At 65.8% G+C, this 57113-nt stretch carries 53 protein-coding genes (1 of these 53 running past the window's edge); 30 read left to right on the top strand and 23 right to left on the bottom strand.

The window, feature by feature from the left end:
• Both M9921_10985 and M9921_10980 read right to left on the bottom strand, forming a co-directional pair.
• A protein-coding gene (locus M9921_10985; protein MCO5297372.1) for a hypothetical protein crosses the window boundary here: on the bottom strand, nt 1-2118 show its 5' portion. 48 nt of this gene lie to the left of the window's left edge; only the first 2118 of its 2166 coding nucleotides appear in the window; its start codon is at nt 2116-2118; its stop codon lies off the left edge, out of view.
• A 41-nt stretch (nt 2119-2159) separates the two neighbouring features.
• The gene (locus tag M9921_10980) at nt 2160-3494 is read right to left on the bottom strand and encodes an alpha-L-fucosidase (protein ID MCO5297371.1); all 1335 of its coding nucleotides are present in this window, start codon (nt 3492-3494) and stop codon (nt 2160-2162) included.
• Between the two features lie 57 nt (nt 3495-3551).
• Here M9921_10980 and M9921_10975 point away from each other — a divergent pair, with 57 nt between their 5' ends.
• Together M9921_10975 and M9921_10970 are read left to right on the top strand one after the other, a co-directional pair.
• Nucleotides 3552-4139 carry a sigma-70 family RNA polymerase sigma factor gene (locus tag M9921_10975; protein ID MCO5297370.1) on the top strand — a complete coding sequence of 196 codons (588 nt, stop codon included), beginning with the start codon at nt 3552-3554 and terminating at the stop codon, nt 4137-4139.
• Nucleotides 4136-4387, top strand: a complete 252-nt coding sequence (locus M9921_10970) for a zf-HC2 domain-containing protein (GenBank protein ID MCO5297369.1) — start codon at nt 4136-4138, stop codon at nt 4385-4387. The genes M9921_10975 and M9921_10970 overlap by 4 nt, the downstream gene beginning before the upstream one ends.
• A gap of 19 nt (nt 4388-4406) precedes the next feature.
• Here M9921_10970 and M9921_10965 read toward each other — a convergent pair whose 3' ends face one another.
• The 4 genes from M9921_10965 to M9921_10950 all read right to left on the bottom strand — a co-directional run bounded on the left by M9921_10965 (nt 4407) and on the right by M9921_10950 (nt 8238).
• Nucleotides 4407-5651 carry an aminoacetone oxidase family FAD-binding enzyme gene (locus M9921_10965; protein MCO5297368.1) on the bottom strand — a complete coding sequence of 415 codons (1245 nt, stop codon included), beginning with the start codon at nt 5649-5651 and terminating at the stop codon, nt 4407-4409.
• Between the two features lie 106 nt (nt 5652-5757).
• A complete protein-coding gene (locus tag M9921_10960; GenBank protein ID MCO5297367.1) occupies nt 5758-6504 on the bottom strand; it encodes a PEP-CTERM sorting domain-containing protein in 747 nt (248 codons plus the stop codon).
• A 105-nt stretch (nt 6505-6609) separates the two neighbouring features.
• Nucleotides 6610-7557 (bottom strand): GNAT family N-acetyltransferase, encoded by a 948-nt coding sequence (locus M9921_10955; protein ID MCO5297366.1) that lies wholly within the window; start codon nt 7555-7557, stop codon nt 6610-6612.
• Nucleotides 7558-7629: 72 nt separating this feature from the next.
• Complete coding sequence (locus tag M9921_10950; GenBank protein MCO5297365.1) at nt 7630-8238, bottom strand: HD domain-containing protein; 609 nt, start codon at nt 8236-8238, stop codon at nt 7630-7632.
• 37 nt (nt 8239-8275) lie between these two features.
• Here M9921_10950 and M9921_10945 point away from each other — a divergent pair, with 37 nt between their 5' ends.
• The 5 genes from M9921_10945 to M9921_10925 all read left to right on the top strand — a co-directional run bounded on the left by M9921_10945 (nt 8276) and on the right by M9921_10925 (nt 16419).
• The gene (locus M9921_10945; protein MCO5297364.1) at nt 8276-9184 is read left to right on the top strand and encodes a hypothetical protein; all 909 of its coding nucleotides are present in this window, start codon (nt 8276-8278) and stop codon (nt 9182-9184) included.
• Nucleotides 9181-11238, top strand: coding sequence for a polyphosphate kinase 1 (ppk1, locus tag M9921_10940; GenBank protein ID MCO5297363.1), 2058 nt, complete (start codon nt 9181-9183; stop codon nt 11236-11238). Before M9921_10945 ends, ppk1 begins: the two co-directional genes overlap by 4 nt.
• 81 nt (nt 11239-11319) lie before the next feature.
• Entirely contained in the window at nt 11320-12657 is a 1338-nt protein-coding gene (locus M9921_10935) for a sulfatase (protein MCO5297362.1), read from the top strand.
• 24 nt (nt 12658-12681) lie between these two features.
• A complete protein-coding gene (locus M9921_10930) occupies nt 12682-15417 on the top strand; it encodes a phosphoenolpyruvate carboxylase (GenBank protein ID MCO5297361.1) in 2736 nt (911 codons plus the stop codon).
• A 114-nt stretch (nt 15418-15531) separates the two neighbouring features.
• Nucleotides 15532-16419, top strand: coding sequence for a mechanosensitive ion channel family protein (locus tag M9921_10925; protein MCO5297360.1), 888 nt, complete (start codon nt 15532-15534; stop codon nt 16417-16419).
• Here the strand turns inward: M9921_10925 and M9921_10920 are convergent.
• Genes M9921_10920 through M9921_10910 form a run of 3 tightly spaced genes read right to left on the bottom strand, consistent with a single transcriptional unit; the run spans nt 16416 to nt 19907 of the window.
• Nucleotides 16416-17669 carry an ABC transporter permease gene (locus M9921_10920; GenBank protein ID MCO5297359.1) on the bottom strand — a complete coding sequence of 418 codons (1254 nt, stop codon included), beginning with the start codon at nt 17667-17669 and terminating at the stop codon, nt 16416-16418. The two genes, M9921_10925 and M9921_10920, sit on opposite strands and share 4 nt — an antisense overlap.
• On the bottom strand, nt 17669-18556 hold the full coding sequence (locus M9921_10915; GenBank protein ID MCO5297358.1) for an ABC transporter ATP-binding protein: 888 nt from the start codon (nt 18554-18556) through the stop codon (nt 17669-17671). Before M9921_10915 ends, M9921_10920 begins: the two co-directional genes overlap by 1 nt.
• A 40-nt stretch (nt 18557-18596) precedes the next feature.
• The gene (locus M9921_10910) at nt 18597-19907 is read right to left on the bottom strand and encodes a Gfo/Idh/MocA family oxidoreductase (GenBank protein ID MCO5297357.1); all 1311 of its coding nucleotides are present in this window, start codon (nt 19905-19907) and stop codon (nt 18597-18599) included.
• A 52-nt stretch (nt 19908-19959) separates the two neighbouring features.
• Here M9921_10910 and M9921_10905 point away from each other — a divergent pair, with 52 nt between their 5' ends.
• Nucleotides 19960-20649 (top strand): platelet-activating factor acetylhydrolase IB subunit, encoded by a 690-nt coding sequence (locus tag M9921_10905; protein ID MCO5297356.1) that lies wholly within the window; start codon nt 19960-19962, stop codon nt 20647-20649.
• Between the two features lie 53 nt (nt 20650-20702).
• Here the strand turns inward: M9921_10905 and M9921_10900 are convergent, their stop codons facing one another.
• On the bottom strand, nt 20703-21629 hold the full coding sequence (locus M9921_10900; GenBank protein ID MCO5297355.1) for a metallophosphoesterase: 927 nt from the start codon (nt 21627-21629) through the stop codon (nt 20703-20705).
• A 106-nt stretch (nt 21630-21735) separates the two neighbouring features.
• Here M9921_10900 and M9921_10895 point away from each other — a divergent pair, with 106 nt between their 5' ends.
• From M9921_10895 to M9921_10845, 11 genes are all read left to right on the top strand, one after another.
• On the top strand, nt 21736-23364 hold the full coding sequence (locus M9921_10895) for a DUF2961 domain-containing protein (protein MCO5297354.1): 1629 nt from the start codon (nt 21736-21738) through the stop codon (nt 23362-23364).
• A 55-nt stretch (nt 23365-23419) separates the two neighbouring features.
• The gene (locus tag M9921_10890; GenBank protein MCO5297353.1) at nt 23420-24952 is read left to right on the top strand and encodes a CHAD domain-containing protein; all 1533 of its coding nucleotides are present in this window, start codon (nt 23420-23422) and stop codon (nt 24950-24952) included.
• Between the two features lie 115 nt (nt 24953-25067).
• Nucleotides 25068-25697, top strand: a complete 630-nt coding sequence (locus M9921_10885) for a DUF47 family protein (GenBank protein ID MCO5297352.1) — start codon at nt 25068-25070, stop codon at nt 25695-25697.
• Nucleotides 25690-26688: an inorganic phosphate transporter gene (locus M9921_10880; GenBank protein ID MCO5297351.1), complete on the top strand. Its 999-nt coding sequence runs from the start codon at nt 25690-25692 to the stop codon at nt 26686-26688. The genes M9921_10885 and M9921_10880 overlap by 8 nt, the downstream gene beginning before the upstream one ends.
• Before the next feature lie 16 nt (nt 26689-26704).
• Complete coding sequence (locus tag M9921_10875; protein MCO5297350.1) at nt 26705-27460, top strand: DUF1080 domain-containing protein; 756 nt, start codon at nt 26705-26707, stop codon at nt 27458-27460.
• A 38-nt stretch (nt 27461-27498) separates the two neighbouring features.
• Entirely contained in the window at nt 27499-28734 is a 1236-nt protein-coding gene (locus M9921_10870; GenBank protein MCO5297349.1) for an FAD-dependent oxidoreductase, read from the top strand.
• On the top strand, nt 28731-29486 hold the full coding sequence (locus tag M9921_10865; GenBank protein MCO5297348.1) for a DUF1365 domain-containing protein: 756 nt from the start codon (nt 28731-28733) through the stop codon (nt 29484-29486). The genes M9921_10870 and M9921_10865 overlap by 4 nt, the downstream gene beginning before the upstream one ends.
• Nucleotides 29483-30733 carry a cyclopropane-fatty-acyl-phospholipid synthase family protein gene (locus tag M9921_10860; protein MCO5297347.1) on the top strand — a complete coding sequence of 417 codons (1251 nt, stop codon included), beginning with the start codon at nt 29483-29485 and terminating at the stop codon, nt 30731-30733. The genes M9921_10865 and M9921_10860 overlap by 4 nt, the downstream gene beginning before the upstream one ends.
• A 104-nt stretch (nt 30734-30837) precedes the next feature.
• Nucleotides 30838-31233, top strand: coding sequence for an AhpC/TSA family protein (locus M9921_10855; GenBank protein MCO5297346.1), 396 nt, complete (start codon nt 30838-30840; stop codon nt 31231-31233).
• Complete coding sequence (locus M9921_10850) at nt 31230-32021, top strand: DUF1295 domain-containing protein (protein MCO5297345.1); 792 nt, start codon at nt 31230-31232, stop codon at nt 32019-32021. Before M9921_10855 ends, M9921_10850 begins: the two co-directional genes overlap by 4 nt.
• Entirely contained in the window at nt 32014-33063 is a 1050-nt protein-coding gene (locus M9921_10845; GenBank protein MCO5297344.1) for a cyclopropane-fatty-acyl-phospholipid synthase family protein, read from the top strand. The genes M9921_10850 and M9921_10845 overlap by 8 nt, the downstream gene beginning before the upstream one ends.
• A 62-nt stretch (nt 33064-33125) precedes the next feature.
• Here M9921_10845 and M9921_10840 read toward each other — a convergent pair whose 3' ends face one another.
• Nucleotides 33126-35384, bottom strand: a complete 2259-nt coding sequence (locus M9921_10840) for a S9 family peptidase (GenBank protein MCO5297343.1) — start codon at nt 35382-35384, stop codon at nt 33126-33128.
• Between the two features lie 171 nt (nt 35385-35555).
• Here M9921_10840 and prpB point away from each other — a divergent pair, with 171 nt between their 5' ends.
• The 4 genes from prpB (at nt 35556) to M9921_10820 (ending at nt 39027) form a co-directional block, all read left to right on the top strand.
• Complete coding sequence (prpB, locus tag M9921_10835; protein ID MCO5297342.1) at nt 35556-36467, top strand: methylisocitrate lyase; 912 nt, start codon at nt 35556-35558, stop codon at nt 36465-36467.
• A gap of 14 nt (nt 36468-36481) precedes the next feature.
• Nucleotides 36482-37621 carry a citrate synthase gene (locus M9921_10830; GenBank protein MCO5297341.1) on the top strand — a complete coding sequence of 380 codons (1140 nt, stop codon included), beginning with the start codon at nt 36482-36484 and terminating at the stop codon, nt 37619-37621.
• A gap of 300 nt (nt 37622-37921) precedes the next feature.
• Nucleotides 37922-38836 carry a hypothetical protein gene (locus M9921_10825; GenBank protein ID MCO5297340.1) on the top strand — a complete coding sequence of 305 codons (915 nt, stop codon included), beginning with the start codon at nt 37922-37924 and terminating at the stop codon, nt 38834-38836.
• The gene (locus tag M9921_10820) at nt 38836-39027 is read left to right on the top strand and encodes a hypothetical protein (GenBank protein ID MCO5297339.1); all 192 of its coding nucleotides are present in this window, start codon (nt 38836-38838) and stop codon (nt 39025-39027) included. The genes M9921_10825 and M9921_10820 overlap by 1 nt, the downstream gene beginning before the upstream one ends.
• A 42-nt stretch (nt 39028-39069) precedes the next feature.
• On the opposite strand, the gene M9921_10815 is transcribed toward M9921_10820, so the two are convergent.
• Nucleotides 39070-39765 carry a CAP domain-containing protein gene (locus tag M9921_10815; GenBank protein MCO5297338.1) on the bottom strand — a complete coding sequence of 232 codons (696 nt, stop codon included), beginning with the start codon at nt 39763-39765 and terminating at the stop codon, nt 39070-39072.
• A 102-nt stretch (nt 39766-39867) separates the two neighbouring features.
• Between M9921_10815 and M9921_10810 the strand changes: the two genes are divergently transcribed.
• The 3 genes from M9921_10810 to M9921_10800 all read left to right on the top strand — a co-directional run bounded on the left by M9921_10810 (nt 39868) and on the right by M9921_10800 (nt 41900).
• A complete protein-coding gene (locus tag M9921_10810; protein ID MCO5297337.1) occupies nt 39868-40635 on the top strand; it encodes an FkbM family methyltransferase in 768 nt (255 codons plus the stop codon).
• Nucleotides 40636-40702: 67 nt separating this feature from the next.
• A complete protein-coding gene (locus tag M9921_10805) occupies nt 40703-41422 on the top strand; it encodes a hypothetical protein (GenBank protein ID MCO5297336.1) in 720 nt (239 codons plus the stop codon).
• Nucleotides 41423-41549: 127 nt separating this feature from the next.
• Nucleotides 41550-41900 (top strand): prepilin-type N-terminal cleavage/methylation domain-containing protein, encoded by a 351-nt coding sequence (locus tag M9921_10800; GenBank protein ID MCO5297335.1) that lies wholly within the window; start codon nt 41550-41552, stop codon nt 41898-41900.
• Nucleotides 41901-42014: 114 nt separating this feature from the next.
• Here the strand turns inward: M9921_10800 and M9921_10795 are convergent, their stop codons facing one another.
• Both M9921_10795 and M9921_10790 read right to left on the bottom strand, forming a co-directional pair.
• Nucleotides 42015-43979, bottom strand: a complete 1965-nt coding sequence (locus tag M9921_10795; GenBank protein ID MCO5297334.1) for a thiamine pyrophosphate-dependent enzyme — start codon at nt 43977-43979, stop codon at nt 42015-42017.
• Between the two features lie 84 nt (nt 43980-44063).
• Nucleotides 44064-44579, bottom strand: coding sequence for a hypothetical protein (locus M9921_10790; GenBank protein MCO5297333.1), 516 nt, complete (start codon nt 44577-44579; stop codon nt 44064-44066).
• 41 nt (nt 44580-44620) lie between these two features.
• Between M9921_10790 and M9921_10785 the strand changes: the two genes are divergently transcribed.
• Complete coding sequence (locus M9921_10785; protein ID MCO5297332.1) at nt 44621-45658, top strand: D-cysteine desulfhydrase family protein; 1038 nt, start codon at nt 44621-44623, stop codon at nt 45656-45658.
• Here the strand turns inward: M9921_10785 and M9921_10780 are convergent.
• The 8 genes from M9921_10780 to M9921_10745 all read right to left on the bottom strand — a co-directional run bounded on the left by M9921_10780 (nt 45609) and on the right by M9921_10745 (nt 52896).
• Nucleotides 45609-46073, bottom strand: coding sequence for a DUF2752 domain-containing protein (locus M9921_10780; GenBank protein ID MCO5297331.1), 465 nt, complete (start codon nt 46071-46073; stop codon nt 45609-45611). The two genes, M9921_10785 and M9921_10780, sit on opposite strands and share 50 nt — an antisense overlap.
• On the bottom strand, nt 46070-46936 hold the full coding sequence (gene truB, locus M9921_10775) for a tRNA pseudouridine(55) synthase TruB (GenBank protein ID MCO5297330.1): 867 nt from the start codon (nt 46934-46936) through the stop codon (nt 46070-46072). Before truB ends, M9921_10780 begins: the two co-directional genes overlap by 4 nt.
• Entirely contained in the window at nt 46918-47895 is a 978-nt protein-coding gene (locus tag M9921_10770; GenBank protein ID MCO5297329.1) for a bifunctional oligoribonuclease/PAP phosphatase NrnA, read from the bottom strand. The genes truB and M9921_10770 overlap by 19 nt, the downstream gene beginning before the upstream one ends.
• 160 nt (nt 47896-48055) lie before the next feature.
• Nucleotides 48056-49459: an FAD-binding oxidoreductase gene (locus tag M9921_10765; protein ID MCO5297328.1), complete on the bottom strand. Its 1404-nt coding sequence runs from the start codon at nt 49457-49459 to the stop codon at nt 48056-48058.
• Nucleotides 49456-50178 (bottom strand): SDR family NAD(P)-dependent oxidoreductase, encoded by a 723-nt coding sequence (locus M9921_10760; protein MCO5297327.1) that lies wholly within the window; start codon nt 50176-50178, stop codon nt 49456-49458. Before M9921_10760 ends, M9921_10765 begins: the two co-directional genes overlap by 4 nt.
• Nucleotides 50178-51065 carry a decaprenyl-phosphate phosphoribosyltransferase gene (locus M9921_10755; protein MCO5297326.1) on the bottom strand — a complete coding sequence of 296 codons (888 nt, stop codon included), beginning with the start codon at nt 51063-51065 and terminating at the stop codon, nt 50178-50180. The genes M9921_10760 and M9921_10755 overlap by 1 nt, the downstream gene beginning before the upstream one ends.
• Before the next feature lie 3 nt (nt 51066-51068).
• Nucleotides 51069-52202 (bottom strand): glycosyltransferase, encoded by a 1134-nt coding sequence (locus M9921_10750; protein MCO5297325.1) that lies wholly within the window; start codon nt 52200-52202, stop codon nt 51069-51071.
• A gap of 10 nt (nt 52203-52212) precedes the next feature.
• A complete protein-coding gene (locus tag M9921_10745; protein MCO5297324.1) occupies nt 52213-52896 on the bottom strand; it encodes a sugar transferase in 684 nt (227 codons plus the stop codon).
• A gap of 195 nt (nt 52897-53091) precedes the next feature.
• Between M9921_10745 and glmS the strand changes: the two genes are divergently transcribed.
• The 3 genes from glmS (at nt 53092) to M9921_10730 (ending at nt 56578) form a co-directional block, all read left to right on the top strand.
• Nucleotides 53092-54921, top strand: a complete 1830-nt coding sequence (glmS, locus tag M9921_10740) for a glutamine--fructose-6-phosphate transaminase (isomerizing) (protein MCO5297323.1) — start codon at nt 53092-53094, stop codon at nt 54919-54921.
• A gap of 192 nt (nt 54922-55113) precedes the next feature.
• Complete coding sequence (locus tag M9921_10735) at nt 55114-55785, top strand: sugar transferase (protein MCO5297322.1); 672 nt, start codon at nt 55114-55116, stop codon at nt 55783-55785.
• 1 nt (nt 55786) lies between these two features.
• Nucleotides 55787-56578 (top strand): WecB/TagA/CpsF family glycosyltransferase, encoded by a 792-nt coding sequence (locus tag M9921_10730; GenBank protein MCO5297321.1) that lies wholly within the window; start codon nt 55787-55789, stop codon nt 56576-56578.
• A 155-nt stretch (nt 56579-56733) separates the two neighbouring features.
• On the opposite strand, the gene M9921_10725 is transcribed toward M9921_10730, so the two are convergent.
• Nucleotides 56734-57113, bottom strand: a 380-nt coding sequence (locus M9921_10725) for a hypothetical protein (protein ID MCO5297320.1), incomplete at its 5' end; no start/stop codon positions are given.

Genomic DNA, 57113 nt, shown 5'->3' with positions numbered 1-57113 from the left:
GCGCACCATCACGGACCCGTCGGCCGCCACCGTGGCCCGCTCGCGACGACCGCGTTCGCCCAACACGGTCGCGGTTCGGGTCAACCCCGCGTAGTAGAGCGGCAATCGCAGGTCGCGCACAACCTCCTCGTCGAGCGGGTTGTACACCATCGCCAGGGCGCGTTCGCGGGCGCGGGGATTCACCAGCATCATGCAGTCCACGTCGCGCCCATCGGGCCGCCGAACGTGGATCACGTCGCCGCCCAGCACCTCCCGGTGCTCCTTGTAGAACGCGGTCCACTTCGCCACGACCTGGCGCGTCGCCTCGGTGTCGAAGAGGCGCGGTCCCCGGTAGCACGACATCACGCCCGTTCCGAAATTCTGGGCCAGGTGCGCCTCGTATTCCGCGCGGTGCTCGTCCAGGGGCTCGAGCGTCGCGGCCGCACCGCCCCCGTGGTATTCGACCAGCGGAAGCATCATCCACCCCATGCTCGCGAGCTTGCTCCACGTGCCGTCGTACACGTTCTGCCGCCCGATGAGCACCTGCAGTTCGCGCGGAAGCGACCAGTTCTCCTCGCGGTAGCCCATGCCGGTCTTGTTGGAGCCGCTGAAGAAGTACCAGTCCGGGGCGTTGATGAACACCCCCCGCTTGCGGCACTCGTGGAAGAACATCCGTTGACGCTCCCAGTTCACCCGCTCCGAATCCTCGAGGCCGTGGTGATACTTGTGCGTCGTCGACGCGCACGGATAGCCGTGGTAGGGCCCGTCCGTCTCAATGATGTCCATCCCCGTCGCATCGATGAAATCCAGCAGTCGCTTGAAATAGCGGTCGGAGTACTCCGAGCCCAGGCACAACGAGGGAGGATAGACGTCCTGCACGGCGTTCGACTCCTTGGAGTAACTGGCCGTCGAGCAGAAGAGCACGTAACCGCCGATCTTGATCCCCTTGCTATGGGCGTAGTCGAAGTCCGACTTGATGCGCGCGATGTACGCGGGATCCTCGTTGTTCATGTCGAATCCCGACCAGAACGTGAGGATCACCATCTCGAAACCCGTCGCGACGCACTGGTCCACGGCGCGGCGAATCGACTCCGAATCGCTGTTGCGCAGATGCATGAAGATCGGGTTCTCCTGCGTCCACGGAGCGAGGTTCCGGTACATCCGCCGCCGCGCCAAGCTCTGCCGCTCCCGATCTTCCCCATCGTGCAAGAGGGTGAAGGAGCGGAAGGAGCGCCACGTCTCGCCGGGTTCGAGGCGCACCGCGGGGCCCTGGGGATAGCCCACAGTCAGCAGGAGTCGCTGCTCTCCCGTCGCTCCGGTCTCTTGCGCATCGGGATGCCGCCACAGGTCGTCCAGCAACCGGTTGGGCATGCTGCGCAAGTGCTCGCCCGACACGGGATCTTGAAGGCCGATGCCCGGCTGCGTCGTATAGGCGTCGTCGGCCCGCCAACGCACGGCGGCGATGTTGTTGAACTCGTACTCGGCTTCAACGAACATGCGGCCCGGCGCCTCGTACCGGTTGATCGCCAATTCGTCGGTTCGAAGCGAGTCGATCTGGACCCGCTTGCCGCCGCGGTTGTGGAACTCGACCCACTTGGCGATCACCGGCAGCCCGTCGTAAATCTCGTACACCACCTCGGCCTCGAGATGCGAGACCCCGTCTTCGAAACGAAAGCGGAGTTGCTTGCCCGGAGGCGGCCACGGGGTGCTGGGAGCCCCATAGCGGGCGGCCCACGCCGGTCGCTGGTCGGCGCTCACCGCACCGACAGCCGGACCGCGGTTGATCTGCCTCAACGTCATCGCCCCTGGCTCCGGGCGCATGTCGGCGAGCCATTTGGGATCGAGGTAGTTCCGGTCGCGCTGCCCCACAAGGCCGCCGATCGCGACGGCCCTCCCATCCACCACCACCCGCGCTTCGGGCGTGGCCGCGCGCAAGAACTCGAATCCGACATCGGACCGCTGCAACGAGATGCGGGCCACGCTCTCCTGCCGCGCCCACTCGCACGAAACCAGTCCGTTCTCCAGGCGAACGCGATCGTCGTCGATCTGGATCTTTGCTACAAAGGGGCTGGGGTTGACCAGCCAATCGGGGACGTTCGCCAGTCCGACAAGGCCCATCGCGAGTATTCCTCCCAGCATGTCCGGAGCCTACCTGCGGCCGAGTCCGGCCCGCGGCGGGTTTAAGACTCGGTCAACTTCGCGACCCTGACGACCGTGTTGGTTCCGTATGGATACCCGGTCACTCCCAGCACGGTTCTGCCGTCGGGGCCGTGTTCCAGCTTCAGCGATTCGCCGCTGTCCATCCACGTGGCCTTCGTGTACTGGGAGGGTATTCCCGTAAACGGGCGGTCGCCGGGACCGCGAGGTTGGACCCCCGTGGCTCGCGTGTCGCCCGTTGCGGTGATGCCGAACACGAAGAGATACAGCGCACCATCCGCGAAGAGGCCGAAGTCGTCCCCGTCGCCTCGGATCGGGCGGACGCGTCCGTTGTAGATGGGACCCTGGTCTCCCCCATGCATCCGGATCCATTTGCCCATCACGCGGAATAGGGCGGACTCGTACTCCGGCAGCGAGCCGTCGCCCAGGGGTCCGAGATTGAGCAGGAGGTTGGCGCCTGCCCCCCGACTCCGACAAAGCTCCTCGATCGCCGCGCCCGGCGAAAGGAAGTTCACATCGCGCGCACCCGTTCCCCAGTGGAAGTTGCACGTATGGCACATCTCCCCGGCAACGTACTTCGCCATGCCCTTGCGGTGGATCGGCTCCGGACGGCCCCGCTCGAAGGTCACCGCATCGATCTCCCTGTGCACCAGGCGTCCGCCCTCCTCGATGCCGGTGTTGTTGATCAGCATGGCCTCGGGCTGATGCTTGCGGACGATCGCGTAAAGCGCGTCGAGCTCCCAGTCCGCGTCCCGCTTGCTCCAGTTGCCATCGAACCAGATGCCGCCCAACGGGCCGTACTGCGAGCAGATGATCTTCACCGAGTCGCGCAGGTACTGCTGGTAGCCCTTCCAATCGTTCTCGAAGCGGGGGTCCGACCAATCCAACGTCGTGTGGTAGAGCATCGGCACCACCCCCTCGGCTCGGCACCCGTCCACGAAGTCGCGCACGATGTCGCGTCCGGCAGGGGTCTTCGTCACATCCCAGGGACACAGACCGTGTGTATCGTACAGGCTGAATCCGTCGTGGTGGCGGCTGGTCATCGTCGCGTACTTGGCACCGGCTTCGTTGCACAGTCTGCCGACCGCTCGGCCGCTGAACGCGGGCACGTCCCACGTGGCCATGAGCTTCATGTACTCGTCCCGAGGGATGCGCTCTTGATGCATCACCCACTCACCACGACCAAGCTTCGAGTACAGGCCGAAGTGGAGGAACATGCCGAACGCCATGTTCTCGAAGCGCGCGACGCGTTCGGAGGGAAGGGGATCGTTGGTTTGCTGGGCCATGAGGACTTTCCAGGGGCGAGCGACCGCTGCCGACACGCCGGCCTGCAGAACTTGGCGGCGACTCCACTCCATGCCTCAGTATAGAGGCCTCCCGGCTCGGGGGGCGATCCGGGTAGATTCACCGAGCGCATGCCCACTCCCGACGCGATCCGGTTCGAGAGCTTGTTGGCCCCCGTGTTCGACACGGCGTACCGGGTCGCCTTCCGCATGACGCGCAACGCGGACGATGCGGCCGATCTGGTCCAAGAGTCGGTGCTGCGGGCCTACCGCGGGCTCCACACGTTCGAGGAGGGCTCGAACTTCCGAGCGTGGTTTTTGCGCATCCTCACCAACACGTACATCCGGCTCTCGGGCAGAAAGCGGGTGGAGAACGAGGCGGCCAGCTTCGACGAATCGCCCGAGCTGTTGCTGTTCGCCGAGTACCAGAAGGCCGAAGAGGCGGGCCCGGATCCGGCGCAGAGTCTGTTCGACAAGATCGACACGCAGCACGTGTTGGACGCGCTCGACTCCCTGCCGCCGGAGTTCGCCGAGGCCACGACCTTGGCCCTGATCGACGATCTCTCGTACCAGGAGATCGCCGAAGTGCTCGAATGCCCGATCGGCACGGTGCGCTCCCGGATCCACCGCGGCCGCGCCCTCCTCCAGCGTCGCCTCGCGCAAACGCTCGGAGTTCCCTCGTCGCTCCTTCCGCTCCCCTCCGCCGAACCTACGCCATGAGCCAACCCGACGCCTTCGACTGCAAAGAGACCTTCCGCCGCCTCGGCGACTACCTGGATCGAGAGCTGACCGCGGACGAGGTGGCGTGTGTCGAGCACCATTTGGAGATGTGCGAAGAGTGCGCGAAGGAGTTCCAGTTCGAGGCGGCCCTACTGGCCCATTTGAAGGCCAAGGCGCGCGCCTCCGATCTGCCGGACGGCCTGCTGACGCGCGTGCTTCAAGCGCTGGACGATGCGGGGGAAGCTTAGCATGGTTTGTGGTTTGTGGTTAGCGGACGGCGGATTCGCCGGCGACGTAGCCGGTGGACCATGCGGCTTGCAGGTTGTAGCCGCCGACGCGGCCGGCGACGGCCAAAACCTCGCCACATAGGAACAAACCCTCGCACTTGCGCGACCCCATCGTGTGGGGATCGACCTCGTCCAACGCGACGCCGCCTGCGACCACCTCGCCCTTCTCGAGCGGGATCGCCCGAACGGCGCCCAGGTTCCAACCCTTAAGGGTCGCCACCAGTCGATTGCGCGACTTGCGATCGAGTTGGCCCGCCACCGTCTCCGGATCGACCTCGGCCGCGCGAAGGAGCCACGGCGCCGCGCTTTCCGGCACCAGGCCCTCGACCAACGTCTTCACGCGTCGCTTGGGAAACTCTGCCAGCGCGTTCCTCGCCCACTCCATCGTCTCCTCGGGCGTTTGATCTGGCAGGACGTCGACCTCCAGGAACAGCGCGGCGGTCCTGGGTTGTTCGGCAAGCGCCCGGCTGACTTCGAGCGCACAGGGCCCCGAAACGCCGTGGTGCGTGAAGAGGAGATCCCCGCGCCATCGGTCGATTTCGCGTCCGTCGGCCCGCGCCTTGAGCACCACGTCGCGCAGCGCCACGCCGCTCAGGGTTTCGGCGCGCGCCTCCTCCAACTCCAGGTACACGGGCGCCAACGCAGCCCGAACCGGCACGATCGTGTGTCCCGCGGCTCTCGCCCAATGCCACCCGTCGCCCGTCGTGCCCGAGTTCGGATACGAGCTGCCACCGGTGCACACGACGACGCGCTGGCACTCGATTCGTTCAGACCCGACGACGACCGCGGCCACTCGACTCTCGCTGAGCTCCAACGAACCGACCGGCGAGTCCAGTCTGAGCTCCACGCCCGCCTCGTCCAGGTACGAACGAAGCACCGCAACCACGTCCTTCGCCGTCTTTTCGACGGGAAACACCCGCCCGTTTGGCCGGACGTAAACCTCGACTCCGCGCCGGGTCAACAGCGCGACGACCTGGTCGTTGGTCCACCGGTAGAACGATGGTCGGAGGAATCGGGCCTCGTCAGTGCGAAAGCCCCGCAGGACCTCGTCGACGGAGCCGTGGTGGGTGATGTTGCACTTGCCGCCGCCGGAGATCAGGATCTTGGTGCCGACGCGGGGGGTCTTTTCAAGCAGCAAGACCTGGGCGCCGAGCGTGGCCGCGCGCCAGGCCGCCATGATCCCGGCCGCTCCCGCACCCACGACGACGACGTCCGGCTTCGGCACCACGTCCCATTGTGCCCGTTTGGCAACAAGAAGGGCCGGGCCTCATCCTCCGCGACGGCAGAAGACGGTTCGAGGCACCGGCCCAAATTCGCGCGAACGCGAAACGTCAGACCTTGCGGCGCTTGCGGAGCAGGGCGAGGGCGCCCATCCCCAGCACGGCCATCGTGGCCGGCTCGGGAACCGCGTTGCCGCGCATCCAGAACGAGACTTTGCTCTGCTGGTCGAACTGGATCAGCGGATTGGGCTGGTTCGGGGTGTTGAACGTCGTCAACCGGACCCAGTTGGTCGTCGCCGTGTCAATGAACTGGAAGCTGATGGCGTCGGAGGCCTGCCCCGAGTGGGCGACCGAGTTCGTCACGACGGATGCGGAGGGCCCCGTCAAGAAGCCCGAGGTCGAACCCGAGAAGGTGGGCTCTTGGAACACCGCCTCGGTGCCGTCGGCATAACCTTCGAAGGTGCCAAAGACGAAGTCCGTGGGGGCGCCGCCCGGAGGTGTGATCGTGTTGGTGATGTCATCCATCCAGAGTTGGATGGGACCGTCGAATCCGTTGCTCTTGATCCGGACGTGCTCGATCGTCCCGCTGATTCCGTCGAGTACACCGTTGGCGCTCGTGCCGGCAAAAGGAGTCAGGGGATCATTGGCCAAATCGAAGGTGAACTGCTGCCAGGTCCCGTCGAGGGTCAGCGTCAAGCCGTCTTTGTTCACCCATTCGATGCCGCCCGTGGTTCCGCCATTGGACCCAATGGCACCGCTGACACCCGTTTCGCGTATCCCGAGCGAGATACTCAACGTCTGCGCAAAAGCCGACCCGGCGAACGCCGCGGTCGCCGCTACTAACAAGAATCTCTTCATCAAACCCTCCTCTTTGCCCGAACCGGGCAAACGAACCTTGCACCCTCCCTGGGCGCGGGAATAGACCCCTCTATTTTACGAGGTTGGCCCGCCTATTGCAAGTTTCTACTCCCTCGCGTCATGCGCCCGGGCAAGCACGACCTCGTCGTAGACGGGACGGAATCCGAGCCGGACGTTCAGATCGAGCATGGGGTTGCTCGACTCGTTCTCGGTGACGATCCGCGCCACACCCCGGGCCCGTGCGGCCTCGAACGCACGAAGCTTCAGTGCCGTGGCCAAACCTCGTCGGCGGTAGGCCCTGTGGACGCCCGTCAGGCCGGTTCCAAGCAACGTCGGATCGCTTGGGACGATGTTGAGCATCGTGATGCCCGCCAGTACCTCCCCGGAAAGCGCCACGAAGTGCAAGGCCGGGTCGAAGCTCGGAACGTCGACGTACTGCCCGCGGTAAGTCTCGAGCGGAATCTCCGCCCACTTCTCTTGGAACGGCATGTCGCGGGAAAGCTCCATATCGAACCGCCAAATGCGCGGCAGCCAATCATCGGGATGCCGCTCGATGAACCGGGTGAGCGGCACAATGTCGATCTCGCCGAGGTCCGTGCCACCGAACGGAGAAGGGTCGAACGTCTCGAGCTCGAGACAGGTGACCGGAAAGCGCTCGACCTCCTCGTACCCGCGTGCCTCGAGGACGGCGATGCACTCGGGAACCAGCGATGAGACCATCGTGCGGACCCGTCGCGCCCCCAGTTCGTGCGCGCGGGCGGCGACCCGCTCATGGATCGACGCAAAGACCTCGGCGCGTCCTGGAGGCACGAACACGTCGGCTATGAACAGGCCGGGGGCTTCGAAGAAATAGGCCTGCATCACGATGCCGGCGCCGAGAAACGCCTCGTCACGAGCCAGCAGGTACCGCTCCATCCCCGCCGCGGGAGGGGACCGTTCTTCCGAGGTCCTCATCGCCGGACCGTCGGTGGGCTGGAAGGGGAACATCGCGTTGCGCATCTGCGCATACGCTTCGTACTCCTCGTCGGTTCGGACCCGAATCCACCTCTCCACGACCCAGACAGTATGACGCGCCCCCCGGACCTTAACCCCGGGTTAATGCTCGGCGGGTTAGATGAAGTCAACCTACGGTTCGGCCGGGGCAGGAGGCGACTCTTGGGTCCGAAGCCGGCTTAGCTCGCGCTCCGCGCCCGCCAAACGCGCTTTGAGGAGCGCACGGAGATTGGGATTGGCCTCCTTCGGGATCAGCTTCATCAACCGGTGTGTCTGCTTCAGGTGCCGCTTCAGCTTCGCACCCTTCTTCGTCGCGAGCGCCATCGCCAGATTCGATATGCGATCGGCCAGTTTGATCGCCTGGGCCTCGGGTGACATGTGGGCCACGTCCTCGGCGAGGAGGTCTGCGCGAAGCGTCCAAATTTCATCTGCGGTGAGACCCGCCACGGCGTCCTCGTTCGGCTCGGTGCGGGTGAGTTCTCCCACCAGGCCGCGGGTCCGAGGGCCGAATCGAGCCTCGACCTCCTCCAACGTCACCTTTCCCGATTCGACCACGTCGTGCAACACCGCCGCGCACAACATGGCCTCGTTGGTGACGCCGCCTGCGTACCGAACCAAACAGAGCACCTCCAGCGGATGGGCCACATACGGAGTGGGGCAAGGCCCGTCCCGAACCTCGCCGGCGTGGACTTCGACCGCCCAAAGAATCGCGGATTCCAAACACCGAGCGCCACTTGTCATCGATTCCAGTATCGCCGAACCACCCATAATCCATCTAGTGGTACGAACACTCGCGACAGCCGACATCGGCAGCAACACAGCCCATCTCCTCGTCGCCCAGTCCGATGGGCACACAGTGATCAAACTCGAGAGTTCGAGCGAGTGGATCGGCCTCGGCGAGCTGATCGCTCGGAACCGCACGCTACCCGACGAGACCGTGGCGCGGATAACCGAGACGCTGAAGGGCTTTCTCATCACGGCCAAGGCGCGCGGCGCGGAATCGATCTACGTCTTCGCGACCGAAGCGATCCGACGGGCACTCAACGGTGCAGAGGCGTGCGAGGCCATCGAACGCGAAACGAAACTCCTGGTGGATGTGATTGCTCCGAAGCGGGAGGCGGAGCTCAGCCTTCGTGGTGCGGAGTTGGATACACCCACCCTGCGCGCGGGCTTCCTCTTCGAGATCGGAGGCGGCAGCCTGCAGATCGGCGAGCTCGAGGAGGGAACGTTGCGACGCTCGCACTCGCTCCCCCTCGGAACTGGAAGTTTGGTCGCGGCAACCGAGTTGCGCAGCCCTTGCCCCAGACCGATCCTCGAGGCGGCGCGCGATTTTGTGGAAAGGACATTCGAAGGGGTCGATATTCTGTCGAGAGAGTGTCAGGGCATCGCCAGCGGAGGCGTCGCGCGAGGGATCTGGCGGGCGCTTCATCCCGACGGCGATCCGATGCTGTCCCCGGAAGAGTTCGATTACTTGGTCTGGGCTGCCTCGCATCTGTCTCGCGACCAGCTCTCGGAGCGCTTTCGGGTCAAGTACAAGCGGGCGGGAACACTCCTTCCGGGAGCGCTCGTGTTTCAGACCCTGGTGCGGCGTTACGAGGTGGGAGAGCTTCGCGTGAGCCAATACGGGATTCGGGAAGGGGCGATTTTGGAGATGGCAACCGGCAAGATCGAGGTTAGGCGACTGTGAGACGGCCCAAGAAACTGCTGTCGGAGCGGTACCTGAACCGCGAGCTGAGTTGGCTCGCGTTCAACTCAAGGGTGCTCGCCGAAGCGGAGAACGCTGACAACCCCCTGCTGGAGCGACTTCGGTTCCTTGCGATCTTCGAGTCCAACCTGGACGAGTTCTTCATGGTCCGTGTCAGCGGCCTCATCGAGCAGTTTGAGAACCGCGTGGTCGAGATGTCGCCGGACGGGCTCAGTCCGAACGAGCAGCTCGAAGTCATCGCGCAAGCGGCGGGCCCTCTGCGCCGCCAAGCCTCCCTCGCTTTCTCCAAGAAGCTGATTCCCGTGTTGGAGGCAGAGGGCCTGCATCTGCGGAAGACGGCTGCCCTCTCCGAAAAGCAAACGGCGTCGATGCGCCGCTACTTTCAGCGGCAGGTGTTTCCTCTGTGCACCCCCCTCGTGCTCAGCCCGGCCCCGTCGGTTCCGTTCATCTCGAACCGGAGCCTCAACCTCGTTGTGGAGCTTGCCGACGGGAACGAAGCCAAACTGGCCCGGGTGAAGATCCCCACGATCGTTCCCCGCTTCGTCCCTCTCGGCCCCCGCAAGGACGAGTTCATCCTTCTTGAGGATCTCATCGCCGATCACGTCGCCGACCTGTTCCCGGGGGTCGAGATCAAGGGCACGTACCGCTTCCGGGTGATCCGCGACGCGGACATCGAGTTGCGCGAACTGGAGGCCTCGGACCTGATCGCGACGGTGGAGGAAAGCCTTCGGCTCCGGCGCTTTGGCGACCCGGTCCTGCTGCAACACGAGAGCGAGATGCCGGCCCACATCGTGCGCCAGCTTCGCGAGCTGATCGGGGTGGGCAAGCGCGACACGATGGAGGTACCGAGTTTGCTTGGGATGGAGGCGCTCGAAGAGCTCGTGGCGCTCGACCGGCCCCGGCTCAGGTATCCACCCCACCACGGTTATGTCGCGGAACCGCTCGCCAACTCCAATAACCTGTTCGATACGCTCGACGTCAAGGACGCGCTCGTCCATCATCCATTCGATTCCTTCCGGTCCGTGGAGGCCCTGGTCGAGTCTGCGATCAAGGATCCCCAGGTGGCGGGCATCAAGCTCACTCTTTACAGGGTCGGGACCGAGAGTGTGATCGTGGAAGACCTTGCCCAGGCCGCCGAAGCGGGCAAGCAGGTCGCGGCTTGCGTGGAGCTGAAGGCCCGCTTCGACGAGAGCAACAACATCGTCTGGGCGCGCGCCCTGGAACGCGCCGGAGCGCATGTGGTCTACGGATTCTACGAGCTGAAAACGCACTGCAAGATGTGTCTCGTGGTGCGCAGGGCAGGCAAAGAGCTGAAGGCGTACGTGCACATCGGGACGGGCAACTACAATCCGCAGACGGCGCGCCAGTACACGGACTTGGGGCTCTTCACCTCCGATCCCGAGATCGCCCGCGACGTTTCCGAGGTGTTCAACTACCTGACCGGCTTCAGCAAGCGCGTCAAGGTCAAGCACCTCTTGGTCGCGCCGATCAACCTTCGCGAGGGCATCCTCGAGCGGATCGCGCGCGAATCGAAGAGAGCGGCCCAAGGCGAGCAGGCCCGCATCGTGTTCAAGCTCAACGCGCTGGTAGACCCCGAGGTGATCGAGGCGCTCTACAAGGCCAGCTCGGCCGGGGTGAGCGTCGACTTGATCATCCGCGGCATCTGTTGTCTGCGGCCCGGCGTGCCCGATCTGAGCAAGAACATCCGCGTGGTGAGCATCGTCGGCCGTTTCCTCGAACACAGCCGCGTCTACTACTTTCACAACGGGGGCCAAGCAGAGGCCTACATCGGCAGCGCCGATGCGATGCGTCGCAATCTCGACCGCAGGGTCGAGGTGTTGGCGCCGATTCGCGACCCGGCCCTTGTGGAGCGCTTGCGAGAAGAGGTGTTGGAGCCCTACCTGCGGGACAACACGAACGCGTGGCGCCTCGATGGGACCGGCTCGTACACTCGGCTCGAACCGGACGGCAAGCCGTTCACCGTGCAAACGTGGCTGATGGGGAGACCCCTGGGCCGTTTCCTCGGCGGCTCCTAGAACGTCGCGACCCCACCTCAGGCTCTCGGCGTTCATCGCTGTTGCACGGCAAGCCGGTCCAAAATCCCTTAGACTCTCCCTATGGTCGGACTCGCCCTCTTGGCGGCCTCTGCTATGGCCCCGCTCCCCAACCTCGTCCTTCTCTTCTGCGACGACGCGGGCTACGGCGACTTCGGGTTCAGCGGCCATCCCACGATCGAAACGCCCCAACTCGACCGCATGGCGCGGGAGGGGACGCGACTGACCCAGTTCTACTCGGCCTCGCCCGCGTGCACGGCGAGCCGCTACGCGGTGTTGACCGGTCGCTACCCCGGACGGTCGGGGCTGGCCTGGGTACTGAACCCCGACAGCCCGCGAGGAATCCACCCCCGCGAGACCACGATCGCCGAGTTGCTCAAGGCGCGCGGCTATGCCACGGGCATCTTCGGCAAGTGGCATCTGGGGTACCCGAACGAGAAGAACCTGTTCGCACCCGAGCGACTCCCGCTGGCGCACGGCTTCGACGAGTATTTGGGCATTCCCTACAGCAACGATATGCTGCCCCCCAACCACCCGCCCCTTCGACTGTTGCGCGGACCGTCCTCGAAGGGCGACCCCGTCGCGGGGTACGAGACGATCACCGACCAGCTCGACCAAACGACGCTCGCTTCCCGGTTGACCGACGCGGCGGTGTCGTTTGTCGAACGCCATCGCGAAGGACCCTTCTTCCTCTACGTCCCCTTTCCCGAGCCGCACATCCCGCTCCACCCAGGCCCGGCGTTCCAGGGCAAATCGCGCCGAGGCACGTACGGCGACGTGATCATGGAGGTCGACGCCAGCGTTGGCCGGATCCTGGAATCGTTCCGCCGGCTTCAGCTCGATCGACGGACGTTGGTCGTGTTCACCAGCGACAACGGCCCTTGGGTCCTGCGGGGGTTGGGCGGCGGATCCGCTGGACTGTTTCGCGACGGCAAGGGGAGCACGTGGGAAGGCGGCGTGCGCGAACCCTCGATCTGGTGGCAGCCGGGGACGGTTCCCGCAGCAAGCACGCGCGAGGATGTGGCCAGCACGATGGACGTCTTCCCAACGTTCGCCCGTCTGGCCGGGGCTTCGCCGCCCCAGAAGATCGACGGCGCCGACGTGTGGCCCCTGGTGCGCTCGGGCATCCCGCTTCCGAAACGTCCCTATTACTACACGGGGCTCAACAACGAGGTGTTCGCCGTGCGCGAGGGTCGGTGGAAGCTCCACCGCAAAACGTACAGCCAACTGGGGCTCAAGTACTTCGAAGACCCGATGCCGCTTCTCTTCGATCTCGAAGTGGACCCCAGCGAGACGAAGAATGCCGCCGCGTCCCATCCCGACGTGGTGGCGCACCTGCAAGAGCTGCTCGCGGGATTCGACGCCCGCCTGAAGGCCGACGGCACCTACTGGGACCAGTAGGGAGGCGCTCGGTATGCTCCTCCCATGGCGAGCACCTTGCTGGGATTGGAGCCCGAGACCTTCGGCCTGACAGAGGCGCTGAGCGAAGACATCCGGCGGGTGGACCGGCTGCTTGGCGAGATGCTGCTCTCGCTGGAGGGGCCGGCGTTCACCGACCAGGTCCGCGCCATCTTGCGCACGGCCTCGTCGGACGATGCGAGCGCCGTGAGGGCTGAGATCGAGGCGAACCCCGAGCGGGTCGCCAAGGCCGTGCGCGCCACGACGCTGCTCTTCCAGCTCATCAACAGCCTCGAGCAGAAGGAGATCGTGCGCGTCAACCGCGAGCGCCGACGCATCCCCGACCACCCCAGCCAATCGGAAACCCTGCGCGGGGCGCTCCAGGCGCTCCGAGCCTCGGGCATGGATGCCGACGCGGTCGCCACCCTTCTGGAGCGCGTTCGCATCGAGCCGACACTGACCGCGCATCCCACCGAGGCCAAACGCCGCGCCGTTCTGGACAAGCTCCACCGCTTCATCCTTCTGATGGACGCGCCCCGGCGCGCGACGCTCGAGAACCGCCTGGACGACCCGGGGCCGGACGACGAGCTTGCGGAGACGCTCGCCCAGTTGTGGCTGACCGACGAGATGCGCGCTCGCGCGCTCAGCGTCGCGGAGGAGGTGGAGAACGCCCTCTACTTTCTTGATGGAACCATCTTCACGGTCGTCCCGCGCATCCGCGAAGGGTTGCGCCAGGCCTTGCAGGAGGTCTATCCCGAGCGCACGTGGAGCACGCCGCCGCTCCTGCACTATCGCTGCTGGGTCGGGGGAGATCGAGACGGCAATCCCAAGGTGACGCCCGAGGTGACGCGGCAGGCGATCGTCGCTTACCGGCGCTCGATTCTCGCGCGCTACGAGGACGAGTGTGCGCGCGCGAGCGACGCCCTGACGTTCAGCGAAGAAGCGATCGCCCCCAACGCACAGTGCGCGGCCCGTCTCGAGCAGCTCCTGGTGGAGGCCCCGCTTGAGGAGGACCTGCTGGGACGGTACGCGCGAGAGCCTTATGCACTGATGCTGATCGCCATGGCACGGCGACTTCGGGCCGCCGTGCGCGAGATCGATGGACTCACGCCCCGAGCGGCCCCCTACCACCGGCCCGAGGAGTTGGAGGCCGATCTCGCGCTCGTTCAAGAGGCGCTCGAGTCGCATCCCAACGCGCCGATCGGGCCGATCGTCCGCCTTCGCCGGCAAGTGGAGACGTTCGGCTTCCGCTACGTCACCCTCGACATCCGCCAACACAGCCGCGAGCACGAGGCGGCCATCGACGAGCTGCTTGCGGCGGCCGGGGCTACGGACAAGCCCTACTCCTCCCTCGAAGAGGACGAGAGAATCGCCTTGCTCCTTCGCGAAATCGCCAACCCGCGCCCGTTGGTCGGTCCGGAGTGGGTGGGAAGCGACCGCACGGAGAACGTGCGGCAGGCCTACCGCGTGGTCCGCGAGGCGCGAGAGCGGTACGGCCCCGAAACCGTGCGCACCTCGATCGTGAGCATGACCCACGCCCTCAGCGACTGGCTCGAACCCGTGCTTCTCGCCAAGGAAGCGGGGCTCGCCCCGTGGGGCGCGGACGCGCTCGAGTACGTCCCCCTTCTGGAGACCGTCGACGATTTGCAGAGGGGAGCGCAACTGCTCGAGGAGTGGCTCGCGCTGCCGAGGGTGCGGGAACACGTCGCCGCCCAGGGTGGAGTCCAGGAGATCATGCTGGGCTACAGCGACAGCAGCAAGGACGGCGGTTATCTGGCTGCAAACTGGGCGCTGTACCGGGCCCAGGACGCGCTCGCCGCGGCCGGGGACCGGCACGGCGTGCGCACGCGATTCTTCCACGGCAGGGGCGGCACGGTGGGACGCGGAGGGGGACGCGCGAACCAGGCGATCGCCAGCCAACCGCCGGGCTCGTTCTGCGGGCAGATCCGATTTACCGAACAGGGCGAAGTGATCTCCTTCCGGTACGGCCTTCCCGCGCTCGCGGAACGGCATCTCGAACAGATCGTCGCAGCCGTGCTCAAATCCGCGGGAATCCCTGGGAAACCGGTGCCGGCCGAGAGTCTGTACCGCGTCGACGAGTTGGCTGCAACCTCGCGCGCCGCCTACAGGGGCTTGGTGCAAGACAATCCCCTGTTCTGGGACTTCTACATCCAGGGAACCCCGATCCGGCAGATCAGCCTCCTGCCGATCGCGAGCCGGCCCGTCGGGCGGAGCGGCGATCGCCTCGTGGGCCTGGACGACCTGCGCGCGATCCCGTGGAACTTCGCGTGGGTGCAGTCCCGCTATCTCGTCGTGGGGTGGTTCGGGCTCGGCGCAGCGATGTCCCAGGTCCCGTCCCAGGCGCGTGCCGAGTTGGGCCGCCTGTACCGGGAGTGGCCGTTCTTCCGCACGGTCGTGGACAACGCGCAGCTTGAACTTGTACGCACGCACATGGAGACGGCGCGGCTTTACGGCGCCCGCGCGGAGCGGCACGGCGCGAGTCCCGACGTGCGCGCGATGATCGAGCGCGAGTGGGCGGCGACATTGGAGGCCGTGCGCTCCGTCACCGGCGAAGAGCTGCTCGCTGGGGCGAAGACCATCCGCAAGACCGTGGCTTTCCGCAATCCGCTGGTGGAGCCGATCAACGCGATCCAGATCGTGTTGATGGACCTTCTGGACGAGGGGTCCGTCGATCCGCACGTCCGTTCGGCCATGTTGCAGACGCTGGCAGGGATCGCCGCTGCCATGCAGAGCACGGGCTAATTGCACGCCCGTCGAGCGGGCGTGGCACCCATCCGCACCCATCCGCCAAGGTGTTGGTGCCCGTGTCGGGTGCCACGCCTGCTGGACAGGCGTGTCCGGTGGCCATAATCGGCCATGCAGTGGTGGCAGCAGCCCGAAGCCCGAGCGGCGCTGACCCTGGGCGTCGCGTGGCTCGTGATCCTGGTCGTTTCGCGCATCGCGCTCAGCGTGGTGACTCGGAACGTGGCGGATACCGCCGCCCGATATCGGTTGCGCAAGTTCATCGGCTTCCTCTCCCTGTTCGTGGCGGCGTTTGCGGCCACCGTGGTCTACAGCGACCGCCTCGGCGGGCTCACGGTGGCCTTCGGCGTCGCGGGCGCCGGCATCGCCTTCGCCCTTCAGGAGGTGATCGCGAGCTTTGCCGGCTGGGTCGCGATCATGGCGGGCGGCTACTACCGGTCCGGCGATCGTGTTCAGTTGAGGGGCATCGTCGGGGACGTGATCGACATCGGGATGCTCCGTACCACGCTCATGGAGACCGGGGGCTGGGTCAAGGGCGATCTCTACAATGGGCGTCTCGTCACGATCGCAAACAGCTTCGTCTTCAAGGAACCCGTGTTCAACTACTCGTCCAACTTCCCGTTCCTCTGGGACGAACTGCTTCTGCCGGTGCGGTACGGGAGCGACCGCGCTTGGGTGCGTGCGACTTTGAAACGCGTGGCGGAGGAGGAGGTGGGCGAATTCGCCAGGAACGCCAAGGGCGGGTGGAAGACGCTCTCACGGTCCTACCTCATCGAGGAAGCCCAGGTCGAACCCATGATCACGATGGTGGCCAACGATAACTGGATGGAGTTCACGATACGCTACGTGGTGGACTACAAGTTGCGAAGAACCACTCGCGACCGCCTTTACACCAAGATCCTCGACGCCTTCGAAGCGTCGAAAGGCCGCGCCCTGGTCGCCTCGACGACGATCGAGCTGGTCAGCCCGGCCACCGAGTCCGAACCCGCGGAGAAAGACTAGCGTCTGGACAGGATGGCCACACCGGCGCAGTAGAAGACCGCCCCGAATCCCAGCAAGATCCCACAGGGCACCAACATCTCGGAGAGGGAGTACCCCCTCCAGATCGCGCCCTCCAAAGCCGTGATGCCCCACCGCACCGGACTGAACGCGCTGACGCTCAGCATCCACTGGGGCATCGCCATCAGCGGAACCATCCCACCTCCGGACATGGAGAACAGGAGCATCACCGCCCACCCCGCGCCGGCCACGGACTGCTCGGTCTTGCCCAACACGCTGAGGAACACCATCAGGCCCACAAAGCCGAGACCCGCACAGAGGACGGCGAGCGCGAGCATGGGCACATGGGTCCCCACCCTGACTCCCATCGCGGAGCCGAGCGACAACAAGAGCGCGCTCACAGAGAAGATCGTGAGGAGGCACGCCAGAGCCTTGCCCGCGAGAAGTTGCCCCCGCGACACGGGAGCAATGCGCAGGCGTTGCAGCGTTCCCATGGTGCGCTCGCGCACCATCGATTGACTGAAGGCGGTGCAGATGCCGATGAACCCCCAGAGGATGCCTTGGGGGAAGGTGACTTCGAACGACGATGCGGGTTGCGCACGATCGTCGGTCACCGGCGACTGCCTGATCGTCGGGCCCTGCATCCCGCCGCCCCCCGAGGGCATCGGGCCACCCGTTGCGCTCAGCGAGTCAAGGCTGCCGATGAGGTCGAGCAATGCCCTTCGCTGCCCCGGGTCCATGTCCGAAGCCCCCTCCAGCTCGGCGCGCGATCGCGCAGTCTCGGCCGCCATCATTTGGGGATCGGCCATCGTGGCCTGAAGTTGCGAGAACCACGCCTGCTGGATCAACCCGCTCAGCACGCCCGCTTCGGCCTTCCGCTTGGGATCGATGCCGATCTCGAGCTCCACGCTCGCGTCGGGGGCGAACAGCGAGCCCTTGCCCAGACCCTTGGGCACCACCAGGTAGGCCACACGATCGCCCTTGCGCACGAGATCTCGCGCGGCATCGAGCGTCGCCGGCTTCAGCTCGAGTCCCTGATTCTCTCCAAGGTCTTTCAGGAACGCCTGGGATCGCGCGCTGCCGTCCAGATCCACGGTCGCGACCGTCATGGCGGCACGGGGTCCGTCGTTGCCGAAGATCGCCCCAAAGAAAACCGCCATCAAAATCGGCATTCCGAGCACCCAAAAGAAGCCCGATCGGTCGCGCGCCAGGAGACGCAGGTCCTTCGTTGCCATCGCCCAGATCGCACCCATCAGTCTCTCAGGCTCCTTCCCGTTAGGTTGAGGAACACGGTCTCCAGATCGGCGCGGTCCAAGCTGAGACTCGCGAGCCCGACCTGGGAGGTCGCGATGGCGGCAAGGTCCTCCAGCGGGCGCCTCGTGTTCACGCGCAAGGTCAGCCCCTCCAGTTCGCCCGGCAGGGTGACCCCCTGGGCGGGCGGCGCGGTGAGGTCGGCCACGATCGTGGACATCCCGCCGTGCGCCTCGACGAGGCCCGCGACCGTATCGAGCGCCAGCACTTTGCCGCGGTCCATGATGGCTACGCGGTCGCACAGCCGTTCGGCCTCCTCCATGTAGTGCGTGGTGTAGAGCACGGTGAGCCCGGCCTTGGAGAGCGCCTCGACGCTCTCGAAGATGTGGTTGCGGGACTGCGGATCCACACCGACCGTGGGCTCGTCGAAGAGCACCAGCCGCGGCTCGTGGACGAGGGCCACGGCCATATTGAGGCGCCGCTTCATGCCCCCCGAGAACGTGCCCACCCGGTCGTTGCGCCGATCTTCGAGGCCGGCGAACGCCAGGCACCAGTCCACGCGCTCCTTCAGACGGGGACCCTTGAGGGCGTACATCGCTCCATAGAAGCGGAGATTCTCCTCCGCGGTCAAATCGTCGTAAAGGGCGACGGATTGCGGCGAAATCCCGACCTCGAGCCTCGCCTCTCGGTCCGTTGCGGCTTTGCCATCGATGCGGGCGCTGCCGGAGTCGGGATCGAGCGCGCCGACGAGCATCTGGATCGTCGTGGTTTTGCCCGCTCCATTGGGACCGAGGAGGCCGAACGTCTCCCCGGGGGCGACGTCGAACGAAACCCCGTCCACGGCAATGGTCGAACCGTACGTTTTGCGCAGCTCCCTCGCCTCGATCACGAGGGAGAATACGCGTGATCGAGGGGAGGGTTGCGGGGGCCTAGCCGATCAGCGGATGGCCCCACGGCTTGCGGTACTCGCGGTGGTACGCGAGGGTGTCCCGGCCCGCCTTGCTGACGATGTCCATCTTCTTCTTGTCCCAGTGCACGGTCTGGCCGCTCATCAGCGAGGCGTTCGTGAGGTGGCACACGATCGTGGTCTGGGCGACGGACTGGAGGTCCGCCCGCGGCTTCTCGCGGGACTTGATGCAGTCGATCCAGTTCTGCCAGTGGTCGCCGGTCGGGTCGGCCTGCTCTTTGGGCATCTCCTTCCCATCGGGATCGAGGAGGAGCCAGCCGCCACGCCAAACGCGGAGGGTGCGGCCGTCGGAGCTGACGAACTCGGTGCCGTGCCCGGGCTTGCCCGGGTGGTCCCGCAGCACGGACCAATGCATGACCCAGTGCGGGTCCTCGAAGTGGTAAAGGGCTTCGGTTGTGTCGGGAGCGGTCCGGTCGTCGTTCGGGAACGCCCAGCGTCCTCCGTAGGCCGTCACCTCGGTGGGCATCACGAGGTCTTGGTCCATGCTCATGCCGAGCAGGGCGATGTCCATCATGTGGACGCCCCAGTCGCCAGAAAGGCCGCTTGCGGTGTTCGTGAACCAGCGCCAGTTGTAGTGGGTTCGGTTCGCCTGATACTCCTGCCACGCGGCGGGGCCGACCCAGAAGTCGTAATCCATGCTCTCGGGCGGTGCGGTCGGCTTCTGGTTCCCGGCTTGGAACGTGTCCGTGATCCACGCGCGGCACTGGGTGACGTTCCCCAGTTTTCCGGCGCGCACGTAGGCGATCGCGTCGGTGAACTCGCGCGTGCTGCGCTGCCACGTACCGACCTGAACGACGTTCTTCGCGTTGCGGTGGGCCTTGGCCATCGCCAGCACCTCGACGATGTTGTGAGACAGGGGTTTCTCCTGGTACACGTCCTTGCCGGCTTCCGAGGCGTGGATGAAGTTCAGCGCGTGCCAGTGGTCGGGCGTGCCGATGATCACGGCGTCGATGTCCTTCCGCTCGAGCATCTTCCGGTAGTCGCGGTAAACCTCGGGCGCGCGGCCGTACTTGTTCATCACGGTGCGGTAATCGCCCGGAATGCGCGCGAGGTCCACGTCGCACAGTGCAGCCACGTCGATCTCCGCGTGGTTCATGACCGTGCGCATGTTGGACGCGCCCATCCCGCCGCACCCGATGAGGCCGAGCACGATCTTGTCGTTCGCGCCCTGCATTCGACTCGTCGCGCGGGCCGTGCCCGGCAGAAGCATCGCCCCCGCCATCGCACCCGCCGTTCCCAACAACTCCCTCCGAGACAGACCCTTCTTCGCCATGAATCCATCATAGGCGTTTTGAGCCGCGCGGGGGAAGTGCTACGCTTGCGATATGATCGCCCTTGTCCTCGCCACTCTCGCCATGCAAATCCCCCAGCACGTTGCGACCACGCCCGCCGAGCGACTTGGCGAGGGGTGGTGGAAGGACCGCCACGAACAGTGTGTGAAGATCACCCAGGCGGGCGGTGTGGACCTCGTGTTCTTAGGCGATTCGATCACCCACAGCTTCGAGGGTCCGGGCAAGGCGGTCTGGGACCGGGAGTATGCGCCCCTCAAAGCCGCCAACTTCGGGTTCTCGGGCGACCGCACCGAGCACGTCCTGTGGCGCCTGCGGCACGGCGAGATCGTCGGGCTCCAACCCAAGGCGATCGTGATCATGATCGGCACGAACAACATCGGGCACGGCTCGTCGAACCCCACGCAGACGGCGGACGGGGTGAAGGCCATCGTCGCGGAGCTTCTCGAGAAGGTGCCGAGCGCGAAGATCCTGCTGCTGGGCATCTTCCCCCGGGGCGCGAACGCCGACGATCCGATGCGCACGAAAGTCGCCGAGGCCACGGCCCTGTTCAAGGGGATCGCCGACGGCAAACGCGTGCACTTTCTCGACATCGGCTATGCGTTCATCCGCATCGACGGGTCGCTGCGCACCCTCCTGATGCCCGACGCGCTGCATCCGAACGCGGCCGGCTACGAGATTTGGGCCAAGGCGATGGCCCCCGCGCTGAAGAAAGTGATGGGTTAGGCCTTGGGCCTTAGGCCTTGGGCCTTGGGCCTTAGGCCTTGGCTTGGGCCTTGCTATCTGTTCAACGCGTAGCTGTGCTGGAGGGAGAAGCCTTTGAGCACGGCGGACCCGTCGTCGAACACTTGCAACACGGACGAACCTCGATCCGTCACATTCGGCCCCTCGATCAGCGATCGCAGGACGATGTAGGGGATGCCGTCGATCTCGGTGTACCGGTTCTGATGGTAGTGCCCCTGGATCACCGCGAGGACCTTCCCAGATCGGGCGAGGATGTTCCGTACCTCCTCGTGGTTCGACACGCAGTAGTTCGGGACGGGGTCCAGCAACTGGTGCACCAGCACCACGCACGGTCCCGGCGCGTCGCGGAGCTCGTGGCGCAGCCAAGCGCGCTGCGGAAACGGGATCGCCGCGTCGCGCCAATCGAAGTTCCCGCGCGCATACGGACGGGCGTCGCTCCGGAAACACGCGTCGAGGCAAAGGAAACGGACCCCGCCGACGTCGAAGTGCTCGTGGCGCCCCGCCGTACTGGTCAAATCGCGGTACCGGCATTTGTCCACCGCCGACAGGCAGTGGTTCCCCATCAGGAAGTGGTAGGGCGTCCCAAAGGCCCGGAACTCGTTGGCCACGGTCTGGATCGCGATCTCCTCCTGGTCCACGTCTTTGACGGAATCCACGAGGTCGCCGAGGTGGACGATGCGGTCGAGGCCCTCGCGCGCCTGCAGCCGAAACGCCTCGCGAAGCTTGGGCAGGGCCATCCGGTAGTATCGCCCCCCCGCTTCCATCTTGTCCGCATGGTGGAGGTCGGCCAGAATCCCCACCTTGGCGACGGACCGTCGTCCGAGCCGGCCCCACGCCGCGCCCGAGGCCGCCCCCGCAAGGAACAAGGAGCCGGCCTGCAGGAACGCGCGCCTCGATAGCACCGCCCGCGGGGCCGGTCGTTCGATCCGCTCCTCAGGACCCATCCCGTTCACGGGTTTCATTGTAGGATAAGAATCGTCCGAAACCCGGGCGAAGTTGTAAATCTGCGGGCAAAGCCTCGAAGGGCCGACAGGAGTTTGAGCCCGCGGGCGCGAACTTCGCATCACGATGTTCGTTCCGCTTGCCATCGCCGCCACGATCGCACTCGCCCAGGGCCCTCTGGGGGAACTGGCCAAGCCCCTTCAGGGCCGCAGCATGCGGGAGACGTCCACGTTCCGCAAAGGGGCGGACGGCAAGTACGACCCCAAGGCCGATCCCCTCGGCAATCTCGAGGAGCGGAGCAACTACGACAACTTCCGCGTGGCGCCCGGCGCCACCCACGTGCTGATGGACCGCCAGGGTCCCGGCATGATCACCCACCTGTGGTTCACGTTCCTCGGCCCCGAGCCGCAGGGGTGGGCCAAAGACGGTTCGGCCACCCACCAGGACATGCTGCTGCGCATCTATTGGGACGGCAGCGACCGGCCGGGGGTTGAGGCGCCTGTCGGCGACTTCTTCGCCAACTGCTTTGGCAAGCGCAGCGAGGTGATCAGCGTCCCCGTGATCGTCGAGGACGCCGATTCGTACAACTGCTTCTGGCACATGCCCTTCCGCAAGTCCGCGCGCGTGGAGATCGTCAACCAGGGCGACAAGCCGATCAACCTCCTCTACTACAACATCGACTGGGTCAAGCTCGACTCGCTTCCCGCCGACACGCCCTACTTCTATGCGCAGTACCGGCAGGAGTATCCCGTGCAGCACGGCAAGGACTACGTGGTCCTCGACACGAAGGGCAAGGGCCACTACGTGGGCACGGTCCTCGCCGTGCGGACGCGCAGCCCCTCGTGGTTCGGCGAGGGCGACGAGAAGATCTATGTGGACGGCGAGCCCAAGCCCTCGATCTGGGGCACGGGCACCGAGGACTACTTCCTCTCGGCGTGGGGATTGAAACGCACGAGCACGCCTTACTTCGGGGTCCCGTACTTCGACCAGTGGGGCATCGTGGGCGGCCACACGAGCGCCTATCGATGGCACATCCAGGATCCCCTCGTGTTTCAAAACGGGATCAAGGTGACGTTCGAGCACTTCGGGTGGATCTCGCCCGACGAGAATCCCGACCAGAAGAGCATGAGCTGGAACGAGCGCGAGGACGACTTTGCGAGCGTTGCGTTCTGGTACCAGACGGGCCAACCCACGTTCTCGGCACGGGCGCCTTCGGGCGCCGAACGCCGCCTCCCCAGCCTCGAACGCACGATTTCGTTCGCGCGCGACCATCTGGCCGGCCACGGCGAAGGCAAGGCGGAGGCGCAGCAGTTGGAGTTCTTCGACGGGCCGCAGGCCCTCTACCGCGCCCAAGGCGAGGGTGCGTGGTTCGAAGTCCCGTTCACGATCGCCGAAAAGGAGCCGCTGCGCCTTTTGCTTTCGCTCACCAAGAGCTACGATTTCGGAACTTGGAAGGTGTTCCTGAGCAAGGTCGGCGCGACGGGCGCGTATCCCGAGGCTCCAGTGCGCGTTCCGTTGGGGACATTCGACCTCTACGCGCCGGACGTCGAGGCCGCCGAGGTGCATCTGCTCGACTTCTGGCCCGATCCGGGAGAGTACGTGGTGAGGCTGGAGTGCACGGGCAAGAACAACGCGTCGCGCGGGCATTTCCTCGGCATCGAGTCGATACGCCTACGCGAGCGCAGGCCGCGAGTCAAACAGTGGGGCTTCGACAAGGCCAAGGAGTGGTGGCGCAAACCGACGTTGTACGGCTAGCCACTCTCCAAAAACCTGGTGACCGGCCGCGAAAAACCCGGGGTACCTTGAAGGTATGTCCCCGCAAGCTGAAGACGGCGGGGTGGCAGATGGCTCCTTCACGGTCCAATCGCTCGGCGAGGTTGCCCGCGGTTCCGTCGCTACCCTGGTTCGGGACAAGCTCGAAGAGATTCGAGGGGCTCGTGCTCGCCTCGGAGATTCGGAGGACGTCGAGGCCCTTCATGACCTTCGCGTAGCGATGCGCCGACTTCGCAGCGTGTTGGCGGGCTACGGGACGGTGCTGGGCAAGGGCGTTGGCCGAGGGTCGATGCGACGCCTGAGCCGGATCGCTCGCACCACCAACCCGAGCCGGGACCTGGAGGTTCAGCTCGAGTGGCTGAGAAGCCGAGCATCCTTGCTCAAGCGGGCCGAGCGGGCCGGCCTCGACCGCCTTGTGTCCCGTCTCGAAGCGCGGCGACAGCGCTCCGACGGCAAGGCCGCTCGCCGGATCGAAGAGGATCTGGAGTCGGTCCTTCGCGCGCTTGAGACCGAGCTTCGCGATTTGCGTCCCGATGCAATGGAAGGCCCCACGCTTCGACAGCTCGCAGGAGAACGTATCGAGCGCGCGGCAACAACGCTCCGAAGGCGGATCGAGCGGGTCGAGGGTGTCGGAGACCGGGCGCACGCCCACCGCGCCCGAATCGCCGGCAAACGCCTGCGCTATCTGCTCGAGCCTTTGGCGGGCGCCGAGCCTTTGGCCGCGGATCTGGTGAAACGTTGCAAGAGCTTCCAGGATCTCCTGGGCGATCTGCACGACGCGGACGTTTGGGTGGAAACATGCGCCTCGGTGATCGAGTCGGAAGCGAGGGCCTTTGCAAGGCAGATCGCCCGCGCCGCAAGAACCGAGGATTCGGAGGAGCTCAAGCTGTTGCGATCCCAGGACCCCATTCCCGGGTGGGTGGCCATCGTCGGCCAGATTCACGAGGTTCGGGCCCAGCGATGGGCTGCGACGACGGCAGGGCTCAAGGCGGCTGCCGACCGCCTGGTGGCGCCTGCGCTGGAGCTTTCCAAGCGACTCTCAACCCCGATCCACCTGGAGATCGAAAGGAAGTTTCTCCTGCGGGCCGTTCCCGAGCGCGCGCAGTCGGCACCGTGTGTCGAGATCGAGCAGGGTTACTTCCAAGCGCGGGAAGGGGAACGGTTGAGGCGAACGTGCCAGGACGGGCGCGTGTCGTGGGTGCGGACATGGAAGCGCGGCGAGGGATTGGTGCGCGAGGAACTCGAGGAGCCCCTCGATGAACGCGAATTCGAACGGTTGTGGCCGCTCACCGAAGGGTGGCGCCTGAAGAAGCGCCGTTACTTCGTCCAAGAGGGCGAGCTGAAGTGGGAGATCGACGAGTTCGAGGGCCTCGACCTCGTCTTGGCGGAAGTCGAGCTTCCGTCCGTCGATACGGAGGCGGCGATCCCCCAGTGGCTGGCGGACGCCCTCGTTCGCGAGGTGACGGGCGATCCGCGGTACGCCAACTCATCCCTCGCCCGTTCGTCGTCCGCAGCTTCCAAAGTGCCCCAACGAGGCCGATCGTCGGCGTTTCCGTCAACTCGCTCATAGGGTCTTCGGCCGATCAAATGGCCTTAGCGCCCCGTCCTCCGTTTCTCCCATGGATTCCTGTCGGCTTGAGGGTCATACTGGAAGAAAGAACTTCCATCGGAGAGGTCGGCATTTGATGAAGATGAAGATGCGGAAGGAGACGGTGGTCTACGACCTTCTCGAGGGTCAGGCCAAGATCGCTATGCGGTCGGCGGACGCCTTTCTGGCCATGGTCCATGACTTCGGCAACCTGCCCCACCACGCGAAGGTCCTCGACGAACTGGAAGGCGAGGGCGACACGCTCACGCACGAGTTGCAGAACCGACTCGCCACGATGTTCATCACACCGCTGGACAAGGAGGATCTCCGCGAGCTGAGCCAAGCCCTCGACGACGTCACCGATCTCATCGAGGCGGCGGCCGCGCGAGCCGAGCTTTACTCGCTCACAGGCCCCCGAGAGGATCTACTACCGGTCGTCGAACTGCTGCAGCACCTCACCCAGCTCACAGACAGCGCGATTCGCGAGCTTCGCAACGGCTTCTCCAAGTCGGTCTCGCTGCGCGAGACTCTGCGCGAGATCCACACCGTCGAGAACCAGAGCGACAAGGCGTTTCGCAAGGCGCTCAAGAATCTCTTCGACCAGCCGGGCATCGAAGCGCTGGAAGTGATCAAGTGGAAGGAGATGTTCGACCGGATCGAACAGGCTTCCGACAAGTGCGAGCACATCGCCGCGATCGTCGGGACGATCATCGACAAATATGCCTGAGCTGTCGATCCTGCTCGTCCTGGTGATCGTCGGCGCCCTCGCGTTCGATTACATCAACGGCTTCCACGACACCGCCAACGCGATCGCGACCGTCGTGTCGACCCGAGTCCTAACGCCGCTACAGGCCGTAATGATGGCCGCCGTGCTGAACGTGGCGGGGGCCATGGTGGCCACCCACGTCGCCAAAACCATCGCGGGCGGCATCGTGGACCCGACCCAAGCCACCGAGGTGGTAGTGCTCGCCGCCGTGGTGGGAGCGATCGGATGGAATCTGATCACGTGGGTCTACGGCATCCCCTCCAGCTCCTCGCACGCGCTGATCGGCGGCCTTCTCGGGGCGGCAATCGCCAAGGGGGGGGTGACCATCGTGACGTGGAACGGAGTGGTCGACAAGGTGATCCTCCCTCTGGTCGGGTCCCCCATCGTCGGGTTCTTCGTCGCATTCCTGGTCATGCGCCTGATCGCGGGCTTCTTCCACAACGTCCACCCCGGCAAAGCGGGAGGGGCGTTCCGAAAGCTGCAACTGGTGTCCTCGGCGCTCATGGCGTTCTCCCACGGGCAGAACGACGCCCAGAAGAGCATGGGCATCATCACCCTGGCGTTGGTCGCAAATGGGATGCTCGCCCAGCCGGAGGTGCCGCTCTGGGTGAAACTTGCGTGCGCCACGGCGATGGGATTCGGCACCGCGGCGGGAGGCTGGCGGATCATCAAGACGCTGGGCCACAAGATCATCCGCCTCGAGCCGGTGCACGGCTTCGCGGCGGAGACCTCCGGCGCGGCCGTCATCCTCGCGGCAAGCCATTTCGGGATGCCGATCTCGACCACCCACGCGATCACGGCTTCGATCTTCGGTGTGGGCGCGTCCAAGAGGATCTCTGCCGTTCGGTGGCAGGTCGCGAGGGGCGTCGTGATCGCTTGGGTGATCACGATTCCCGCCACCGCCGCCTTCGGAGCCGTGTGCTTCGAGGTGCTCAGCCTGTTCTGGCGGTAGAGACTACAATGCGGGTATGAGCCTTCTCGCACTGGCCCTTCTGCTCACTCCCGCCTCCCCGCCTCAGGCGTGGCAACCTTTGTTCAACGGGCACGACCTCTCGGGATGGACGCCCAAGATCACCCACTACCCCGCGGGCGAGAACTTCGCCAACACCTTCCGGGTCGAGGACGGCGTGCTGAAGGTGTCGTACGACGGCTACGGCGGCAAGTTCGACGGTAGGTTCGGCCACCTCTTCTACAAGACCCCGTACTCGAACTACAAGTTGCGCCTCGAGTACCGTTTCGTCGGGAAGCAGATCGAGGGGGGCCCGGGGTGGGCGTTCAAGAATAGCGGGATCATGATCCATGGGCAGACCCCCGAGTCGATGCGCGTCGACCAGGACTTCCCCGTTTCGTGCGAGGTGCAGCTTCTGGGCGGCGACGCCACGGGCGACCGGCCGACCGGCAACGTGTGCACCCCCGGCACGAACATCGTGATGGGCGGGAAGCTGATCACCCAGCACTGCACGAACTCGATCTCGCCCACGTTTCGCGGCGAAGAGTGGGTTTCGTGCGAGGTCGAAGTCCATGGGGCGGGGCTCGTGATCCACCGCATTGACGGGAAGGAGGTGCTGCGCTACGAGCAGATCCAGTTCGACCCGAACGACCCCGATGCGAAGACCCTGATCAGGGACGGCAAGCTGCTGATCGACGGGGGCACGATCTCCCTGCAGTCGGAGAGCCATCCTGTGGAGTTTCGGAGGATCGAGATCCAGCCCCTGAAGTCCTGATTTGCAATGCATTACATATCAGTGTATAATGATATGTAATGCACATCGCGGTGGTGGGTGGGGGCGTCTCGGGGCTGGTGGCAGCCCGGGCCCTTTCGCGCCAGCACCGCGTGACCCTGTTTGAAGCGGCCCCGAAGGTCGGGGGACATGTCGCCACTGTCACGGTGAGCGATGGACGGTCGGAGTTCCAGGTGGACACGGGCTTCATCGTCTTCAACCGGCGCAACTACCCCCTCTTCTCCGCCCTGCTCGACGAGTTGGGCGTCGAGACCCAGCCGACGGACATGTCGTTCGGGGTTCGGTGCGACCGCTCGGGCATCGAGTATGCGGGTCGGGGCCCCCGCACGCTCTTCGCCCAGCCAGCCAGCGTCCTCAAGCCCGGCCACTGGAGGATGCTGGCGGACATCCGCGGTTTCTTCAGGGATGGCGAGGAGCTGGCCCAGGCGCCCGCCAGCCTGACCGTCGACGCCTATGTCCAATCCCGCGGAAGGTCTCGCGAGTTTGCCGAACGGTTCTTGCAGCCGCTTGGGTCGGCGCTCTGGTCCTGTCCCGGATCCCTTTTTGGCGCCTTTCCCATCCGGTTCGTCGCCGGCTTCCTCCAGGCCCACGGCATGCTGCAGTTCGAGGACCGGCCCCAGTGGGAGGTCGTTCGGGGAGGGTCCCAACGCTACGTGGACAAACTTCTGAAGGGGCTCGGCGTCGAGTTTCGGACAAGCTCGCCCGTGCACGCCGTGAGGCGCACACAGGACGGCGTCGAGGTCGTCTCGACTCGAGGCGCAGAGCGATTCGACGAGTTGGTGTTCGCCTGCCACGCCGATCAGGCGCTGGACGCGCTCACAGACCCTACGGACTCGGAGTGCGCCGCGCTGAGCGCTTTCCCGTACCAGCCGAACGACGTCGTGCTGCACACCGACACCTCGGTCCTGCCGCGCTCGAAAGCGGCTTGGGCGAGTTGGAACTACCACGCGGGAACCCAACCCGATGCCCCCGCCGCCGTAACCTACCATATGAACCTGCTGCAGTCGCTTCGCTCGACGAGCACGTTTTGCGTCTCGCTCAACGAGCGGGGAATCGCACCCGAAAAGGTGCTGCGCCGCTTCACGTACCACCACCCCGTGACCACCGTCGAAGGGATGGCCGCGCGAGAGCGCCGCGCCTCGATGCTCCGCCACAACCGCATCTCGTATTGCGGGGCGTACTGGGGCTACGGCTTCCACGAGGACGGGGTCCGGAGCGCGCTCGAGGTCGCCGCTGCGTTCGGAGGCAAGGCATGAAGAGCGCCTTCTACGACGGCTGGGTGCGCCACCGGCGCTTCGCGCCCCGTCCCCACGCGTTTCGCTACGACCTCCACATGGCTTACGTGGACCTCGAGGAGTTGTGGCCCCTCGACGGCTCGGTCCAGAAGGAGCCTCTGTTGAAGAAGCTCGCCCGCGGCATTCGCCGGGAGGAGCACTTCGGCGAACCCGGAGTGCGCTTGGACCACGCGGCCCGCGCGCTCGCGGCCGAGCGGCTTGGGCTGGAGAACCTGGGTCCGGTACGGATGCTCACCCACCCGCGCACCGCGGGTTTCCGGTTCAATCCCGTCTCCTTCCTCTACTGCTTCGACGAGGCCGACACGCGCGTGGAGGCCATCGTGAGCGAGGTGCACAACACGCCGTGGGGCGAGACCCACTGCTACGTGCAGCGCAGCTCCGAAGAGGGTCTCGGCCGGTTCAGCAAGGAGTTCCACGTGTCGCCCTTCATGGGGATGGACCAGCGCTACTCATGGCGCTTCGAGCCTCCCGGCGAGAACCTGGTCGTGCACATGGAGAGCTTCGAGCGCGACGACAAAGTCCTGGACGCCACGCTCGTCATGCGTCGCCGCCCGCTCACCGCAAGCGAGTGGCGGCGGCTGTCCTGGCGTCACCCGCTGATGACGCACCGCGTGATCGCGGGCATCTATTTCCAAGCGCTCAAGCTGTGGCGCAAGGGCGTTCCCTACCAGCGCCATCCCTCCAAGAACCATCTGCCCGAGATGCAACCATGAAACCACTCGATGCTCTGTGTCGCCGAGCCGTGATCGCCGCCCTCGATCGGCTGCAGGGAGGGGAAATCCTCCTGAAAGACCCGCATCGAGAGCTTCGGCTCGGTGCGGTCGATCCCAGCCGCCCCCTGCGCGCCCAGCTCGTGGTCCACGATCCGGCCACGTACCGCCAGCTTGCGTTTCGCGGTTCGATCGGGGCGTCGCAAGCGTACGGAGACGGCACCTGGGACAGCGACGACCTCACGGCCTTGTTCCAGATCCTGGTGCGGCGCATCGGCCATGAGAGTCCCCTGGAGCGCCGCCTCGCCTGGCTGATGTCGCTGCCCAACCTGCTGCGCCACCTCGGGCGGCGCAACACGAAGGCCAACAGCCGCGCGAACATCCACGCGCACTACGATCTCGGGAACGAGTTCTTCTCGCTGTTCCTCGACGAGAGCATGACGTACTCGTGCGGGTTCTTCGAGCACCCCGAGGCCACGCTCGAGCAAGCGTCCGAAGCCAAGCTCCGCCGCCTTTGCCGCAAGCTCGAACTCAACCCGGGCCACCACGTGCTCGAAATCGGAAGCGGGTGGGGGAGCTTCGCGCTGATGGCCGCCAAGGAGTTCGGGTGCCGCGTCACGACTACGACGATCTCGCGCCAACAGCACGCGCTGGCCAGCAGCCGCATCCAGGAGGCCGGACTTCAGGACCGGGTGGAGGTGCTCCTCAAGGATTACCGCGACCTTCAGGGCAAGTTCGACCGGATCGTGTCGATCGAGATGATCGAGGCCGTTGGCCACGAGAACCTCCCACGTTTCTTCGCCAAGTGTGCGGAGCTGCTGCGGCCCCAGGGCGCCATGGCCGTGCAGGCGATCACGATGCCGGACCAGCGTTACGCCCAGTACGTGCGCTCCGTCGACTTCATCCGCCACGTCATCTTCCCGGGCAGCTGCTGCCCTTCGAGGACGGCGATGCAGCAGGCGATGACGCGCGCCTCGGACCTTCGGCTGGTGGACCTCGAGGAGATCGGTCCGCACTATGCCACCACCCTCCGCCTGTGGCGGGAGCGGTTCGTTGCGCGCAGGGAAGAGGCGCGCGCGCTCGGTTACCCGGAGCGCCTCCTCCGACTGTGGGAGTTCTACCTGCGGTACTGCGAGGCGGGTTTCGCCGAGCGGCACGTGGGCGACGTCCAGATGGTGCTCGCCAAACCCAGGTGGTCCGGCGCGGTGCCGCGCGGAGAGCTGGCTTCGAAGGAGACCGTATGGCGATGACCCTTCTCGAACTCCCCCAGTGGGACGCGATCGCGTTGCTCTCGCGGGAGAAACCCCTGCTGTTGGTGGTGATTCGGCACTTTGGGTGAATCTTCTGCCGCGAGATGGTCTCCGACGTGGCGCGGCTGCGCGGAGAGATCGAGCGGATGGGAACGCAGGTGGCGTTCGTCCATATGAGCACCGAGGAGAAAGCCGCACCGTTCTTCGAGGAGTTCGGCGTTGGGGACGTGCCCCGTTTCGCCGATCCCGAGCGGAAGCTGTACCAGGCTCTGGATCTGCAGCGAGGGTCGTTGGGCGCTCTGCTCGGTCCCAAGATGTGGTTGGGCGCGGCGCGCGCGTTCGGCAGAGGGTTCCGCCAGGGTCCGACGGAGGGGGACGCGTCCCAACTGCCGGGGGTGTTTCTCGTCGTGGACGGCGAACTGGTGAAGGCGCACCGCAGCAAGGACCCGTCCGAGGTTCCCGACTACCTGGCCCTGGCTCGATGGGAGGGCTCCCGATGAGCGTGTGGCAAGCCATCGGCATCGCTTGGTGCGCGATGGCCGCGATGATGGGCGGCCTTTGGTGGGTCCAGTACCGCCGGCACAACGCCGGGATCGTGGACGTCGCGTGGAGCTTCGGAACCGGCTTGTGCGCTCTCTGGTTCGCCGCGGTCGCGGACGGCGATCCGACCCGCCGCTTGATCACGGCGGTGCTCGCGGGCGTCTGGGCCTTCCGTTTGGGCGGGATGCTGTTCGTGCGCGTTTCCGGCGAGGAAGAAGACGGACGCTACCGCATGCTGCGCGAGAAGTGGGGGCCCAAGACCCAGCCGCTCATGTTCGGCTTCTTCCAGATCCAGGCGTTTTGGGCGGTGATGTTCGCCCTGCCCATGCTCGCCGCGGCTTCGAACGCATCTCCATCGCCTTCGCTTCTGGACGTTCTCGGGATCGGGGTCTGGCTTCTGGGTGTGACCGGCGAGAGCATCGCCGACCGTCAATTGCAGGCGTTCCGATCCGATCCGGACAACAAGGGCAAGGTGTGCAGCCATGGCATGTGGGCGTGGTCGCGCCACCCCAACTACTTCTTCGAGTGGGTGCACTGGGGCGGCTACGTGCTGCTGGCGATGGGCGGACCGCTGGTGTGGCTCGCCGTCGCGGGCATGCTCGTGATGCTCCTCTTCCTCACCAAGGTGACGGGGATCCCGCTCACGGAAGCCCGCTCCCTTCTCTCTCGGGGCGATGCCTACCGCGAATACCAGCGCACCACGTCCCCCTTCATCCCGCTCCCGCCCAAGGAGGCAACCCATGGCTGAACTCGTCGTTTCCGCAGGCCTCGCGCTCGCCGAGCGTGCGCTCGTTCCGGACAGCGTGATCCGCGCCGCGATCCGCTCGGCTTCGCGCAACCGCCTCCGCGCCGTCGAACGCGCGTGCGACGGCTCGGAGGAGGCCGCGCTGTCGGCGTTCGTCCGCGCTCTGGAGGACGCCCCCATCGCCGAGGCCACCGAGGAGGCCAACGCCCAGCACTACGAGCTTCCGCCCCGCTTCTTCGAGCTGGTGTTGGGCCCGAGGCGCAAATACTCGTGCTGCGAATGGGCTCCCGGCGTGGCGACCCTTGCCGAAGCGGAGGAGCGCGCTCTGGCGACGTACGCGGAGCGGGCGCGCATCGAGGACGGCCAGCGCGTCCTCGACCTCGGGTGCGGGTGGGGTTCCCTGAGCCTCTACTTGGCGGAGCGGTTCCCGGGGGCGTCCATCGTAGGCGTGTCCAACTCGGCGCCCCAGCGCGGTTTCATCCTCGACGAGGCCCGGCGCCGGGGATTGCAGAACCTGGAGATCCGCACCGCGGACGTGAACACTTTCGAGCCGGGAGCGACGTTCGATAGGATCGTCTCGATCGAGATGCTCGAACACGTGCGCAACCACCCGGTGCTCTTCGAGCGCATGGCCGGTTGGCTCGCGCCGGAGGGGCTCGCCTTCTTCCACGTCTTCCGGCACGCCCGGTTCCCCTACACGTTCGACACCGAGGGGTCGGGCAACTGGATGGGCCGGCACTTCTTCACCGGCGGGATCATGCCCAGCACCGACCTCCTGCCTTCGTTCCAAGACGCGTTGGCGCTGGTGGACCGCTGGGAGTGGGACGGCACGCACTACGAGAAGACGTCCAACGCATGGTTGGAACGGCTCGACGCCCGGCGCGACGAGGCCTTGGCAATCCTCGCCGACCACTACGGCGCGGAAGAGGCGGCCCGCTGGCTCCAACGGTGGCGCATCTTCTTCATGGCCTGCGCGGAGATGTTCGGGCTGGACAAGGGCCAGGAGTGGGGCGTCTCGCAAACCTTGTTTGTGGTTGATCGTTGATCGTTTGTCGCCGGACTCCCCCCGACAAACGAAAAACGAAAAACGACAAACGATAAGCGCCCCTATCCTCCGTTCCAGCTTGGCGGTTCCACCCCCAGCAGGTGCTTCACGAAGAAGTCCCTCCGCTTCCGCTCGCCGTAGGGCCCCCCGCTGGTGTGGTCGAAGCCGGGCAGCATCACGAAGTCGAACTCCTTCTTGGCCTTGATGAGGGCGTCCACGAGGCGCAGGGTGGACTCGGGCGGAACGTTCGTGTCCATCTCGCCGAGCATCAGAAGGAGGTTGCCCTCGAGCTTGCCGGCGTTGGTGATGTTCGATTGAGCCTCGTAGTGCGGGCCGAGGACGCCCATCCACTGCTCGTTCCACCACACCTTGTCCATGCGGTTGTCGTGGCAACCGCACGAGGAGACGGCCACCTTGTAGAACTCGGGGTGGAACAGGAGCGCGCCCGTCGAGCTTTGCCCTCCGGCGGAGGTGCCGTACACCCCGACGCGCGAGATGTCCACGTACGGGTACTTCGCGGCGAGGGCCTTCATCCAGAGGATGCGGTCGGGGAAACCCGCGTCGGCGATGTTCTTCCAGCACACGTCGTGGAACTTCTTGCCCCGGTTGCGGGTGCCCATGCCGTCGATCTGCACGACGATGAACCCGAGTTCGGCCATCTGCTGCATCCCGTTGAGGGCGCTGAACGCCTTGGGAACGAACGAGTCGTGCGGCCCTGCGTAGAGGTTCTCGATGATGGGGTAGCGCTTCGAGGGGTCGAAGTCGCTCGGGCGGTAGACCACGCCGTAGATCTCGCTCTCCCCGTCGCGCCCCTTTGCCGAAAAGCGCTCAACGTCGGGCACGTGGAACGCCTTCCAATCCTCGAGGTCCGCCGTCTCCAGCACGAACGGGGCGGGGCTGCCCACGGTGCGCAACACGTGCACCGGTGGAGAGTCGACGCGCGAGTAAGTGTCCACGAGGCTGCCCCAACCCGGCGCGAAGCGTGGGGTGTGCGTGCCGTCGCCGTCGGTGAGCGCCACCAAGCCTGTGCCGTCGAGGTTCACACGGAACGCGTGGATGTAGTACGGATCCTCCGCGGGGTCCGTGTTGTTGGCCGTGAAGATCACGGTGCGCGCCTTTTCGTCCACGTGGACGATCGATCGCACGATCCAGTTGGGTGGGGTGACGGCGTTGTTGACCGCGCCTTTGGCCGTGTCCACGAGATAGAGCCGGCCCCACCCGTCGCGCTCGGACCGCCAGAGCATCTCATCCGAGTCCCTGAAGTCTTCGCGCATGAGGCTGGTCGAGTCGACGAAGGTCTCGGGCCGCTCGTCCACCAGGGTCTTGACGGCTAGGGTGGCGAGGTTCACATCCACGACGAAGGCGCGCTGGTAGCCGCGTTCGACGATCGTCATGCGGAACGCCTTGCCGTCGCGCGTCCAGTCGAGGTTTGGAGGGCCGAGGTACGGCCGTCCGCCGGTGTAGATGGGAGCCAGGTCCACCTTGGTTTCCTTCTTGGCGCCGAGCTCGATCACGTAGGTTTCGAAGGTATCGAGCTTGTCGCCCGGCAGATCGTAATCGCGCTGCACCAACTTGGCGCGCCCGCCGTCGCGCGGAGAGGACTCGATGAGGAACACCTGCTTCCGGTCGCCGGGAAGCACGCGGAAGGCGACGAGCCGGTCGCCCGACGGCGCCCATCGAACGGCGGCGAAGGAGTCGAGCGCGCTCTCGAAGACACGGGAATCGTCGGCCGTGGAGGCCACGACGATCTTGCCGTCTTCGAGGCGGGCAACGAGCTTCTGGTCTGGCGAGCGGTTCGGGCCCTGGCGCGCCCCTTGGCGAGGGGCTGGGCGTCCGCCTCGCCCGGGACCCCGGGGAGGCGTGGATGCGTCGCCGATCGATTTGCACGCATAGGCGGCGAGATCGCACTCCCATCGTTTGTTGTCCCAGTCGAACTGGACGGTTTTGAGGTTGTCGGCCAGCGTGATCTCCTGGAACGGGAGTTTCGCGCCGTCGACCTTCTTGCCCGAGGCTTGGGCCAGCGCCGCGGCCAGCTTCTGGTGGTCGAACGCGGGGTTCTTCATGCGCTTCTCGATATCGACCAGCACGAACTCGCTGGCTCCTTGGGCCAGCGCTTTGCGGTACCAGAGGAAGCGATCGCCCGCGAACCAGTGCGGCTCGAGCTGCAGCATCCGCGCCGCTCCCCGCGCCTGGGCGATCTGGTCGGCCCGCTCGTAGGCCGCCTTGAGGTCGGCCGGGGTGGGGCCGCTGGGAACCGGCGAGCCCGCAAGGGCGAGGGTACTGAGGAGCAGGAGTGGAGCGAAGGAAAGACGGCGAATCATGGCATTTCTTAGGTTCGGGGCGGGCGGGCAGCGGTCCTGCGCACGCCCGATCCCCCCCCGATTCCCGACTCCCGTCTCCCGATTCCCGTCTCCCGATTCCCGATTCCCGACTCCCGTCTCCCGATTCCCGTCTCCCGATTCCCGTCTCCCGTCTCCCGGTATCCTCCCCCCATGCTGCATCGAGGTCCCGAATCGCCTGGACGCGCGTTGCGCGAGCGCATGGCCGACGGCGTCGTTTGCCTTCCCGGCGTGTTCAATGCGATCACGGCCAAGGCCGCGCACTCGGCGGGCGCGGAGGGGCTGTATCTGAGCGGCGCGGGGGTGACCAACGCACTGCTCGCCGTGCCGGACATCGCGCTCCTCACGCTCACGGAGATGGCGCAGCAGGCGGCGTACGTGTGCCAGGCGGCGCCGGTGCCCGTGATCGCGGACGCCGACACGGGCTACGGCGAGACGCTCAACGTGGCGCGGACGGTGCGCGAGATGGAGCGCGCGGGTCTGGCGGGCATCCATCTAGAGGACCAGGTCAGCCCGAAACGCTGCGGGCACCTCGATGGGAAGGCGGTGATCGCCCCGCACGAGATGGCCAAGAAGGTGCGCGCGGCGGTGGCGTCGAGGCGCGATCCGGCGTTCCTCATCGTGGCCCGGACCGACGCCCGAGGCGTCGAGGGGTTGGACGCGGCGATCGACCGTGCGAAGCTCTACGTCGACCACGGAGCGGACGCGGTGTTTCCCGAGGGGCTGCAGTCGGAGGCCGAGTTCGAGGCGTTCCGAAAGGGGGTGTCCGCGCCGCTGCTTGCGAACATGACGGAGTTCGGGAAGACCCCCCTTCTCACCCTCTCGGATTTCGGGTCCCTTGGGTACAATCTCGTCATCTATCCGATGACCGCTTTCCGGGTCATGCTGAAGGCCGTCACGGACGCCTACAAGGAGCTCTTGGAGACCGGCACGCAAGCTGGATTCCTCGACTCGATGCGGACACGGGCCGAGCTTTACGATCTCATCGAATACCCGGCCTACGAAGCGCAAGATCGGGCGTGGAGCGACGAGGTAGACGGCACGCAACTGAACAAAGAGCTTTGAAGAAGGACTAGGAAATGGCAGCAACCACTTACCCCAACTACAGCCCCGGTCTCGAAGGCGTGATCGGCGGCATTTCCAAGATTAGCCAGATCGATTCCGACCGCAGCAGTCTCGTTTACCGAGGCATCGACGTGCACGACCTGGCGGAGAAGGGTTCCTTCGAGGAGACGGCCTACCTGCTGTTCTACGGCAAGCTGCCCAATCGGGACGAGTTGGCCGCGTTCCGCAAGACGTTGGGCGAAGAGCGCGAGGTGCCCCCGCAGGTGTACGACGCGTTGCGCGCGATGCCGAAGAACGCCCACCCGATGGACGTCACCCGGGCCGCGTACGCGGTGCTGGCGCCGTACGATCCCGACTACGACAAGAACGACCACGACGCGAACGTCCGCAAGGCCGTCCGGATCATGGCGAAGGCGCCGACGATCGTGGCGAACGGCTACCGGATCCAGCACGGGCAGGACATCGTCAAGCCCGATCCGTCGCTGAACACGGCCGCGAACTTCCTCTACATCCTGCACGGCGGCGAGAAGCCGGACGAGTTCACCGAGATGGCGATGGATGCATCGCTCACGCTTTATGCGGAGCACGGGTTCAACGCGTCGACGTTTGCCGCCCGCGTGACGGTCGCCACGCTCAGCGACCTCTACAGCGGCATCGTCACGGGCATCGGCACCCTCAAAGGCCCGCTCCACGGCGGCGCCAACGAGGAGGCGATGAAGATGCTCAAGGAGATCGGCACGCCGGAGAACGCGGAAGCGTGGATTCGGGATGCGCTGGCCACCAAGAAGAAGATCATGGGCTTCGGCCACCGCGAGTACAAGAAGGCGGACAGCCGGGCCGGGATCCTCACGCAGATGGCCAAGGAGATCGGCCGCCGCAAGGGCGTGACGAAGTGGGGCGACATCGCCGACATCCTCGAGCGGGTGATGCTCGAGGAGAAGAACATCCACCCGAACGTGGACTTCCCCGCCGCCTACGCGTACTACCTGCTCGGCATTCCGATCGAGCTGTACACGCCGATCTTCGTGATCGCGCGCGTGACCGGATGGAGCGCGCACATGATCGAGCAGATCGACAACAACCGCCTCATCCGCCCCAAGTGCATCTACGAAGGGCCGACCAACGTGCCGTTCACCCCGATCGACGCGCGCTGAGCGCGGGTCTCCCAAGTGGGCCTCGACCTTTTGAGGGTCGGGGCCCTGCAAAAACGACCTGCCAGTTCGGCGAAAGTCACTGTATAATTCCTTGCGCCCCAGGTTCGGTAGGAACCGGATTGCGGGCGTTGCCTAAGGTGCAGGGAGCTGGAGCGCGCGCGAGCGCGATTGGAAGGCGGGGGGTACCAGAAGGTCTTTCGTCGTGGCCGGCTTTGGGATCGTTCAAAGCCGAAGGTTGTTCGAGGCGCCGAGTGGCGTTTCGGTCTTTCAGGAGTCGTTCCGTTGCGCAAAGCGTTTACTTTGATTGAACTTCTGGTCGTCATCGCGATCATCGCGATTCTCGCGGCCATTCTCTTCCCTGTCTTCGCGCAGGCCAAGGCCGCTGCGAAGAAGGTCCAGGCGATCAGCAACGTCAAGCAGCTGTCGATCGCGGGCCAGATGTACCTCGTGGACAACGACGACACGTACGGCATCGCGACGCCCTTGTTCCCGGCGTCCATCAACTGGGCGTGGGACCGCTTCATTCCGCTGAGCTCGCTGATTCTCCCCACCACCCCGGCCGCGACCGCGGACGCGATCAACACGTTCTACTACAACTCGGTGCAGCCTTACATCAAGAACACGGCGATCTACCAGGATCCCACGGGCATCGAGCGCAGCCCGCTTCCCGCGGGCGTGTTCACGCAGGCGGGCATCACCACGGTGCCCACGAACGCCCAGTTGGTGACCTACACGTACAACGGTCTCCTGCAGAGCTACTCGTCTACCGCCATCGCGAACCCGGCCGGGTTGATCGTGTGGTGGCCGGGCCAGGGCCACCGCTCGCTCAAGGGCGCGGGCTACGCGTCGCCGCAGCTCATCTGCACGAACGCGGCCGCACCGTGCCGCTACGTGCCTGCGAAGGCCGGTTGCGCGGCGAACGGCGAGATCAGCTTCTACACGTCGAACGTGAGCACGCTGGGTTGGGACATGCACAACCGAACGCTGACGTACGCGTACGCCGACGGCCACGCCAAGGCGCGCAGGATCGGCGTGTACCAGGACAACAAGCTGCAGGACCCGAGGAGCGACCCCTTCGCTTACTACCTCGGTCAAGAGGTCGACCGATTCCGCCCGGGCGGCGCACGGTTCTGGGATGCGAACTACTGCCACCCCTACCTGTTCCGGCCCGACATCGACTTCCAGAACTGGGACACTCCGTTGGTGGCGCCCTAGTGAAGGTCGTCCCCTTCCTCATGGCCTTGGCCTTGTTCGCCATTTCGGTCGGCTGCTCGGGCGGCGCCAAGGACGAGCCGGCTCCCGAGGGCCCCGCGCCCGCGGTGAAGACGGCGGATCCCAACATGGTCCCGCCGGAGCAGCGGGCCCGCCAAGGGATGCCTGGAGGCGCCCCCGGCGAGGGCAGCTAAGCCCTTTTGGGTGCGCCGATGAAGTCGGCGCACCCCCACGAGTTAACGCAGGACGATGGTGTCGGAGGCGCGGGCCATCTTGCCGGTGACGTCCTCGACCTCGACCAACACGGTCTTCAACCCCGGGCCCTCGGAGAGTTTCCAGGGCAGCGGCTTTCCGAGGGGGAGCCACTGGCTCCAAGTGTCGCCGTCGTTGGAAAGCCGCGCGTGCTGCGACGTGGGACGACCGCGTACGTACACGCTCACTTCGCCGCGGCTCGTCTCCACCGCCTCGTTGTCGATCACCGCAACACAGTCGTCAAAGTCCGCAACCACCATCGTCCAGTAGTTTCGGAGCCCTTTGGGCCGCACGGCGTGGCCGACCCCGATGAGCTTTGCGTCGGGTGCGAGCATGTTCGCGCGGTGCTTCGGACTGCCCAACCAGGCCGTCACGAGCTGCTGCGACGTGCGGAATCCGGCGGCGTAGTTCTCGCCCAGCGGGATCTGAATCTCGAACGCCGCAGCGCGCTCGGCAAACCCCCTCCCCAAAGAGTCGATGTGGCGGGCCGTGTCGGCGTTCCCCATGTCCTCCGAAAGCCACTTGGCCGATTCGGTTTCGTGGGTCCCCACCTTGAGCGGACCCAGGCCCACCTTCGCCCGCTCGAGGTTGGTCAGCACCACCACCTCGGCCGAGGCGTCGTCGGCCCCACCCACAAGCTGGCACATCCCCACCAACGCGACTACCGCGGTCGTAAACATCCTTCCCCGTCCCCTCGACGATGCGACGCACCCACTGTACCATCGCCTCCTGTCGAATACCATGATGGGGGCATCGGTGCTGCGGCGGGTAACGTGGCTCCGATGCGCTTGAGAACCTTCCTGCGACCGATTCTCAAGCATGTGTTCGCGCCCATTCCCGCCGGGCCCAACCAAGGCCTGATCTGCAGCAAGGCATGCGGCGCTCCATACCGGAAAGGCACGTACGAAGCCGCCCGGTGGGAGCCGCTGGCGGGGCTGGTGGAGCCGGGTGACGTCTTCTGGGACGTGGGCGCGCACTACGGCTACGTCACGCTCCTCGCCCATCGGGCGGTCGGACCGGCGGGTCAGGTCTACGCGTTCGAACCGTCGCGCAAGAACCGGTCGTTCCTCAAGGGGCACGTGAGGGCGAACCGCGCGGCCAACGTCGAGGTTCTCCCCTGGGCGTTCTCGGACACCGTCGGGAAGTCGCGCTTCGGAGGTGGTACGGGTTCGGGCACCCGACAATTAGGCACCGGACGAACATACGTCCAAACCCACACGGTGGACGCGTTGGTCGCTTCCGGTCGATGCAAGCCTCCGACCTGGCTGAAGCTCGATGTCGAGGGCGCCGAGGTTGCGGTGCTGCGCGGAGCCGAGCGGGCTTTGCGGAGCCAACCGGCGGCGACCCTGGTCGCCACGCACTCGCCCACTCTGCACGCGGACTGTTTGAACCTGCTGGAAGGGTTCGGGCTCCGGTGTCATGTCCCCGAGCGTTCACAGATTGCGCTCGCGGGAGGCGTCTCTCGGATGGAAACGGAGATCTTGGCGATCAGCCCGACCCGCGCCGTGCCGGAGGCGTTGCTGACGGCGTTTCTGCAAGCGGGCCTTTGACGAAGGCGGGTCCGGGCTTCGGGCGTGCGGTGGGCGCACGCTCTTGCCAGGTATTCTCCATGCGTCCATGGCTGTCGGCAAGGAGAGCTTTTTCTGGCACAAGGTGCACTCGCTCACGGGAGTGATTCCGATCGGGTTCTACATGCTCCAGCACCTGACCCTCAACTCTTTCAGCATCGCGGGTCCGGCCAAGTTCAATTCGGTCATCGGCTTCTTCGAGAGCGTCCCCAAACACATCCTGCTGGCGCTTGAAATCGGCGTCCTGGGCATCCCGATCCTCTTTCACGCCGTCTACGGACTCTTCATCGTGGGGCGCGCGAAGCCGAACTTCCTCTCCACGAAGTACAAATGGCCGGAAAACCGGATGTACGGCCTCCAGCGCTGGTCCGGCGTCATCCTCTTTTTCCTGCTCATCCTCCACGTGGTCACCACCACGGTTAACGCGAAGATCAACGGCGAGGAGGTCATTCTCTGGCAGGCCTGGCACGACAAACTCACCGCCAACGGTTACATCGTGCTGGTCCTCTACGCGCTCGGCGTGGTCGCCGCGAGCTACCACCTCGCGTACGGGATTTGGAACTTCTGCATTCGCTGGGGCATCACGATCAGCGAACGCTCGCAACTTGCCGTGCAAAAGTTCTCGTTCGTCTTCTTCATCGTCGTGACCGCACTCGGCTGGGGCGCCCTCGCGGGATTTCTGGTCGATCGCGACGCGGGGGTCCGCTCGAATTCCGTGCACGTCTCCGCCGAAAACCCCATGCACGCCTCGCTAATCGAGATCCGCTAGCCCCCCCGATTCCCGATTCCCGTCTCCCGATTCCCGTCTCCCGATTCCCGTCTCCCGATTCCCGTCCCATCCCTTCTACCGGCATTTGCGCCCGCACGGTATGGAACAACCCCCACGGGAGTCATCCATGCGCCGAAGAAAAGCCTTCACCCTAGTCGAGATCATGATCGTCGTGCTGATCATCGGGATCCTGCTTGCGATCGCCGTGCCGCAGTGGGTCGGAACGCGCTCCCGGTCGCAGCAGAAGACGTGCATCTCGCAGCTTCGCGCCATCTCGGGCGCCAAAGAGCAGTTCGCAATGGAGTTCAACAAGGGCACCGGCGACCCCGTGGTCGCAGGCGACCTGGTCCCCACGTACATCAAGGGCACCTCTCTGCCGACGTGCCCGGCCGGCGGGACCTACACGATCCAGAACATCGGCACCGAACCCACGTGCTCGCTGAGCGGACAGGCCCCCAATCCGCACGTGCTGCCGTAGGGAAGGTCGCAGCCCCTCACCCCCTGCCCCCTCTCCCCCAGAGGGGCGAGGGGTTCACAAACCACCACCAACCACAAACCGCAAACCGCAAACCGCAAACCACAAACCGCGTAACTATTCCATCGTGACGCGGACGGCGGCGATCACCTCGTCCGCGCTCGGCAGCGCCGCGTACTCGTAGATCGGGTTGTAGCCGATGTGCACGTCTTCGCGTGCCACCAACTGCGGGGGTGAGAGGAACAGGTTCCACCGCTCCGGGACCCGCGTCATCTCGCCCAGGATCGCCTGCCCGAAACCGCACGTCTTGAGATCCTCGTGCACCACGACCAATCGACCCGTCTTCTCGAGCGAGGCGGCGATGGCCTCGTAGTCGCACGGCACGATCGTCCGCAGATCCAGAATCTCGATGTCGACCTCGTCGGCGAGCTTCTGGGCGACCTCTTCGGCAAGTTCGACGCAGTTGCCCCACGTCACGAGCGTCACGTCCGAACCCTCGCGCACGGTGCGCGCCTTGCCGAACGGAACGGCCTCCACGTGGTCCACCTCCACGTTCTTGCGGAAGATGTGCTTCGGAATCAAGATGAACGTGGGGTCGTCGCCGTGGATCGCGCTCCAGAATAGCCCCGCGGCATCCTCGGGCGTCGACGGGATCGCGATGCGTACACCGGGCACGTGGGCCAGCAACGCCTCGTTCGCCTGGCTGTGCCAGAGCGAGCCGCCGGGCAGGTACGCGCCGTACGGGCAGTAGATCACACACGGACACTTCCACTTTCCGAACGTCCGCCACCGCAGCGTGGAGAGGTTCGTCATGATCTGGTTCCACGCCGGGTTGATGAAGTCGATGAACTGGACCTCGAACACCGGGCGCATGCCGTAGGCGGCCATGCCGACCGCGGTCCCGACGATCGTGGCCTCGGCCAACGGCGAGTTGAAGACCTGGTTGGGGAACGCGTCGGAGAGCCCCTTGGTAAGACCGAACACGCCGCCCTTCGGGTCCTCGATGTCTTCGCCGAACATGACCACCTTCGGGTCGTTCTCAAGCGCCTTGTGAAGGGTCGAGTTAATCGCGGCGACCATGGTCTGGCGCCCCGTGGTGATCGGGGGCCTCTCCGCGGGCACTTCCTCGCCGAAGTTGTGGAGATACACCTCGTCCGCCCGCGGGTCCGTTGCCTTCTCCGCTTTGAGGTACTCGGCATCCACGAGCTGCACGACCTCGTCGCGCATCTCCTGCCACACGTCCTCGGTGAGATCGCCCGACGCCATCAACTCCTCGGCGAGCAGCTTGATTGGGTCCCGGGCCTCCATCTCGGCGATGTCCTCGGGCTCGCGGTAGATGCGGTGGTCGTCCGAGCTGCTGTGGCTTGACAACCGGTCCAACTCGCACCAGAGAATCGTGGGGCCGTCGCCCGCGCGCGCCTTGGCCGCAGCCGCCGCGCCGACCTCGAAGACCTTGTCCGGGTAGTGCGCGTCCACGCGGACCACGTTTCGCTCGTCGAACAGCCCGAATCGGAAGGCGAGAAACTTCTCGGTGGGCGTCGAGATGCCGTAGCGGTTGTCCTCCACCAGGAAGATCGCCGGCAGCTTCTCCTGCATCGCGAAGGCCACGGCCTCGTAGAACTCGCCTTGGCGGGAAGCCGCGTCGCCGATGCTGGTGACCACCAGGGAGTCCGTCCCGGAGAGCTTCATGCCCCACGCGGTCCCGACCGCCGGCAGCAGCGATCCACCAGTGGGCGAACTGACGCTGAAGACGTTGAGGTCCTTGTTGCTGTAGTGGCCCGGCATCTGGCGCCCGCCGGAGCCCGAGTCCCGTTTGCCGAAGTAGGCGAGCGCGAGCTCGGCGGTCGTGAGGCCGCGCGTGAGCATGAGGGCGCGGTCGCGGTAGTGCGGAAAGAGCACGTCGTCCGGCCGCAACACGAAGGAGAGCGCGCCGATCGCCTCGTGGCCCGTCCCGCCGATGTGGAACCAGCCCTTGCTCTGTCGGAGCAGGATCCCCTCGCGACGGTCGCCTTCACGGCTGAGGAGCATCAAACGCAGGAGATCGAGCTTGTTGTAGGACTTGTTGGCGGGAATCGCGGACATGATAAATGAGACCTCGTTGTCTGATTTCGGGGTGCTCCGCGCGCCAAGCGCACGGAACTTCCATTATACCGGCGAGGGCTTCCCCTACTTCAGGATCGTTCCGTCGACCGCGATCCCGTAGGCCCGCCCTTTGGGCTGGATGCCGATCTTGGACGGGTCCCCGTGCACGCCGCGCTTCATGTCGGACGTGAGAAACACCAGAGGGGTCTTCGAAGGGTCGGGCACGTCCTCGTGGTACTTGCCGGCGGCCGCGTCGTTCAGCGCGTAGCCGTACTCCTCGGGGCTCTTCGAACGCGCGGGGTCGCGCAGCTTCTTCGACGCCTCCTCTTCGCTCAAGTCGCTGGTGCGGATGCGGTTCGCGATCGCGTCCATCCAACCCTCGCCCTCGGGGAACTGGCCCTCGCTCTCCTCGTACAGGGTGAGGGCCGTGTGGATCGCCTTGAGGTTGTCGACGTTGGATCCCTCGTACTCGCGCATCTTCTGGGGCGCGATGGCCGTGCCGATGTAGTCCCTCAAGTCGAAAAGCGTCGGTCCCAGCCAGACGCCGAGCGCGACCACGACGACCAGACACCCGATTCCGACCTTCTTCCGCGTCGTCATACGGGCATTATGCAAGCCTCGGGCCAAGTACAATTGCCTTCATGCCCCCTCCCCGCAAGGTCGACCTCATCCAGGCGCCCACTCCGGTCCACCGATTGGACCGGATGTCCGAGAAGCTGGGCATCGAACTGTGGATCAAGCGGGACGACCTCACCGGGTTCGCCCTGGGCGGCAACAAGGGGCGCAAGCTCGAGTATCTCATCGCCGCCGCGCTGGACCAGGGTGCCGATGCCGTCACGTCCTGCGGGTCCGCGCAATCGAACTTCGTGCGCCAACTGGGCGGCGCGTGCTCGCGCTTCGGCCTGCGGTGCGGGGCCGCGGTCATGGACAAGCCCTACGACGGCGCCGCCGGCAAGCCGCCCGACATCCACCTGCCCCCCGACGGGGGCAACGCGCTCGTGGACCAGATCTTGGGCGTCGACGTTCGCCACCATCCCGACGGCACGTGGGAGGCCCTCTACGACCACGCCGAAGCCCTCGCCCTCGAGTACGAGGCGGAGGGGCACCGCGTCTACCGCATTCCCATCGGGGGCTCCTCCCCGCTCGGCGCGTACGGGTTCCTCAAGGCCGCCGAGGAGCTGAACTCGCAGGCCGGGCCCTTCGACGCCATCGTCGTGGCCAGCTCCAGCGGAAGCACCCACTCCGGGCTCACCTACGCGTACCACGGGCTGCCCACGCAGGTGATCGGGATCAGCGCCGACCCCGAACCCGAACTGCCCCAAGAGTTCGCCGAGCTTTGCACCGGGCTCGACGCGCTCCTAGGCGAGCAGCGCAACGTGCGCCCCGAGGACTTTGACCTACGCCTCGACTGGGTGGGTCCGGGTTACGCCGTGCCCAGCGCCGAAGGGAATGCTGCGATCCTCGAACTCGCCCGCAGCGAAGGGATCTTCCTCGACCCCGTCTACTCGGGCAAGGCGTTCGCCGGCGTCCTCGATCTGGCCAAGCGGGGAGAACTGCCCGGCCGCACGCTCTTCTGGCACACGGGCGGGTCTCCCTCGCTCTTCGCGGTGAGGAGCCTCGACGAGCTGTTCAGCGGCCTCGAACGACCATCGGCCCAACCGAGTAGTCCCGCGCGGTGACGAAACGGTACGCGCCGAACGCGAGATAACCGACCAGCAGGGCCACCGCCAACTGGTTGAACCGCTTGCCGGAAAGGTCCAAACGCGCGCGCCGGACAAACCCGTAGAGCGAAAGGAACGCGCTCACGGTGAACCCGAAATAGAGCAAGGAGCCGAGAGGGTTCGCGCGCCACGCCGCTCCGAGATCGCCGTGCACCGTGGCCGTCCAACTCGTCGTGAGCCCGCACCCCGGACACGGCCGCCCCATCACGAGCACCGAAGGGCAAGGGGGCAATCCCAACTGGGTGTGCGTGCCATGGCCGCTCGGGTCCGGATGAAGGAACAGCGCGGTCACCGTGATCGCAACCCAAAGGGCAAACCAGAGGAACTGCCCCAGCAGCAGCTTGCGCCGCACCCCGTGCTCAAAGGCAATCACGGAGCAGCGACCTCCGAGGGGATCACGACCTCCGGTTGGAGCAAGGGGCCAAACACCTTTGCGATGCCGAACACGTCGCCGTCGGGAGTCGCCACGGCGACCCGGGGCTCGGCCGGCGAAGGGCGGATGCCGACTTGGCGTCCCTCGCGCACGTGGGCGACTCGGTGCGAATCGAGTTCGATCACCGGCATCGGATCCAGCGCCTCCCGCAGGGGCAGGAGGTGCTCGGGGCCCGCATCGTCGAGCTTCACGGCTCCTTCCAGCTTAAACCGTCCGACGCCCGTTCGGTTGAGCGATGAGAGGAAAGCCCCACAGCCGACCGCTTCCCCAACGTCGTGGGCCAGCGTCCGAATGTACGTCCCGCCGGAGCAAACCACCCGAAGGTGCGCGACCTCCCCGACGACCTCCAGCAGGTCGATCGCTTCGATGTAGACCTCGCGGGTCGCGCGCTCCACCTCCTCGCCCTTCCTCGCGTAGACATAGAGGGGCTTCCCCGCCTTCTTGACCGCGCTGAACATCGGCGGCAACTGCCGGATCGCCCCGACGAAGTTCGGCAAGACCTCGACCAGGCGCTGCTCCAACTCCTCGGGCACCGGGGCTTCGGAGACGATCTCGCCCTCGGCGTCCTGGGTGTTGGTGGCGCGCCCAAAGGTGACGTGGGCGTCGTACTCCTTCGGTTCGAGCGGGAGGTACTGCAGGAACCGCGTGGCCGGACCCACCGCCACGACCAGCAGCCCCGTGCCCAGCGGGTCCAACGTTCCGGCGTGCCCCACGCGTCGCGTCCCGAAACGGCGCCGCACGGTGTTGACCACGTCGTGCGAGGTGATGCCCAGAGGCTTGTCGATCAGGAGGATTCCAAGCATGCGCGCAACCTCGGAACCAAGCCGGTCACCGCGTCCTCCGGATTGCCGTCGAACGCGCATCCGGCCGCGTTCTTGTGCCCGCCGCCGCCGAACTGGCGCGCGACCTCGGCGATGTCGAACTCGCCGCGCGAGCGCAGGCTCACCCGGATGCGACCCGGTTTGGGCTCCCGAATGAGGGCGGCGATTTGAACCGTGCGGATGGAAAGCAGTTCGTTCACGAACCCCTCGGTGTTCTCGTCCCGCGCCCCGGTGACCTCGAAGTCGTTGAAGTCCAGCACCGAGTAGGCGATCCGGTCGTCGGCCTCGAGCACCATCCGCTCGAGCATGAAGCCAAGCAGCCGCGCGCTTGAAAGGGGCTTGCGTTGGAAGATCTCCTCGCTCACGAGGTTGATGTCTCCGCCCAGCTCCAACAGGCGCGCCGCCAAGGTCAGCGCCTCGACCGTGGTGTTGCGGAATCGGAAGCTGCCGGTGTCCGTGACGATCCCCGTGAGCAGGCACGTCGCGATGTCCGGGGTGATCGCCGCCCCCATTTCCAAGAGCATCTCCGTCAGGATCGCCGCGGTCGCGGAGGCGTCGGTATCCACGATGCGAAGGTCTCCCGGCGCCTCGTGCGGGATGTGGTGGTCGACGACGATCAGCCGCGTGCAGGCCCCAAAGAAGGGTTCGACGTTGCCCAGCCGCTCCGTCGAATCGAGATCGAGCACGACGCAAAGATCGAACTTCTCGCGCTTGGGCTCTTGCCGCACGCGCCCCACGCCGGGAAGGAACTCGAGGTTGGCCGGCGGCAGGTGGTGGTTGAGCACCTCGTTGTAGATCCCCATCCCATCGAGCAGGTGCGAAAGGGCCAGCGCGCTGCCCAGCGCGTCGCCGTCGGGGTTCAGGTGGGTCCCGATCAACACGGACGACGCACCCATCAACTCCGCTTGAAACTGGGGTGCGAGCTTTTTGGCCACGCTCATCGCGGGGCACTCTCCTGGGGGAAAACGCTCAAATCGGCTCCCATTCTACTGGATTGGGCCCGTCGGCCCCTTCCCGGCACGCCCGTCGAGCGGGCGTGGCACCCGAATTGCCCACCCCGAGTACCACGCGTGCCACGCCTGCTCGACGGGCGTATCCGGGCTACAAGAGCCCCAGCCTCTCCGCCTGCGCACTGGTCAGGATTCCGTCCGGGTCAAATCGTTCCCTTGCCTTGTGCAGCCTCTCCAACCCATCCCCAATGGAGAGGCGGTAGTCCGCGCCGTCCAGCACGGTGTCCTTGGCCAAGTAGAACCGTCCGCCTGCTGCCAACGCGGACTTATGGAGCCCGTCTGCAAGAGCTTCGACGCGCGCCCGGTTGGCACGCGTGACCTTGAAGTCGAGCGCCAACGAGTAGCCGTCGACGCCGTGCGAGAGCGCGAACTCGTCCACCCGGTGGCGCTTCATCACGCCCAGGAAGGACTCCAGCCCCGCGCGCTGCTGCATCTGGATCTGCTCGTCGAACACGCGTCTCGCCTCGGCGGCGGGCACGAAGGTTTGGACCTGGATGAACCCGCCCGGCGCGTACGCGCGCTCCCAGCCCGGCACGTAATCGAGAAGGAACGAGAAAGCCACCAAACTCTGCCGGCCCTCCCGCCCGTGCTCGAAAATCCGCCCCGCCGCGTGCTTGGCCGCGTTGACCAGGCGCATGCACCCCCGCCGGTTCAGCAGCTTGAGGAACCGCCACGTCTCCGACTTGGGCACCACGCCGAGCACCTTCGAGGGCAGGGTCTGGTGCGCTTCGAGCAACGTCGCGGACGGGCCCTCCGCGTACCACGCCGCGTGGAACAGCCCCCGGCCCCGTGCGTGCCCCCTCGCAAAACAGTCGATCCAGCTCACCATGTAGTCCGCATCCTCGCGGTACCGGTCGAAGGCGTCGAACTGGTCCTTCCAGCCCGAGCACGAGACCCCGCGCACGCGCACGTCCCCGCTCGGCACCTTCTTGAGCTGTAGACGGACCCCCACGATCAGCCCGGCCAGGCCCGCGCCGGAGACCACGGAGTGAAACAGGGAGTCCGAAGGGCCGAGGCGCACCACCTCGCCCCCGTCGGTGGGCAGCACGTCGATCGAGCGCACGTGCTCGCCCAGGGTGCCCACCCGGTAGGCGTTCTTGCCGTGGATGTTCATCGCGAGCGCTCCCCCCAGGGTCGGGAACATCGTGCCCGACACCACGGGCGGCCACCACCCGTCGGGAAGGCAACGCCTCCACACGTCGCCCAGAGTCGCCCCCGCCTCCGCCTCCAGAATCCCGGTGCTTGGATCCCAACCCACCACCTGGTTCATCGCGCACAGGTCGAGGACGACCGCTTCGCGCGCGATCGCCGCATCGCCGTAGGAACGCCCCGAACCGCGCAGCACCACGCGCCGCCCGGCTTCACGCGCGAGAGCCAGGACCTCGCGCGCCTCGTCGACCGTGGTCGGTTGAAACACGTAGCCATCCGCCCGTTGCGCGCCGCCGAATCCCGCCAGACCGCGGATCGTCTCGAGCGGCAACAGCCGCCGCGTCACAGTTTCATTCTCCGAAAGATCGGCGATGGTATGGCCCGGATCACGGCGAAGATCAGGCGGTGCTTCCAAGAGAGGTAGCGCTCGCCCCCGGAGCCGCTCAGCGCGAGGATCTTCCTCGCGGCCTTCTCCGCGAGCATCGGGTTCTTGAGAGGGAGCCCCGCGGTCATCTCCGTCGCGACGGGTCCTGGCTTCACGGTGGTCACCGTCACGCCTTGCGTCGCAAGCCGGTTGCGCAGGGCTTCGAGATAGGTGGCCAAGGCCGCTTTCGACGCGTTGTAGGCGGGCTGGCCCGCTCGGCCCCGGTCGCCCGCCACGCTGCCGATGCCGACGATCGTGCCGTGCCCCGCGTGCCCGAAACGGACGGCCGCCTGGTCGAGCCACGCCATCGCGCCCAGCACGTTGACGGCGAAGATCTCCCGGTCCTTCTCGAACGAGAACTCGTCGGGACCGACCGACGGCATCACGCCTGCCGCGTAGACGACCAGGTCGAGCCCACCGAGCGAGGAGGTGATCTCTTGGAACAGCGCCGGTACCTCGTCGGCGGCTTCGACGTCGTGCACGAAGGTCTGGATGGACGGAAAGGAGGTGGAGAGCTCGTCCAGTCGCTCCTTGCGCCGGGCGACCGCCGCCACGAGGCCCCCTTCGGCCGCGAGTTGGCACGCGATTTCGCGCCCGATCCCCGACGACGCACCGACCACCAGAGATCGCTCGTATCGCATCAGTTCACGAACCCCATGCGGAATCCGCTGAAGGCCAGGAGGACGCTTCCCACAAACAGCACAACGCTGGCGATGAGGTGAACGTCCGTGAGCAGGAGCGTCTCCGGCTCGCCCCCCTCGTCCGCACCGAACGCAAGGAAGAGGTAACGGCAGATCCCGTAGAAGACGAACACCGAGGAGAGGATGAGGGCGGGGTGGCTTTTGGCGGTCTGGCTCTCCACGGCGTAGATGCCGTAGCAAATCGCCGCCACCGTGGCGCAAGCCGTGACCAGCACGTCCAGCGCCTGCTTCGAGTAGACGCCGAGGCTCTCGCGGCTCGCAGCGCGCACGTCGCCCTGCAGCACGAACTCGCTACGCCGCTTGCCAAAGCCGAGCAGCAGGGCGAGGGCGCCGGTGCAAAGCAGGAGCCAGGCGGAGATCTGGACTTGGATCGCGATCGCCCCCAACGCGGCCCGAAGGACAAAGCCGGTGCCGATCAGGAAGACGTCGGTCACGGGGATGCGCTTGGCGCCCAACACGTAGACCGCCTGCAAGCCCACATACACGAGCACGACGATGAACGGCTTGGCCCCGATCGCCCACGCCAAGGCCAGCGCGCCAATCAACTCCAACGCACCGATGAACCCCGCTTCGCCCCGGCCGATCCGCCCAGAGGCGACCGGACGATTGCGCTTGGTCGGGTGGGCCCGGTCCTGCTCCACATCGCTCAAATCGTTGAATGCGTAGACCGCGCCGCTTGCAAGACACATCGCAGCAAACGCGACGAGGCTCTTTGACAGCGCCCCTGGCTCCAATTGGTCGCTCACGAACAGGGGCGCGGCGAAGACGAGGAGGTTCTTCGTCCACTGCTTGGGCCGCGTGAAAAGCAACAGGTCGAGGAACGCCATGGGTCAAGAATTAAGGACGTCCGCGGGCTTCGAATCGCCGAAGTGCTTTTCGATCGCGGCGTCGACGGCCTTGCGGTACTCCCGCCGGAACACGGACACGTCGTACTGCTTCGCGTGTTCGCGCAGCGCCTGTTCGTCGAACTCGCGGCGGTCCAGCTCCTCGAGCGCGGCCACAAGGGCGTCCACCGACTGTTCGGGAAACCGCACGCCGAACTCGTCCCGAACCGTCTCGCTCGCACCTCCCTCGGCGAACGCGACGACCGGCAGGCCCGCGGCCATCGCCTCGACGGCCACGATCCCGAAATCCTCGTAGGCGGGAAAGACGAACGCCTTGCAGTGCGCCATCAACTCCATCAGCTCGGCGTCGCCGAGCCGGCCGTGGAAGGTGATGTTCGGGCAGTCCGCCGCTTGGGCGCGCAGCTCGGCTTCGAGGGGGCCGCTGCCCACGACATGGAGCGCCTGCCCGGTTCGGCGCACGGATTCGATCGCCAGATCCACCCGCTTGTAGCCGATGAGCCTGCCCCACGTGATGAGCCCCGCGTCCGTGGACTTGCGGGGAACCTTGAGCCACGCTTCGGTGTGCACCGGCGGGTAGATCACCTGGTCCACCTCGCGACCGTAGAACTTGCGCACGCGCGCAGCCGTGGTCTCGGAGTTTGTGAAGATCACGTCGGGGCGCTTCGACGCGACGAAGTCCAGCCGCTTGAGGCGCTTGGCGATCATGCGGTGCAGCCACGTCTTGCCCGCCCTCGGGTCGATCTCGGGCACCCAAAGCGAACGGGCGGGCGTGTGGTAGTAATTCACGTGCAGAGCGCCGGGGGCCCTGCGGACTCCGTGCGCAAACGAGTGGCTGTCGGAGAGCACGAGGTCGAACTCGGAGAGGTCCATTCCCGCGTACACGTTCGGCAGCACGGGAGCGTACAGCCAGTGCTTGGTGAGCGCGAACGGCAGCTTCTGGATCGCGCTGGGACGGAGCGGGTACGGACGGAGGAACGTGCACCGCTCGGCGTCGATCTGCGACGCGAACACGGTCCCGGGGAAGAGGGCGCACACCTCCGCGAAGACCGCCTCGGAGCCTGCGGGAACCGTCAGCCAGTCGTGGATGAGGGCGACGCGTCGCCCGTTTGGATTCGCCACGTGCTCCAGCCTACACCGCGCCGCGGCGAAGAATCACGGCCCAGAACGTTCGCCAAAGGATCAGGAGGTCGAAGGCCGGAGAGGCTTTGCGGTAGTACAGGCTCTCGTAGGCGACCCGCTCCTCGTACGTCGTGTCGCTGCGGCCGCTGCACTGCCAAAGGCCGGCGCAGCCGGGTTTCATCGACAGGTAGATCTCCTGGGCGTCGCCGAACTTGGCCAGTTCGGGCTCGACGATCGGTCGCGGTCCCACCAGGCTCATCTCGCCTCGCAGCACGTTGAAGAGCTGGGGCAGTTCGTCGAGCGTCGTGCTGCGCAGGAATTGGCCGACCGGCGAGATGCGGGGATCGTCTTTGATCTTGTAGTACTTCCGGTACTCCTCCATCAGCTCGGGCCGCGACTGCAGGATCTCGTCCGCGTTGCGGACCATCGATCGAAACTTGTACAGGTAGAAGAGTTTGCCGTTCAGCCCGATGCGCTGCTGGCGAAACGTGACCGGCGTTCCATCGGTGACGATGATGACGAGTGCGACGAGCGCGAAGAGCGGAAGGAGCAGGACGAGCAGAACGAGGCTCACGACGATATCGAAGATCCGTTTGGTGATGCGAAACAGCGGCCGGTGGTAGCGTGACACCGTCGGCGCAACGTGGCCACCCGGCGTCGCCGTCGACCTCCCCTTGTCATCGAAGCTGATCATCAAACTAAACGCTTGAGCCCACCATTGCCTGCAAACAACACGGTCCGTCTCCCCTGGACGCACGCCACGGGAAACGTGTCTCCGCACGTCTCGTGCTTCTAGTATAGCGACTGCTTCGGCCAGACCCCTGCTTCTACCTGGAAAAGCCGGTACGGACGCCGGGGCCGCTGCCGACGTGCTATCCTCGCACGGACCATGTGTGGGATCGCCGGATACCTTGGGCCGCGCAGCGCGGTGAACGTCGTTTTCGACCAGTTGAAGCGGCTGGAATACCGCGGATACGACAGCGCGGGCATCGCCTACGTTCAAGGCGACGACATCAAGATCCTCAAGCGCGCCGGCAAGCTGACCGAGCTGGGCAAGCTTGTGGGAGACACCCCCGAAGACGTCCGCATGGCGATCGCCCACTCGCGATGGGCCACCCACGGCGGACCGACGGACGAAAACGCCCACCCGCACTACGACCGTTACGAGCAGATCTCGATCATCCACAACGGGATCATCGAGAACTACATGGAGTTGCGGGAGGAGTTGGCCGCCAAGGGCCACATCTTCCGCTCGCAGACCGATACAGAGGTCGCGGCGCACGTGCTCGGCGAGGAGTACGGCAAGGGCGTGCCTCTGGAGGAGGCTGTTCGGCTCGGGGTGAAGAGGCTGCGGGGTGCGTACGCCCTCGTGGTCGTGTCGAAGCGCGAGCCCGACAAGATCGTCGCCGCTCGCAACGCCAGTCCTCTCGTCGTCGGGTTGGGCGAGGGAGAGAACCTCTTGGCCAGCGACATCACCGCGCTGCTCCCCTACACGCGCGAGGTCGTGATCGTCGAGGAGGACCAGATCGCGGTGCTCACCGCCACCGACGTCGCGATCCTCGACGGGGACGCGAGAGAGATCCCGCTCAAGCCGATGCACATCGACTGGGACACCGCCGCTGCGGAGCGGGGCGGTTACGAGCACTTCATGCTCAAGGAGATCCACGAGCAACCGGAAGTGCTTCGACAGTGCCTGGCGGGTCGCATCGACGAGAAGAACCGCATCCGATTCGAACAGATCTTCTCCGAGCACGTGTGGAACGAGATCGACCGTGTGAACATCATCGCGTGCGGCACGGCCTACCACGCGGGCCTGATGGGCAAGCACCTCTTCGAGAAGCTGCTTCGGCTCCCCACGGACGTCTACTACTCGAGCGAGTTCCGCTATGGCGATCCGGTCCTGTCGCCGAAGTCGTTGGCGATCTTCATCAGCCAATCGGGGGAAACCGCAGACTCCCTCGCCGCCCTCAGGCTCTGCAAGGAACGGCGCATCCGCACCCTGGGCATCGTGAACGTCATCGGATCGTCGATCGCGCGCGAGTGCGACCGGACGATCTTCACGCAAGCGGGACCCGAGATTTCGGTGGCGAGCACGAAGGCCTACACGGCACAGGTGCTCGTGCTCACGCTCCTCGCCCTCTACATCGGGCAGGTCCAGGAGATGCCCGGATTGCGCGTCGGCGACGCGGTCGAAGCGTTGCGCACGTTGAGCGACAAGGCTGCGATGCTTCTCGAGCGCGAAGCGGACGTCGTCGCCTTGGCCAAAGAGATCCAAGACACGCCGTTGTGCTTCTTCCTCGGGCGGGGAGCCGACGCCTACGTGGCGCTCGAAGGCGCGCTCAAGCTCAAGGAGATCGCTTACATCCCCACGCAGGAATCGCCTGCGGGCGAGATGAAGCACGGCCCCCTCGCACTGGTGCAGAAGGGCGTGGTCGCCATCTTCGGTGCCACCGACCCCACGATTCGCGACAAGGTGCTGAGCAACATGCAGGAAGTCCAGGCGCGCGGCGGCACGATCGTGGCGATCACGACCGACGACGACACGGTCGTCGAGAAGGTCGCCGACCACATCCTGCGCGTTCCCGAGACGCCCTTCGAATTCCTCAACGCGCTGCTGTCGATCATTCCGATCCAGTTCCTGGCCTATCACGTGGCCCGGTTCAAGGGCTGCGAAATCGACCAACCCCGGAATCTGGCAAAGAGCGTCACGGTCGAATAGGGGTTTGTGGTTTGTGGTTTGTGGTTTGTGGTCGGTGACGACAGACAACAAACGATAGACGACAAACTACCCAGCAACGCCCTCAGGTTCCCGCCAAGCGCTTCTGTCTGGCCTGGTGCTTGCAGTGCTTAGGTTGCTCGACGATCCATGCTCTCCCGTCCTCCAGAGACATGGATCTGAGCTCCAGCAACCATGAGCCAGAACGCACTCCTCGATCCAACCCTCGCCTTCCGGCCGGTGAGCCGCGTCGAACCTCGCCACGTGCCCTACGCGACCGCCAAGCGCGTGATGGACCTCCTCGGATCCGGTACGTTGTTGCTGCTGCTGGGACCGTTGTTTCTGTTGATCGCCGCGGCGGTTCGACTCACAAGCCGCGGACCGGTCTTCTACCGAAGCACCCGGGTCGGGCTGGGCGGCCGCGAGTTCCCCTTCGTCAAGTTCCGCTCGATGTACGTGGACGCCGACCGCACCCTGATCTACCTCGATGCGCTCAACGAGAAGGACGGGCCGATCTTCAAGATCAAGTCGGACCCTCGCATCACCCCCCTTGGGCGGTTCCTTCGCAAGTACAGCCTCGATGAGCTGCCGCAGATCCTGAGCGTCTTCGTGGGGGACATGAGCCTCGTCGGACCCCGCCCGCCGCTCCCCCGAGAAGTCGAGCAGTACGACGGGTTCGCCATGCAGCGCCTGTCGGTCAAGCCCGGGCTCACCTGCTACTGGCAGGTCATGGGCCGGAGCGATCTGGACTTCCAGCAGTGGATCGAGTTGGATCACCGCTACCTGCGCGAGATGAGCCTGCTGACCGATGTGAAGCTGCTGCTCCGCACCCCCACGGCCGTCCTTCGGGGCCGAGGAGCGTACTAAGATGGCCAGCGCACCGTTTTCCCTTTCCACCCACCGCTCCGAGTCCATCGACCTTCTGGGCGTCTCGATCTGGAACCCCACGTACGAATCCTTCAAACTGTGGTGGAATCAGGCGATGGCCGGGTCGCGGCGGACCCGCCTGCTGGGGATCGCCAACGCGCACTCCCTGAATCTGGCGCATGAGCGCCCGGGGCTCCACGCCTGCCTGTGCGCGATGGACGCCGTGTTGAACGACGGGATCGGCGCCGCGATCGCCGCCCGCCTTCGGGGGCGGGAGTTCCACTACAATTTCAACGGCACCGACCTCTTTCCGCGGTTGTTCGCCGAATCGCAACAGGAACTTCGCGTCTACCTATATGGCGCGTCGCCGGCCTCGAACGCCGGCGCGGCGCTGGAAATCGAGCGTCGCTATCCCAACGTCCGGGTGGTGGGACGCATGCACGGGTTCGCCGATCCCGAGTTGGCCGCGCGCTCGATCGCGCGTTCCGGGGCCGACCTGCTGCTCGTCGCGCTGGGACAGCCGAAACAGGAGTTCTTCCTGATCGAGCACCGCGAGGCGTTGAACGTCAAGGTCGCGTGCGGCGTCGGCGCGCTGTTCGACTTCCTGTCCGGCTCGACCCCCCGGGCACCCCGCTGGGTGCGCTCGGTCCGCATGGAGTGGGCCTACCGCCTCCTTCGCGAGCCCGTGCGGCTGTTCCACCGGTACGTGGTGGGCAACCCCAAGTTCCTCTGGCGCGCAGCCGTGTTCGCCCGCATGGAGTCAACCCGGACCCCCCAAGCGTCGTGGGTCTAGCCCGCCGCCTTCGTCACTGATTTGACTTCACCGTGGGAGTGCGCGACCTTGGTCGCCGCCCTTCCCCCGCCGAACTTGTTCGGCACAAGACTCGCGGCGAGTCGCTCGCGTTCAGGGCGACGCGCAAGCGCGCGCACTCCCACGGGTATCCAGCCCTAGGCCGCTCGGCGCCTTTCCGTCTTCGGCTCCTCCTTGGTCGGCGCCGACGGGCGTTTGCCCGCGAGCAGCGACACCAGGGAGAACGCGCCGACCCACAGCAGGTGGGGCCGCGCCGCCACGAGACCGAACAGCTGCCAAAGACGGTGCGGCCACGGGCCGGTGGTCAGGACGTTGAAGAGCACCCGGCGGCCGTGCTGGAACCGCCCGAACTGGGCCCACCACGCGTACGCGAGTCGGTTCGGCGCGAGCTGGGCGTTCTTCGCGAGCACCTGGGCCGCCGCGTCGAGCATGACGCGGTGGTTCCTGGACATCGAACCGGGACTCTGCCGGTACAAAGCCGCCACCGACGGGTCGTACGCGAGCTTCCATCGCGCGG

Source organism: Fimbriimonadaceae bacterium (genome assembly GCA_023957775.1).
Lineage (GTDB): Bacteria > Armatimonadota > Fimbriimonadia > Fimbriimonadales > Fimbriimonadaceae > JAMLGR01.
The sequence above is the reverse complement of the archived record's forward strand: the minus strand, read 5'-3'. Positions and strand labels throughout refer to the sequence as shown.

Excerpts from the sequence above, each read along its gene's own strand:
- M9921_10895 (MCO5297354.1), top strand. The coding sequence starts at position 21,736 with ATGTTCGTTCCGCTTGCCATCGCCGCCACGATCGCACTCGCCCAGGGC.
- M9921_10935 (MCO5297362.1), top strand. The coding sequence starts at position 11,320 with ATGGTCGGACTCGCCCTCTTGGCGGCCTCTGCTATGGCCCCGCTCCCC.
- M9921_10840 (MCO5297343.1), bottom strand. The coding sequence starts at position 35,384 with ATGATTCGCCGTCTTTCCTTCGCTCCACTCCTGCTCCTCAGTACCCTC.
- M9921_10860 (MCO5297347.1), top strand. The coding sequence starts at position 29,483 with ATGAAACCACTCGATGCTCTGTGTCGCCGAGCCGTGATCGCCGCCCTC.
- M9921_10845 (MCO5297344.1), top strand. The coding sequence starts at position 32,014 with ATGGCTGAACTCGTCGTTTCCGCAGGCCTCGCGCTCGCCGAGCGTGCG.
- M9921_10855 (MCO5297346.1), top strand. The coding sequence starts at position 30,838 with ATGGTCTCCGACGTGGCGCGGCTGCGCGGAGAGATCGAGCGGATGGGA.
- M9921_10975 (MCO5297370.1), top strand. The coding sequence starts at position 3,552 with ATGCCCACTCCCGACGCGATCCGGTTCGAGAGCTTGTTGGCCCCCGTG.
- M9921_10810 (MCO5297337.1), top strand. The coding sequence starts at position 39,868 with ATGCGCTTGAGAACCTTCCTGCGACCGATTCTCAAGCATGTGTTCGCG.
- truB (MCO5297330.1), bottom strand. The coding sequence starts at position 46,936 with ATGCTTGGAATCCTCCTGATCGACAAGCCTCTGGGCATCACCTCGCAC.
- M9921_10815 (MCO5297338.1), bottom strand. The coding sequence starts at position 39,765 with ATGTTTACGACCGCGGTAGTCGCGTTGGTGGGGATGTGCCAGCTTGTG.
- M9921_10925 (MCO5297360.1), top strand. The coding sequence starts at position 15,532 with ATGCAGTGGTGGCAGCAGCCCGAAGCCCGAGCGGCGCTGACCCTGGGC.
- M9921_10960 (MCO5297367.1), bottom strand. The coding sequence starts at position 6,504 with ATGAAGAGATTCTTGTTAGTAGCGGCGACCGCGGCGTTCGCCGGGTCG.
- M9921_10920 (MCO5297359.1), bottom strand. The coding sequence starts at position 17,669 with ATGGGTGCGATCTGGGCGATGGCAACGAAGGACCTGCGTCTCCTGGCG.
- M9921_10890 (MCO5297353.1), top strand. The coding sequence starts at position 23,420 with ATGTCCCCGCAAGCTGAAGACGGCGGGGTGGCAGATGGCTCCTTCACG.
- M9921_10870 (MCO5297349.1), top strand. The coding sequence starts at position 27,499 with ATGCACATCGCGGTGGTGGGTGGGGGCGTCTCGGGGCTGGTGGCAGCC.
- glmS (MCO5297323.1), top strand. The coding sequence starts at position 53,092 with ATGTGTGGGATCGCCGGATACCTTGGGCCGCGCAGCGCGGTGAACGTC.
- M9921_10755 (MCO5297326.1), bottom strand. The coding sequence starts at position 51,065 with ATGGCGTTCCTCGACCTGTTGCTTTTCACGCGGCCCAAGCAGTGGACG.
- prpB (MCO5297342.1), top strand. The coding sequence starts at position 35,556 with ATGCTGCATCGAGGTCCCGAATCGCCTGGACGCGCGTTGCGCGAGCGC.
- M9921_10850 (MCO5297345.1), top strand. The coding sequence starts at position 31,230 with ATGAGCGTGTGGCAAGCCATCGGCATCGCTTGGTGCGCGATGGCCGCG.
- M9921_10830 (MCO5297341.1), top strand. The coding sequence starts at position 36,482 with ATGGCAGCAACCACTTACCCCAACTACAGCCCCGGTCTCGAAGGCGTG.
- M9921_10865 (MCO5297348.1), top strand. The coding sequence starts at position 28,731 with ATGAAGAGCGCCTTCTACGACGGCTGGGTGCGCCACCGGCGCTTCGCG.
- M9921_10900 (MCO5297355.1), bottom strand. The coding sequence starts at position 21,629 with ATGAAACCCGTGAACGGGATGGGTCCTGAGGAGCGGATCGAACGACCG.
- M9921_10905 (MCO5297356.1), top strand. The coding sequence starts at position 19,960 with ATGATCGCCCTTGTCCTCGCCACTCTCGCCATGCAAATCCCCCAGCAC.
- M9921_10745 (MCO5297324.1), bottom strand. The coding sequence starts at position 52,896 with ATGATCAGCTTCGATGACAAGGGGAGGTCGACGGCGACGCCGGGTGGC.
- M9921_10760 (MCO5297327.1), bottom strand. The coding sequence starts at position 50,178 with ATGCGATACGAGCGATCTCTGGTGGTCGGTGCGTCGTCGGGGATCGGG.
- M9921_10875 (MCO5297350.1), top strand. The coding sequence starts at position 26,705 with ATGAGCCTTCTCGCACTGGCCCTTCTGCTCACTCCCGCCTCCCCGCCT.
- M9921_10785 (MCO5297332.1), top strand. The coding sequence starts at position 44,621 with ATGCCCCCTCCCCGCAAGGTCGACCTCATCCAGGCGCCCACTCCGGTC.
- M9921_10980 (MCO5297371.1), bottom strand. The coding sequence starts at position 3,494 with ATGGAGTGGAGTCGCCGCCAAGTTCTGCAGGCCGGCGTGTCGGCAGCG.
- M9921_10930 (MCO5297361.1), top strand. The coding sequence starts at position 12,682 with ATGGCGAGCACCTTGCTGGGATTGGAGCCCGAGACCTTCGGCCTGACA.
- M9921_10790 (MCO5297333.1), bottom strand. The coding sequence starts at position 44,579 with ATGACGACGCGGAAGAAGGTCGGAATCGGGTGTCTGGTCGTCGTGGTC.
- M9921_10910 (MCO5297357.1), bottom strand. The coding sequence starts at position 19,907 with ATGGCGAAGAAGGGTCTGTCTCGGAGGGAGTTGTTGGGAACGGCGGGT.
- M9921_10885 (MCO5297352.1), top strand. The coding sequence starts at position 25,068 with ATGAAGATGAAGATGCGGAAGGAGACGGTGGTCTACGACCTTCTCGAG.
- M9921_10770 (MCO5297329.1), bottom strand. The coding sequence starts at position 47,895 with ATGAGCGTGGCCAAAAAGCTCGCACCCCAGTTTCAAGCGGAGTTGATG.
- M9921_10805 (MCO5297336.1), top strand. The coding sequence starts at position 40,703 with ATGGCTGTCGGCAAGGAGAGCTTTTTCTGGCACAAGGTGCACTCGCTC.
- M9921_10735 (MCO5297322.1), top strand. The coding sequence starts at position 55,114 with ATGAGCCAGAACGCACTCCTCGATCCAACCCTCGCCTTCCGGCCGGTG.
- M9921_10880 (MCO5297351.1), top strand. The coding sequence starts at position 25,690 with ATGCCTGAGCTGTCGATCCTGCTCGTCCTGGTGATCGTCGGCGCCCTC.
- M9921_10800 (MCO5297335.1), top strand. The coding sequence starts at position 41,550 with ATGCGCCGAAGAAAAGCCTTCACCCTAGTCGAGATCATGATCGTCGTG.
- M9921_10730 (MCO5297321.1), top strand. The coding sequence starts at position 55,787 with ATGGCCAGCGCACCGTTTTCCCTTTCCACCCACCGCTCCGAGTCCATC.
- M9921_10950 (MCO5297365.1), bottom strand. The coding sequence starts at position 8,238 with ATGACAAGTGGCGCTCGGTGTTTGGAATCCGCGATTCTTTGGGCGGTC.
- M9921_10970 (MCO5297369.1), top strand. The coding sequence starts at position 4,136 with ATGAGCCAACCCGACGCCTTCGACTGCAAAGAGACCTTCCGCCGCCTC.
- M9921_10795 (MCO5297334.1), bottom strand. The coding sequence starts at position 43,979 with ATGTCCGCGATTCCCGCCAACAAGTCCTACAACAAGCTCGATCTCCTG.